Source organism: Mesorhizobium sp. LSJC280B00, from assembly GCF_000502835.1.
Lineage (GTDB): Bacteria > Pseudomonadota > Alphaproteobacteria > Rhizobiales > Rhizobiaceae > Mesorhizobium.
On the sequence record NZ_AYVL01000007.1, the window covers coordinates 57,672 to 115,342 of the forward strand.

The 57,671-nt window shown below is 63.8% G+C and carries 39 protein-coding genes, 1 tRNA gene and 4 pseudogenes (2 of these 44 cut by a window edge); 25 read left to right on the forward strand and 19 right to left on the reverse strand.

Annotation, left to right across the window (positions count from 1 at the left end):
* The 3 genes from X773_RS51730 to X773_RS51740 form a co-directional block, all read left to right on the forward strand.
* Positions 1 to 107: the 3' portion of an NAD(P) transhydrogenase subunit alpha gene (locus X773_RS51730; protein ID WP_023676261.1), read on the forward strand. It extends 319 nt beyond the left edge of the window; 107 of the gene's 426 nt are visible here — the last part of the coding sequence; the start codon falls outside the window, past its left edge; the stop codon is at positions 105 to 107.
* Between the two features lie 6 nt (positions 108 to 113).
* Positions 114 to 1,511: an NAD(P)(+) transhydrogenase (Re/Si-specific) subunit beta gene (locus tag X773_RS51735; protein WP_023676262.1), complete on the forward strand. Its 1,398-nt coding sequence runs from the start codon at positions 114 to 116 to the stop codon at positions 1,509 to 1,511.
* A 92-nt stretch (positions 1,512 to 1,603) separates the two neighbouring features.
* Positions 1,604 to 3,124 carry a hypothetical protein gene (locus X773_RS51740; RefSeq protein ID WP_023676263.1) on the forward strand — a complete coding sequence of 507 codons (1,521 nt, stop codon included), beginning with the start codon at positions 1,604 to 1,606 and terminating at the stop codon, positions 3,122 to 3,124.
* A 99-nt stretch (positions 3,125 to 3,223) separates the two neighbouring features.
* Here X773_RS51740 and X773_RS51745 read toward each other — a convergent pair whose 3' ends face one another.
* The 4 genes from X773_RS51745 to X773_RS51760 all read right to left on the reverse strand — a co-directional run bounded on the left by X773_RS51745 (position 3,224) and on the right by X773_RS51760 (position 10,299).
* A complete protein-coding gene (locus X773_RS51745; RefSeq protein WP_023676264.1) occupies positions 3,224 to 4,141 on the reverse strand; it encodes a hypothetical protein in 918 nt (305 codons plus the stop codon).
* Positions 4,142 to 4,386: 245 nt separating this feature from the next.
* Positions 4,387 to 6,858 carry a DNA topoisomerase (ATP-hydrolyzing) subunit B gene (gene gyrB / locus X773_RS51750; protein WP_023676265.1) on the reverse strand — a complete coding sequence of 824 codons (2,472 nt, stop codon included), beginning with the start codon at positions 6,856 to 6,858 and terminating at the stop codon, positions 4,387 to 4,389.
* Between the two features lie 146 nt (positions 6,859 to 7,004).
* On the reverse strand, positions 7,005 to 9,671 hold the full coding sequence (locus tag X773_RS51755) for a caspase family protein (protein ID WP_245274680.1): 2,667 nt from the start codon (positions 9,669 to 9,671) through the stop codon (positions 7,005 to 7,007).
* Between the two features lie 58 nt (positions 9,672 to 9,729).
* Positions 9,730 to 10,299: an NADPH-dependent FMN reductase gene (locus X773_RS51760; protein WP_023676267.1), complete on the reverse strand. Its 570-nt coding sequence runs from the start codon at positions 10,297 to 10,299 to the stop codon at positions 9,730 to 9,732.
* A 184-nt stretch (positions 10,300 to 10,483) separates the two neighbouring features.
* Here X773_RS51760 and X773_RS51765 point away from each other — a divergent pair.
* A pseudogene (locus X773_RS51765) lies at positions 10,484 to 11,904 on the forward strand (cytochrome P450).
* A 21-nt stretch (positions 11,905 to 11,925) separates the two neighbouring features.
* On the opposite strand, the gene X773_RS51770 reads toward X773_RS51765, so the two are convergent.
* Entirely contained in the window at positions 11,926 to 12,900 is a 975-nt protein-coding gene (locus tag X773_RS51770; protein ID WP_023676268.1) for a complex I NDUFA9 subunit family protein, read from the reverse strand.
* 187 nt (positions 12,901 to 13,087) lie between these two features.
* Here X773_RS51770 and X773_RS51775 point away from each other — a divergent pair, with 187 nt between their 5' ends.
* Positions 13,088 to 13,417: a hypothetical protein gene (locus X773_RS51775; protein ID WP_348625925.1), complete on the forward strand. Its 330-nt coding sequence runs from the start codon at positions 13,088 to 13,090 to the stop codon at positions 13,415 to 13,417.
* Between the two features lie 57 nt (positions 13,418 to 13,474).
* Here X773_RS51775 and X773_RS51780 read toward each other — a convergent pair whose 3' ends face one another.
* The 5 genes from X773_RS51780 to X773_RS51800 form a co-directional block, all read right to left on the reverse strand.
* Positions 13,475 to 14,476: an Ldh family oxidoreductase gene (locus tag X773_RS51780; RefSeq protein WP_023676270.1), complete on the reverse strand. Its 1,002-nt coding sequence runs from the start codon at positions 14,474 to 14,476 to the stop codon at positions 13,475 to 13,477.
* A 118-nt stretch (positions 14,477 to 14,594) separates the two neighbouring features.
* The gene (locus X773_RS51785) at positions 14,595 to 15,401 is read right to left on the reverse strand and encodes an ABC transporter permease (protein ID WP_023676271.1); all 807 of its coding nucleotides are present in this window, start codon (positions 15,399 to 15,401) and stop codon (positions 14,595 to 14,597) included.
* Positions 15,402 to 15,415: 14 nt separating this feature from the next.
* Positions 15,416 to 16,081 (reverse strand): ABC transporter permease subunit, encoded by a 666-nt coding sequence (locus X773_RS51790; RefSeq protein WP_031211669.1) that lies wholly within the window; start codon positions 16,079 to 16,081, stop codon positions 15,416 to 15,418.
* A gap of 212 nt (positions 16,082 to 16,293) precedes the next feature.
* A complete protein-coding gene (locus tag X773_RS51795) occupies positions 16,294 to 17,088 on the reverse strand; it encodes a transporter substrate-binding domain-containing protein (protein WP_023676273.1) in 795 nt (264 codons plus the stop codon).
* A gap of 51 nt (positions 17,089 to 17,139) precedes the next feature.
* Positions 17,140 to 17,949, reverse strand: coding sequence for an ABC transporter ATP-binding protein (locus X773_RS51800; protein ID WP_023676274.1), 810 nt, complete (start codon positions 17,947 to 17,949; stop codon positions 17,140 to 17,142).
* A 217-nt stretch (positions 17,950 to 18,166) separates the two neighbouring features.
* Here X773_RS51800 and X773_RS51805 point away from each other — a divergent pair, with 217 nt between their 5' ends.
* The 3 genes from X773_RS51805 to X773_RS51815 are packed head-to-tail and all read left to right on the forward strand — an operon-like array spanning position 18,167 to position 21,357.
* Positions 18,167 to 19,015 (forward strand): arginine deiminase family protein, encoded by an 849-nt coding sequence (locus X773_RS51805; RefSeq protein WP_031211670.1) that lies wholly within the window; start codon positions 18,167 to 18,169, stop codon positions 19,013 to 19,015.
* The gene (locus X773_RS51810) at positions 19,012 to 20,592 is read left to right on the forward strand and encodes a 5-guanidino-2-oxopentanoate decarboxylase (protein ID WP_023676276.1); all 1,581 of its coding nucleotides are present in this window, start codon (positions 19,012 to 19,014) and stop codon (positions 20,590 to 20,592) included. Before X773_RS51805 ends, X773_RS51810 begins: the two co-directional genes overlap by 4 nt.
* A gap of 57 nt (positions 20,593 to 20,649) precedes the next feature.
* The gene (locus tag X773_RS51815; RefSeq protein WP_023676277.1) at positions 20,650 to 21,357 is read left to right on the forward strand and encodes an SDR family NAD(P)-dependent oxidoreductase; all 708 of its coding nucleotides are present in this window, start codon (positions 20,650 to 20,652) and stop codon (positions 21,355 to 21,357) included.
* A 104-nt stretch (positions 21,358 to 21,461) separates the two neighbouring features.
* Here X773_RS51815 and rpsA read toward each other — a convergent pair whose 3' ends face one another.
* The 3 genes from rpsA to aroA all read right to left on the reverse strand — a co-directional run bounded on the left by rpsA (position 21,462) and on the right by aroA (position 25,647).
* Entirely contained in the window at positions 21,462 to 23,159 is a 1,698-nt protein-coding gene (rpsA, locus tag X773_RS51820) for a 30S ribosomal protein S1 (RefSeq protein ID WP_023676278.1), read from the reverse strand.
* A 205-nt stretch (positions 23,160 to 23,364) separates the two neighbouring features.
* Positions 23,365 to 24,015 carry a (d)CMP kinase gene (gene cmk, locus X773_RS51825; RefSeq protein WP_023676280.1) on the reverse strand — a complete coding sequence of 217 codons (651 nt, stop codon included), beginning with the start codon at positions 24,013 to 24,015 and terminating at the stop codon, positions 23,365 to 23,367.
* 273 nt (positions 24,016 to 24,288) lie between these two features.
* Positions 24,289 to 25,647, reverse strand: coding sequence for a 3-phosphoshikimate 1-carboxyvinyltransferase (gene aroA, locus X773_RS51830; protein WP_023676281.1), 1,359 nt, complete (start codon positions 25,645 to 25,647; stop codon positions 24,289 to 24,291).
* Positions 25,648 to 25,841: 194 nt separating this feature from the next.
* On the opposite strand from aroA, the gene X773_RS51835 reads away from it, so the two are divergent.
* Positions 25,842 to 26,231 carry a TIGR02300 family protein gene (locus X773_RS51835; protein WP_023676282.1) on the forward strand — a complete coding sequence of 130 codons (390 nt, stop codon included), beginning with the start codon at positions 25,842 to 25,844 and terminating at the stop codon, positions 26,229 to 26,231.
* A gap of 163 nt (positions 26,232 to 26,394) precedes the next feature.
* Positions 26,395 to 26,470 (forward strand) — tRNA-Ala (locus tag X773_RS51840).
* A 232-nt stretch (positions 26,471 to 26,702) separates the two neighbouring features.
* On the opposite strand, the gene X773_RS51845 is transcribed toward X773_RS51840, so the two are convergent.
* Complete coding sequence (locus X773_RS51845) at positions 26,703 to 27,008, reverse strand: hypothetical protein (RefSeq protein WP_031211671.1); 306 nt, start codon at positions 27,006 to 27,008, stop codon at positions 26,703 to 26,705.
* Between the two features lie 286 nt (positions 27,009 to 27,294).
* On the opposite strand from X773_RS51845, the pseudogene X773_RS51850 reads away from it, so the two are divergent.
* From X773_RS51850 to X773_RS51860, 3 genes and pseudogenes are all read left to right on the forward strand, one after another.
* Positions 27,295 to 33,103: pseudogene (locus tag X773_RS51850) on the forward strand (HAMP domain-containing protein).
* Between the two features lie 52 nt (positions 33,104 to 33,155).
* Positions 33,156 to 35,222: a response regulator gene (locus X773_RS51855; RefSeq protein WP_245274681.1), complete on the forward strand. Its 2,067-nt coding sequence runs from the start codon at positions 33,156 to 33,158 to the stop codon at positions 35,220 to 35,222.
* Between the two features lie 150 nt (positions 35,223 to 35,372).
* Positions 35,373 to 36,868 (forward strand): annotated as a pseudogene (locus X773_RS51860) (ATP-binding protein).
* A 247-nt stretch (positions 36,869 to 37,115) separates the two neighbouring features.
* Here X773_RS51860 and X773_RS51865 read toward each other — a convergent pair.
* The 3 genes and pseudogenes from X773_RS51865 to X773_RS51875 all read right to left on the reverse strand — a co-directional run.
* Positions 37,116 to 39,620, reverse strand: a complete 2,505-nt coding sequence (locus X773_RS51865; RefSeq protein WP_023676285.1) for an adenylate/guanylate cyclase domain-containing protein — start codon at positions 39,618 to 39,620, stop codon at positions 37,116 to 37,118.
* A gap of 42 nt (positions 39,621 to 39,662) precedes the next feature.
* Positions 39,663 to 40,757 carry a branched-chain amino acid ABC transporter substrate-binding protein gene (locus tag X773_RS51870; RefSeq protein WP_023676286.1) on the reverse strand — a complete coding sequence of 365 codons (1,095 nt, stop codon included), beginning with the start codon at positions 40,755 to 40,757 and terminating at the stop codon, positions 39,663 to 39,665.
* A 240-nt stretch (positions 40,758 to 40,997) separates the two neighbouring features.
* Positions 40,998 to 41,354: pseudogene (locus X773_RS51875) on the reverse strand (ABC transporter permease); the annotation flags it as partial.
* A gap of 117 nt (positions 41,355 to 41,471) precedes the next feature.
* Here X773_RS51875 and X773_RS51880 point away from each other — a divergent pair.
* Entirely contained in the window at positions 41,472 to 42,071 is a 600-nt protein-coding gene (locus tag X773_RS51880; protein WP_023676288.1) for an ANTAR domain-containing response regulator, read from the forward strand.
* A gap of 2 nt (positions 42,072 to 42,073) precedes the next feature.
* On the forward strand, positions 42,074 to 43,312 hold the full coding sequence (locus X773_RS51885; RefSeq protein ID WP_031211676.1) for a CmpA/NrtA family ABC transporter substrate-binding protein: 1,239 nt from the start codon (positions 42,074 to 42,076) through the stop codon (positions 43,310 to 43,312).
* 243 nt (positions 43,313 to 43,555) lie between these two features.
* Here the strand turns inward: X773_RS51885 and X773_RS79015 are convergent, their stop codons facing one another.
* On the reverse strand, positions 43,556 to 43,684 hold the full coding sequence (locus X773_RS79015) for a hypothetical protein (RefSeq protein ID WP_280952097.1): 129 nt from the start codon (positions 43,682 to 43,684) through the stop codon (positions 43,556 to 43,558).
* Between X773_RS79015 and X773_RS51890 the strand changes: the two genes are divergently transcribed.
* The 9 genes from X773_RS51890 to X773_RS51925 all read left to right on the forward strand — a co-directional run bounded on the left by X773_RS51890 (position 43,671) and on the right by X773_RS51925 (position 55,117).
* The gene (locus tag X773_RS51890; protein ID WP_023676291.1) at positions 43,671 to 44,987 is read left to right on the forward strand and encodes a CmpA/NrtA family ABC transporter substrate-binding protein; all 1,317 of its coding nucleotides are present in this window, start codon (positions 43,671 to 43,673) and stop codon (positions 44,985 to 44,987) included. The genes X773_RS79015 and X773_RS51890 overlap by 14 nt on opposite strands.
* A gap of 74 nt (positions 44,988 to 45,061) precedes the next feature.
* A complete protein-coding gene (ntrB, locus tag X773_RS51895) occupies positions 45,062 to 45,958 on the forward strand; it encodes a nitrate ABC transporter permease (protein WP_023676292.1) in 897 nt (298 codons plus the stop codon).
* Between the two features lie 11 nt (positions 45,959 to 45,969).
* Entirely contained in the window at positions 45,970 to 46,767 is a 798-nt protein-coding gene (locus tag X773_RS51900) for an ABC transporter ATP-binding protein (RefSeq protein WP_023676293.1), read from the forward strand.
* 419 nt (positions 46,768 to 47,186) lie between these two features.
* A complete protein-coding gene (locus X773_RS76330; RefSeq protein ID WP_023676294.1) occupies positions 47,187 to 47,345 on the forward strand; it encodes a hypothetical protein in 159 nt (52 codons plus the stop codon).
* Between the two features lie 58 nt (positions 47,346 to 47,403).
* Positions 47,404 to 48,705, forward strand: coding sequence for a nitrate/nitrite transporter (locus X773_RS51905; RefSeq protein WP_023676295.1), 1,302 nt, complete (start codon positions 47,404 to 47,406; stop codon positions 48,703 to 48,705).
* 19 nt (positions 48,706 to 48,724) lie between these two features.
* On the forward strand, positions 48,725 to 51,175 hold the full coding sequence (nirB, locus tag X773_RS51910; protein ID WP_023676296.1) for a nitrite reductase large subunit NirB: 2,451 nt from the start codon (positions 48,725 to 48,727) through the stop codon (positions 51,173 to 51,175).
* Between the two features lie 65 nt (positions 51,176 to 51,240).
* A complete protein-coding gene (gene nirD / locus X773_RS51915) occupies positions 51,241 to 51,570 on the forward strand; it encodes a nitrite reductase small subunit NirD (RefSeq protein ID WP_023676297.1) in 330 nt (109 codons plus the stop codon).
* Positions 51,571 to 51,573: 3 nt separating this feature from the next.
* Complete coding sequence (locus X773_RS51920; RefSeq protein ID WP_023676298.1) at positions 51,574 to 54,528, forward strand: nitrate reductase; 2,955 nt, start codon at positions 51,574 to 51,576, stop codon at positions 54,526 to 54,528.
* A gap of 103 nt (positions 54,529 to 54,631) precedes the next feature.
* Complete coding sequence (locus X773_RS51925) at positions 54,632 to 55,117, forward strand: hypothetical protein (RefSeq protein ID WP_023676299.1); 486 nt, start codon at positions 54,632 to 54,634, stop codon at positions 55,115 to 55,117.
* Positions 55,118 to 55,142: 25 nt separating this feature from the next.
* On the opposite strand, the gene X773_RS51930 is transcribed toward X773_RS51925, so the two are convergent.
* Positions 55,143 to 56,174 carry a hydroxyacid dehydrogenase gene (locus X773_RS51930; protein ID WP_023676300.1) on the reverse strand — a complete coding sequence of 344 codons (1,032 nt, stop codon included), beginning with the start codon at positions 56,172 to 56,174 and terminating at the stop codon, positions 55,143 to 55,145.
* Positions 56,175 to 56,351: 177 nt separating this feature from the next.
* Between X773_RS51930 and X773_RS51940 the strand changes: the two genes are divergently transcribed.
* On the forward strand, positions 56,352 to 57,671 hold the 5' portion of the coding sequence (locus X773_RS51940; protein ID WP_031211677.1) for an aldehyde dehydrogenase family protein. The gene runs 117 nt beyond the window's last position; the window shows 1,320 of its 1,437 coding nt (coding positions 1–1,320); the start codon lies at positions 56,352 to 56,354; its stop codon lies off the right edge, out of view.

Sequence of the window (57,671 nt, forward strand, 5' to 3'; positions counted from 1 at the left end):
CCACCGGCTTCGGCTTCGTTGCGCTGATGCTGGTATCGGTCAACATCTTCGGCGGCTTTCTCGTCACCCAGCGCATGCTGGCCATGTACAAGAAGAAGGAAAAGTAGGCCGCTATGAACGCCAACTTCGCCTCCTTTCTCTATCTGGTCTCCGGCATCCTGTTCATCCTGGCATTGCGCGGCCTGTCGCATCCGACCACCAGCCGCCAGGGCAACATGTACGGCATGATCGGCATGGGCATCGCCATCGCCACGACGCTGGCGCTGGCGACCCCTTCGGCCGGGCGCTTCGGCCTCATAGTGCTCGGGCTGCTGGTAGGCGGCTCGGCCGGTGCGGTCACGGCACGGCGTATTGCCATGACCTCGATGCCGCAGCTGGTCGCCGCCTTCCACTCGCTGGTCGGTCTTGCCGCGATCATGGTGGCGGCGGCCGCCATCTATGCACCGGAAAGCTTCGGCATCGGCACCGTCGCCGATATTCATGCCCAGGCACTGATCGAGATGAGCCTCGGCGTTGCCATAGGTGCCATCACCTTCACCGGCTCGGTCATCGCCTTTTTGAAGCTCGACGGCCGCATGTCGGGCAAGCCGATCATGATCGGTGGCCGCCACTTCATCAACGCGGCCCTGGGCATTGCGCTGATCGTGCTGATCGTGCTGCTCGTCACCGCCGAGTCCAAGGTGGTGTTCTGGCTGATCGTTGCCGCCTCGCTGGTGCTGGGTGTGCTTCTCATCATCCCGATCGGTGGCGCCGATATGCCGGTGGTCGTGTCGATGCTGAATTCCTATTCCGGCTGGGCCGCCGCCGCACTCGGTTTCACGCTCGGCAATCTGGCGCTGATCATCACCGGCGCGCTGGTCGGCTCGTCGGGCGCCATCCTGTCTTACATCATGTGCAAAGGCATGAACCGGAGCTTCATCTCGGTCATCCTCGGCGGCTTCGGCGGCGAGACATCAGCCATTGCCAACGACGGCATCGAGCGCACGGTCAAGCAGGGCTCGGCCGAGGATGCCGCCTATCTGATGATGAATGCGCAAAAGGTCATCATCGTGCCGGGCTACGGCATGGCCGTCGCCCAGGCGCAGCACGCGCTGCGCGAGATGGCCGACAAGCTCAAGGCCAACGGCGTCGACGTCAAATACGCCATCCACCCGGTTGCCGGCCGCATGCCCGGCCACATGAACGTGCTCTTGGCCGAAGCCAACGTGCCTTATGACGAAGTGTTCGAGCTGGAGGACGTCAACTCTGAGTTCGCGCAGGCCGACGTCGCCTATGTCATCGGGGCCAATGACGTCACCAATCCCTCGGCTCGTGACGACAAGTCCTCACCTATCTACGGCATGCCAATCCTCGACGTCGACAAGGCGCGCACCTGCCTGTTCGTCAAGCGCTCGCTCGGCTCCGGCTATGCCGGCATCGACAACACGCTGTTCTACAAGGACGGCACCATGATGCTGCTCGGCGACGCCAAGAAGATGACCGAGGAGATCGTCAAAGCGATGGATCACTGAAACGGCGTCGCTGCCAACTCACTGCCGATCGTCGAATACAGCCCGGCTCCGCGCCGGGCTCTTTCTTGGCTGTTACCGGTTCTGAAGCTACGATGCCGACCCGTCGTCTTGCTAACGGCGTCATCGTGGAGGTGCTGGTGCCCGACCCTGGTTCTACTGCATCGCCGGCTGCCGATCTGACCGCAGCAGAGAAGGCGCCACGCAAGCGCAGCCAGGCGGTAGTGGTCGTGCACGGCATGGGCGAGCAGCGGCCCATGGACACGTTGAGGGAGTTTGTCCAGGCCGTATGGAGCCACGATCCGGCCCGTGCACCGTTCTATGCCCATGTCCCCGATCCGGCCGACCCGATGGGTGCGAAGATCAACCAGAGCTGGATCACGCCCGACAGCCGGACCAATTCGCACGAACTCCGCCGGATCACCACGCCCTATGATGTCGATGGCCGCCGCACCGATTTCTATGAGCTTTACTGGGCCGACATCACCCAGGGCACGACCCGAAGCCGCCTTGCTGCCTGGGTGACGACCCTGCTCTGGCGCAAGCCGGCCGATATTCCGCGCGATGTGCTCAAACTCTATGTCGTCACGCTTTTGGCCACCATCGTCGTCCTCGGCGCGGCGCTGGCGCTCGCAACGTCGACCTGGCAAGGCTACATCTCCTGGACGACCGGTGTGCTTGTCACGGTTCTGGCGTCGTTCGTCATCTGGTCGGTGGACCAGTTTGGCTTGCCTTATTTCGGCGACGTCGCCGCCTATGTGCGGGCCGAAGCGGCAACGGTCGAGAAGCGGGCGCTGGTCCGCGAGCGTGGCCTCAAGCTGCTGAAGCGTCTCATGATGGACGATGCCTATGACCGCATCGTGCTGGTCTCGCACAGCCTCGGGTCGATCATCGCCTATGATCTGTTGCAGATATTGTGGGCCGATTTCAGGCCTAGAAAGTTGGAAGCCATTCGCGACAAAGCGAGGCTGAAGGCGATCCACGCCGTCGACAAGGCGACGCTGGCCGCCGATGCCTCCGCTTGGCCCGACAGCCTCGATGACCTCCCCGCATTCCGGCGCAGCCAATGGGAGCTCTACCGGCAGCTTCGCGTCGGCGACGCCGATCATCCGCTGCCGTGGAAGATCAGCGATTTCGTCACGCTCGGCAGTCCGCTGACCCACAGCGAGTTTCTAGTGACCTACAACCTCGCCGAACTCAGGCGCGGCATCGCCGAGCGCCTGTTTTCGGCATGCCCGCCGATCGCCGACAGGGCGGCGGGCGGGACCATGCTCTACCAGGAAGGGCGCAGCCATTCCGGCAAGCCGCAGCGGGCGGTGCATCATGGCGCGGTGTTTGCCGCGACGCGCTGGACCAATATTTTCGACAGGGGCAATGGCTGGCTGACCGGCGACCCGATTTCAGGGCGGATGACGGAAAATTTTGGTCCCGGCGTGGAAAACATCCAGGTCGAGCTGCGCGGCTCGGGCGGCCGCGTCTTCACGCACAGGCTCTACTGGTCGCTGACGGCGAGCGGCGTCGAGGTCAACGCGCCGGCCGGCGTACAGCCGCGCTCGCACCTTGCCGTGCTGCGCGATGCGGTCGATCTCGGCCGCAAACTGGAAGCTGAGCTGTAGGCGGCGAGCAGCGCACGACAATGCCGCGGCGGCAGTTCAAAGCAAGGTCCCCTTCGGGCGTAATCTTCCCGAAGCGGACCGAGTTCACTTAGTCACCGATCAACGATTGGTCAGGAAAATCGCTTCCTCGTCGTCGCGCTGCCTGCCGCCAAGTGCTGCAGCCGCGCTGGCAATGAAGGCCCCGACGACCAGCGACAGCGCGCCAATCAGCGAGAAGGTGGCGCCTGCCTTTCTGGCGGTGTCGGCCGCCTGCTGGGCCTTGACCTTGGCGTCCTGCGCTCTGGCGATTACCGTATCGACGCGAGCGGTGGCATCCGCTTCGGACAGGCCTGTGCGGGCGGCCACCAGCCGCGACAGATAGGTCTTGTCGTCGGCCGATATTTCGCCTGCTGTGGCACTCGCGATTAGAATGCGCGATGCCTGCGCCGTTGCCGCAGCGTCGCTCTCCGGATTGGCGGCAGCGAGCCTTGCCGGATCGGCCGGGCGGAACAGCGTATCGACGAAATACGATGTGGCGTTGTCAGTCGAGGCGCTACCCGCGTTTGCAGCAGCACCTGCCGAAGCGCCCATTGCCGCGCCCGATGCCACAGTCGAAGCAGCCTGGACACCGGTACCTATCGCGGCCGAAAGCGCCGTGCCGAGCACGCCGGCGACGAGCAGCGTCGCCAGCGCCCAGGCCAGGAAGCCGTGAGCGGTATCGCGGAAGAAGACTTCATCGGTGTGGATGCCGACCCATTTGGTGCGCAGGCGTCCGGCGAGGTAGCCGCCCAGGGCCGACGACAGCCACTGCACGACGATCAGCCAGACGGCGGTGGAAACGGCGAAAGTGGTGACTGACGCACCCGAGCCGGACCATGGCGACACCATGCTCAGCCCAAGCCCGGAGCCGAGCAGCATCAAGATGAAGGTAAGCGTTGACGCAGCAAAGGCGCCGGCGACGATTGGCCCCCAGCTGACAGCAGTGGAAGCGGATTCCGTCGGGGCGGAAACGTCGACAGCTGTTACGGTGGACTGCATCGAAGCCTCCCTACCGTGCGAACAGCATGATCAGAATAATGATCGGAATTGGGACTCCGAGAAGCCAGAGCAAAATGCCACGTCCCATGGATGCCTCCTGCGGCGATTGTGATCAACTACAATGCCTTGAAAGCCTTTCCGTTCCGGCGGTCCTGGTGATCTTTGTTGCGTTGCAGCAGTCGTATTGGTGCGCCAAGGCGCACCAATACACTTCATGCCTGCTGGCTGGGTATCTGGATGGCGGCTCAGATGTCCAGATTGGCAACCGACAGCGCGTTTTCCTGGATGAATTCGCGCCTTGGCTCGACCTCGTCGCCCATCAGCCGTGAAAACAAGCTGTCCGCATCAGTCGCGTCATTAACCTTGACCTGTAACAGCGAGCGCACATTCGGGTCGAGCGTCGTTTCCCAGAGCTGCTCGGCGTTCATTTCGCCAAGGCCCTTGTAGCGCTGCATGGTCAGGCCCTTGCGGCCGGTGGCAAACACGGCGTTGAGCAGTGCCAGCGGCCCCGAAATGGTTTCCGAGACATCCTTGCGGCGCAGCACCGGCGGCTCGCTGTAGATTTCCGCCAGGCGCGGCGCATAGCGGTCGAGCTGGCGTGCGTCGGCGGAATTGATCAGCGCCAGGTCGAGATGCGCGAACTCCTTGACGCTGCGCACCGTTCGCTCGAAGACATAGCCGCCAATGCCCTCGTTCGAGGTCGACATGCGGCCGATCCAGCCGCGCTCGGTATCCTCGGCGATAATGTCGAGACGACGGGCAACACGCTCGGCCGTCTCGTTGGCGCGGCGGAGGTCGGTGAAGATCTCCGGGTTGAGCGCGCCGGCAATCGCTGCCTGCTCGACCACGCCTCTGTTATAGCGCGTGTGCAATCCGTTGATGAGCTGGCGGACAGCCAAGGCGTCGTCGATGGCACTGCGCAGGTCCTGCCCGGCCCGCACCTCGCCTGTGCTGAGCGCAAGCGACGCTTCTTCCAGCCCGGAGCCGATCAGGAATTCCTCGAAGGCGGCTTCGTCCTTGATGTATTGCGAGCTCTTCCCGCGCGTCACCTTGTAGAGCGGCGGCTGCGCGATGTAGAGATGACCGCGTTCGATCAGTTCCGGCATCTGGCGGAAGAAGAAGGTCAGCAGCAAGGTGCGGATGTGGGCGCCGTCGACATCGGCGTCGGTCATCAGGATGATCTTGTGGTAGCGCAGCTTGTCGGCGTTGAACTCGTCCTTGCCGATCGAGGTGCCGAGCGCGGTGATCAGCGTGCCGATCATGTCGGAGCCGAGCATGCGGTCGAAGCGGGCGCGCTCGACATTGAGGATCTTGCCGCGCAGCGGAAGAATGGCCTGGTTCTGGCGCGAACGGCCGCCCTTGGCCGAGCCGCCGGCGCTGTCGCCCTCGACGATAAAGATCTCGGATTTCGCCGGATCGCGCTCCTGGCAATCGGCCAGCTTGCCGGGCAGCGAGGTAACGCCGAGCGAACTCTTGCGGGTGATGTCGCGTGCCTTGCGCGCGGCTTCGCGCGCGGCAGCGGCCTGGATGACCTTCTCGATGACCGCCTTGCCCTCGGTCGGGTGCTCCTCGAGCCAGGTGCCGAGCGCTTCGTTGACAAGCCCTTCGACCACCGGGCGGACCTCGGATGACACCAGCTTGTCCTTGGTCTGCGAGGAGAATTTCGGGTCGGGAACCTTGACCGACAGCACCGCGGTCAGCCCTTCGCGGCAATCATCGCCGATCAGCGCCACTTTTTCCTTCTTGGTCAGGCCCGAGGAGTCGCCATAGCCGGTTATCTGGCGCGTCAGCGCACCGCGGAAGCCTGCCAGATGCGTGCCGCCGTCGCGTTGCGGGATGTTGTTGGTGAAGGCCAGCACGTTCTCATGGTAGCTGTCGTTCCACCACATGGCGACTTCGACCGTGATGCCGTCGCGCTCGGCGCGGATCGAGATCGGCTTGTCGAGCAACGGCTTCTTCGTCCGGTCGAGATATCGGACGAACTCTTCCAGCCCGCCATCGTAGTGCAATTCATGGCGCACGATGTCGGCATGGCGGGAATCGGTCAAAACGATGCGCACGCCGGAGTTCAGGAAGGCAAGTTCGCGCAGCCGATGCTCCAGCGTACCGTAGTCGAATTCGACCATGGTGAAAGTCTCGGACGACGGCAAAAACGTGATTTCGCTGCCGCTGCGCCCTTCATAGGTGCCGGGGACCTTGTCTTGTTCATAACTGCCGGTGATGCGCAGCGGCGCGTCGGCATTGCCATGCGTGAAACTCATCTCGTAGATATGGCCGTTGCGGCGGATCTTCAGTTTCAGCCAGGCCGACAGGGCGTTGACGACCGACACGCCGACGCCGTGCAGGCCGCCTGACACCTTGTAGGAGTTCTGGTCGAACTTGCCGCCGGCATGCAGCTGCGTCATGATCACTTCGGCCGCCGAAATGCCTTCGCCGGTGTGGATATCGGTCGGAATGCCGCGGCCATTGTCGATGACCGTCACCGATCCGTCCGGATTGAGCGTCACCGTCACCAGGTCGGCATGGCCGGCCAGTGCTTCGTCGATGGCGTTGTCGACGACTTCATAGACCATGTGGTGCAGGCCCGAGCCGTCGTCGGTATCGCCGATATACATGCCCGGCCGCTTGCGAACGGCATCCAAGCCCTTCAAAACCTTGATGGAATCGGCGCCGTATTCGGCTTCAACGCCGTTGGCGATGTCGGTCTGGTCGCTCATGAAAACCTGTCTGATTGATGCCGTGGGCAGAGCGCGAAAAATCGGCTTCGAATCGCGCATTTCTAATGTCGTAGATATAGGCGCAAAAGGCGGTTTTTCCAAGGTTTGCAGGCATTTCGGAACGGAATGACCATCGCGTGAGCCGGCTACCGGCGCCTGGCTTCGATCCTGGCCAGCCGCTCACGTAAAAACTTGATCATGAACTTGTGGCGCGGTGCCAACCGCCCGCTCCGGTCGAGCTCGAGCGTCATGTCGAGCGCCTTGGAAAGCACAGCCTTCGGGTCCTTTGCGACTTGGGCGTAGTCGATATAGGCGACCACCAGGTCGCGCTGCCAGGTGGCGTTGTCCGGATCGGACCGGGAAAGTTTCTCGCGAATGGCCAGGCTGTCCTGAAGGGCTTGCCGGGCGCCCCTGACGTCGCGCTGCCTGAGGCGCAGCGTGGCGACTTCGGACAGCGTTATCGACAAGTCCCGCTGCCAGTCGGAATTGGCGGGATCGAGCTTGGCCAGCCTCTGCGCAATCGCGTAGCTGTCCAGATAGGCTTTCAGCGCGCCTTTGTGGTCGCCCTGTATCGCCAGGACGCCGGCGACTTTCTCGATGCACACGGACAGGTCGCGCTGCCATTCGGTGTTGTTCGGGTCGCCGGCGGCGAGCGCGCTGGCCTGCGAAAGTGCCTCACGATAAGCCGAAAGTGCCGCCGGCCAATTCTGCTGGTCGTTCAGCGCATTGCCGATCTTGGCGTTGCCGACCGACAGGTCGCGCTTCAACTCGGTGTCGTCCGGATCGCGTTTCGCCAGTTGTTTGACGATCGCCAGACCTTCCTTGTAGGCCGCCAGCGCCCCGGCGGCGTCGCCGCGTTCGCGCAGCAGGTCGCCTATCGTATCGTGGCTGACCGAGACGTCACGCTGCCGGTCGGCGTCTCCCGGTTTGTCCGCCGCCAGCGCCAGCCGCACCTTCAGGCTCTCTTCATAGGCCGCCTGTGCGTTGTCCAGTTGGCCTGCGATATGGGCAAGGTGACCGATCTCATCGTAGGTGATGGTCAGGTCGCGCTGCAGTTCGGCACGGTCGGGCTCTCCGGCGGCGAGCTGCTTCTTGATCGACAGGCTTTCCTGGTAGACCTCTGCGGCGCCGGCCAGATCGCCTTGCGTCGCCAATACGTTGCCGATCTTGTCGTCGGCCATGGCGAGGTCGCCGAACCACTCCAGATTGTCCGGTTCTGCCTCGGTCAGGCCCTGCAGAATGGTCTTGGCGGTCTCATAATTCTGCAGCGCTGACGGCAGATTGCCTTGCGCCATCCGCACGTTGCCGAGCTTGACGTGGCTGACGGCGAAGTCGCGCTTCACGTTGGGATCGGTTTCATGATGCGACCGCCGCTCGAGATCGGCTTGCAGCGCCTCGAAGGCACGGCCAGCCGCATCGATATTGCCGACCGTGGTATAGAGCTTGCCGAGCTCGTCCAGCGTGCGAATCAAGCGGTCGGCGTCGTCGAGCGACAGCACCACCTGTCCGGCTTCGTCATAAAGCGCGAGCACGGACTCATAGTCCCTGATGGCTGTGGCGTAGTCGAGGTCGGCGCGCGCGGCCCCGCCGGACAGATAGCGCGTCGCGGCTTCGGAGAGCGTGCGGCTGACGAAATTGGCCTTCAGCGCGTTGCGCGAGACATTGTCGATCTCGGCTGCCTCGGCGAGCTTTTTACGCGCGGCATCGAACGCTCCCAGCGAAAGCTGCTCTTCGGCCTGCCGGCGCAACGCTGCCACCCGCAGATCGTCGGATCCAAGCGTCTGCATTTCGCTCCGCACCTTGACGAAGGCGTCGGCTGCCTCACGCAGCCTGGTGTTCAGACTGTCTGCGGAGAGATGGCCGGCATCGGAACTGATCAACGCGCCATAGAGCGGCGCCAGCGGCATATCGGCGTCGCTGGCGATCTTTTCCACCTCGCCGCGCATCGCGGGCGTCACCTCGGCCATGGCCAGCAACAAGCGTTCGCGCTCCGGCAATTTCTCCTTGGCCGAGGCGGCAAAGAACAGCTGCGGCAGGCCGCTCTCGACATAGGGCAATTGCTTACCGCGCGAGAGGTCGTAGACCTCCTGCTGCACGAGCGTCAGCACGGAGCGGATCTCGAGACCTTCGGTGCCGAGGTATTTCGTCAGCGCCGCGGTAAACGGCGAATTCTGGCCCGTCCCATCCGCGGCGGTCTCGCCGGGCGCCGCCGAAAAGGCAAACAGGATGTTTTCTGCCCGCCCGATGCGGCCAAGGCCCGGCCGGACCTTGTCGCTGACGTCTTTTGCCAGCGCCGTCGCGCCGCGGCCTTCGCCGCCCGTAGCCGCGAACGGATCGCTACGGCAGGCGTCGAGCACGATCAGTCCGACCTTGCTGGTGGCGGCGACGGTCGCGCGGATCTCCTCCAGCGGCAGGCTGGTCCTTTCCAGCGTAGCGAGCGACGACGCGTCTGCATCGACCGGCAGGAGCCGATTCTCGCCGGCGATCTCGACGCCGTGGCCGGAGAAGAACACCAGCGCCACGTCGGCGCCTTTGGCATCCTCGCGGAAATCGTCGAGCGCCCGGCGCATGCGCCGCAGGTCGCGGTTGGTTTCGAGGAAGACCTCGAAACCAAGCTTCCTCAGCACCGTCTCCATGACCTCACCGTCATTGACGGGATTGGCGAGCGGCCGGATCAGCCGATAGTCGTTCTCGGCGATGACCAGCGCAACGCGCCGCTCCGCCACGGCAGCGGAGGCCGTCGAGAGGATCAGCAGCAAGGCAAACAGAAAACGCAAATCGAACCGCCCCGGCCCGGTCATTTGCCGGAGCATTCCATCTCTTTATGGCATGAGCAAGTTACGGCATCGGCAAGCTCGGCCGTTCGCGTTGTCAGCCGACCCGCATCGGCTTCAGCGCTTCGCTCCAGCGGAACAACTCGTCCAGCATGGTCCTGGCCCCGCCGAGCACCTGCTCGCTGGGCAAGAAGGCGCCGGTCTCGTCGAGCAGCTTCTGGTACATCGGCAGCGCCACGCCTTCCGGGATCGGCATGACGCCGACGGAGGTCAGCAACGGTTTGACCGCCTGCGCCGCCCGCAGGCCGCCGGAGACACCGCCGTAGCTGAGGATGGCGGCCGGCTTGTATCGCCATTCCCTGAGCAGGTAGTCGACCGCGTTGACGATCGCGGGGGCGGCGAAATAATTGTATTCCGGCGCCACGAAGACGAATGCGTCGGCGGCGTCGATTGCCTTCGACCAGGCTTTCGTGTGGCTGTTTTCGTATTTGCCCAGTCTCGGATGATGCGGCTCGTCCAGCACCGGCAGGTTGAAGGCCGCGATGTCGGTGAGCACCGGCTCGAATTTGCCGTGCTCGCGCGCAAAGCTCTCCAGCCAATTTGCGAAAACCGGCCCGGCGCGGCCCGGCCGCGTGCTGCCGATGATGACGTTCAACTGGTGCTTCAAGGCAGGCTCCCGCCGGTTAGTGGCATCTGTGGTGCTGCCACCTAAGACACGCAGCCGGACACAGCAAGCAGGCACTTTCCGGTGCCCCGGTCACATTCCAGAGAGCGGATGCTTCGCCTTGTCGTCCGGTCACATGGACGCCTGCCTTGCCCGCCACTACATTGAGGTGTCAGCGGAGCAAGCCATGGACAGTCAGCCCGTTCCCTTCGTCCCGCCGGCGCCGAAGCCGCGCACAGCGCCGCCCTCGACGCTGGAGATGATCCGCATCGTCTACCGCAATCCGCTCGAACTGTGGGGCGAGCCGACCTATAACGAGCCCTGGATTTCGGTGACCGGCGTCGGCGGGCCGCTAGTCATCGCCAACGATCCCGGCCTCATCCGCCATGTGCTCGTCGATAACGCCAAGAACTACAAGATGGCGACGGTGCGTCAGAAGATATTGCGGCCAATCCTGCGCGACGGCCTGCTTACCGCCGAAGGCGAAGTGTGGCGGCGTTCGCGCAAGGCGATGGCGCCGGTGTTCACGCCGCGCCACATCTTCGGCTTCGCCGAGCCGATGCTGAAACGCACGCTCGAATTCGTCACCCGTTACGAGCAAGGTGGCACGTCGGACATCGCCCACGACATGACGCTGCTCACCTTCGACATCCTGGCCGAGACACTGTTTTCGGGCGAGATATCGGGCGAGCCCGGTAGCTTCGCCAAGGAGATCGACCGCCTGTTCGAGACCATGGGCCGGGTCGATCCGCTCGACCTTTTGCGTGCGCCCGACTGGCTGCCGCGCCTGACCCGCATCCGCGGCCGCAAGACCATGGCCTACTTCCGCAAGATCGTCACCGACACGGTGCAGATGCGCGAGGCGCGGCTGAGGCGCGCTCCGGACACCGTGCCGCAGGATTTTCTCACGCTGCTGTTGAAGGCGGAGGGACCGGGCGGGCTGACCCGGGCCGAGGTCGAGGACAACATCATCACCTTCATCGGTGCCGGCCACGAGACTACGGCCAGGGCGCTCGGCTGGACGCTCTACTGCCTTGCCGAAGCGCCGTGGGAGCGCGAAAAGATCGAGCACGAGATCGATGCGGTGTTGGCGCGTGAGCCCGACCCGACGAAATGGCTCGACGCCATGCCGCGTTGGCGCGTGAGCCCGACCCGACGAAATGGCTCGACGCCATGCCGCTCACCCGCGCCGCCTTCGACGAGGCGCTCAGGCTCTATCCGCCGGCGCCGTCGATCAACCGCGAACCGATCGAGCCCGAAACCTGGAACGGCCTCTACATACCGCGACGTGCCGCGGTGCTGGTGATGCCGTGGGTCGTCCACCGCCATCGGAAATTGTGGGACCGGCCCGACGCTTTCATGCCGGAACGCTTCCATCCGGGAAACCGCGAAAAGATCGATCGTTTCCAGTATTTGCCGTTCGGCGCCGGCCCCCGCGTCTGCATCGGCGCCAGCTTCGCCATGCAGGAGGCGATCATCGCGTTGGCGATCATGCTGTCGCGCTACCGTTTCGACGCCACCGCGGAAACCCGCCCCTGGCCGGTGCAGAAGCTGACGACGCAGCCGCAAGGCGGCCTGCCGCTGCAGGTCACCCGGCGCGGCTCGTAGGCAACCGCACGTCCGCTCGTGTTATGCGGCGGACTTGCGTTGGAACTGGCCGGCGGCGCGGTAGCGCCAGAGATAGCTTGGCAGGATGGTTCCGATCGAACGCGGCTGGATACCGAGGCCGGCGAGCGTCCTGTTGTCCTTGACGGCGGCATCCGACACGACATTGTGCTGGCGCAACAGCAGGACCTGGTCCTTGGTCAACAACGGATTGGGCAGCAGCCCGAGAATTGATGCCTGGAGGTTCGCCAGCCACCATGGCACGGGCAGCAAAAACCGCTTGCGTTCGATGATGACAAGCAGCTCTTGCATGCATTCCTTGAAGGTAAGCACCTGCGGCCCGCCGAGTTCATAGATCCGGCCGCCCTGGACCTTGCCGTCGACCGAGTGCGCCACCGCTTCGGCGACGTCGCCGACATAGACCGGCTGGAATTTCGTCTGCCCGCCGCCGATCAGCGGCAGCACTGGGGAAAAACGGGCCATGTTGGCAAAGCGGTTGAAGAAACCGTCCTCCGGCCCGAAATTGATCGATGGCCGCAAGATCACGGCGTCTTGGACCGTCTCAAGAACGGCCTTTTCGCCGAGCGCCTTGGTACGCGCGTAGTCCGATTGCGCGTGGAGGTCCGCTCCCAGAGCCGAGATGTGGGTGAGGCCGGCGCCGACGGCGCGCGCCGCTTCGGCAATAGCGCGCGCGCCGAACTCGTGGACGGCAGTAAATTTCTGCCGGCCGGCCTCATGCGCGATCGCCACCAGATTGACGACATGGTCGGCGCCTTGCACGGCGCGGTCGACCGACCAGCGCACCCGGACATTGGCCTGCACCGGCTGGATCTGCCCGACATTGCCAAGCGGTTGCAAATGGCCGGCGAGATCGGGCCGACGGCAGGCGACCCGGATGCGGTAGCCGCGCTTGGCCAGCGCCCGCACGACATGACGACCGACAAAGCCGGAGCCGCCGAAAACGACGACGAGCTTTGGGGTCTGAAGGATTTCGGTCATGGCTGGCTCCGGCGGGCTATCCAGATGGCTTGATTGAAGCCGTTTCATAGTCGGTTTCGCGCCAAAGGCAAAGGGCGACCATAGGTCGCCCGGCACTGTTGAAGCATGATTTTCCGGATCCGTTCGAAATGGCAGAAAACGCCGCCGAGGCCCGGCTTTACGGCAACGCCATTAGGAACAGGAACCTTTGTTCCGGCCGGCGATTTTAGATGTATGGTTTGATTCCGAATGGAGGATATTGCCGATGACGACAAAATGCGTTGCGATCTTCGCTCTGGCTTTCGCAACAGGCTGCAGCATGGGTGCCTCGGCATTCGCGGCAAACCGGCATCACCACCAAGCGCAACCCGAACGCTACGTTCCTGCCAACGGCGACATCATCGACATTCTGTTCGGTGGCCCGCGCTACTATGACAACCACCTGCTCACGACGGCCGCCGAACCCTGCTCCTACAACAGGGTAGGACCGGACGCGAATGCGGTGAACGCGATCAACGATCATCATTGCGGGAAGTAGGCTCGCGCTGCCGGATCGGCCGGCCTCGTCAGCCGCTCATCGGACAAACGAATTTCTTCAGGACGAATAGCGCGCGGCGAATTCGGAAATGCGTTGCACCACGGCTTTCGGCGCGCTTATGCCGCGCGCCGCCGCCTTCTCCGCGGCCTCGGCCCGGGCACGCCCCGGCACATGCACGCCATAGCGCCGCCGCAGCCGGTCGAGCTGATCCTTCATCCGCTTTTCGAAGTCCGGATCGAGCAGCTTGGGCTCGACGGCAAGCACGAACAGGCCGGTCCCCGGACTGTCCGGCCCGCCGCTGAACCATGGCGCATCGAGCGACCAGTTGGCGCCCGACAGGCCCGCAGCCAGCACCTCGACCATCAGCGCGATGTTGGCGCCGCGCTGGCCGCCGAAGGCAAGCATGGCGCCCTTCATGGCAGCTGCCGGGTCCGTGGTCGGATTGCCGCTGGCATCCAGTGCCCAGCCTTCGGGTATCTTCTTGCCGTCCTCGGCCGCCTTGCGGATGTTGACGAAGGCGGTGGCGCTCGACGACTGGTCGATGACCAGCGCCGCCCCGTCCGCGGCGGGTGCCGCAAAGGACATCGGGTTGGTGCAGTAGACCGGCTTGACCGAGCCCGAGCCGGCAAGCACGGCCGGGCCGTTGGTGGCGGCGAACGACACCAATCCCTGCGCGGCCAGCCGTCCGGTGAAATAGCCGAGCGCGCCGCACGTATAAGCATTCTTCTGCGAAAAGATGGCGACGCCGAACAGCCGCGCCGCCTTGGCGAGGTCATCGATCGTGCGGTCGAAACCGGTATGCGCTAAGCCGCCGCGCGCATCGGAAAGATAGACCGCGAGCGCCGGCCTGGTGATCACCGGATCGGCGTTGCCGTCGATACGGCCGGCTTCCAGCGCTTCGAGATAATCGATGAAATGCGACAGCCCGACGGTCGACAGTCCTTCCGCCTCAGCCGCGACGATCGAGGCAGCCAGCGACTGCGCCGCCTCTTCGTTGGCGCCGGCGCCAAGTGCGGCCATCCGGCACAGCCCTGTCGCCTGGTCGAGACTGAGTTGCATTGTGATTGCCATGGATATCTGAGGGAATGGGTGAATGGTGAATAGTGAATGGTGAGTGGGACTTAGCCGGTAACACTACGGGCTACTCACTACTGACTATTCACCATTCACTATTCACCTAACCAACCTTGTTCGGAATCCGCGCCTCGATCTTGCCCAGGGTGAAGACGAGGATGCCGGTGATCGCCATATAGATCAACGCCAGGAGCAGCAAGGGTTCATAGGTGAGGTAGGTATCCTGACGCACCTTTGAAGAGACGGCGAATATGTCGATCACGCTGATGGTCGCCACCAGCGGCGTCGATTTCAGCTGCAGCACGGTTTCGCCCGTCAGTGTCGGCAGCGCGCGGTAGAAGGCCTGCGGCAGCCAGATTCGCTGGAAAATCCTCCAGCGGCTCATGCCGAAGGCGCGGGCGGCTTCCAATTGGCCTTTCGGCACGCCGGCGAAAGCGCCTCGCATCACCTCGCCCTCATAACCGGCGAAGGACAGCGTCAGCCCGAGGACGCCATAGGGCCATGCCTGCCTCAGATAGGGCCACATCCAAGACTCGCGAATCCATGGATATTGTGGAAACAGCGAGCCCAGCCCGTAATAGAGCAACCAGAGCTGCAGCAGCAGCGGCGTCCCTCTGATGACGGTGCAGAAGACCTTGGCGGGTGCCGCGAACCAGAACGAGCCCGCAGCCTGCGCCAGCCCGAGCGGCACGGCGAGCAGGAAACCCAGCGTGCAAGTGACGGCAAGAATCCACAGCGCGCGCCAGATGCCGAGCAGTCCTATCCCGTAATATTTAGGCAGCCAGTCCCAGCGCATGAAGACGGCCGCCGCCAAAACCAGCCCCAGCGCGATCAGGATCAGCACGATACGATGCGGCTTCAGCCACAGCGAAGCGCGTGCGGCTATCTCGACGGCCGCTTCGCCAGTCATCACCGGGCCAGCCATCAACGGGCCTCCTTGAGCGACGGCATGCCGCGGCGGGCCCAGCTCTCGATGCGGCCGATGATCAGGTTGGAAACCAGCGTCAACAGAAGGTAGATCGCGCCGGCGGCGACAAAGAATGTCAGATAGGCTTTGGTGACGCCGGCCGCCTGCCGTGTCGCCAATGTCAGCTCGAAAAAGCCGACGACCGCCAGCAGGGCGGTGTCCTTGGTGGCGATCAGCCAGAGATTGGCAAGGCCGGGTATGGCGAACGGCAGCATCGCCGGCAGCGTGATGCGCCGCAGCAGCAGGCCGGGAGACATGCCATAGGCGCGCGCGGCTTCGATCTGGCCCTGCGGAATGGCAAGGATCGCGCCGCGGATCACCTCGGTCGAATAGGCGCCCTGGACGAAGCCGAGCACGGCAATGCCGGCCGCCAGCCCGCTAATGTCCATGCGCTGATAGCCCATTGCCGTCAGCATCTGATTGATCAGGTCGGTGCCGGCGTAATAGAGCAGAAGGATCAGCACCAGCTCCGGCACGGCGCGCACGACGGTCGTATAGACTGCCAGGAGATCGCGCACCACCGGACCACCATACAGCTTGCCGGAGGCGCCGCCGATGCCGATCAAAAGNCCGAGACCGGTGGCGCCGACCGCGATCTCGATCGTATGGAGCAGCCCGACGATGAGCGTTCCACCCCAGCCCGGCGGCACGGGCGAGAGAAGCGCGATGGCAGAGGCGGCCCAAGCCGGAACAAATGCGTCGATCAGCGTCGCCCTCGAATTGCTGGCGCTAAAACCGCCGGCGATCTCCGCCCGCGGAAGCACTCGTCGATGGATTTCGACTAACCACGCGGCTCTATCGGGGCCGCGTGGTTAATCGCTCATGGATGAGGTCGTCAGTTCGACTGCGTGTCGGCGCCGTAAATGTCAAAGTCGAAGTACTTCTTCGAAATCTCGTCATATTTGCCATTGGCGCGGATGGCCTTGATGCCGGCGTTGATCTTTTCCTTCAACTCGGTGTCTTCCTTCCGGACGCCGGCGCCGACGCCGGGCCCGAGAATGGCCAGATCCGGCGCAACCATGCCCTTCAGATCGCAGCATTGCTTGCCCTGGTCCGATTTCAGGAAGGCGTCGAGGGCAATGGAATCGGCCTGCACCGCGTCGACCCGGCCGGCGGCAAGATCCTGGTTGGCCTCGTCCTGGGTCTGGTATTCCTTGATTTCCGCCGCGTCGGCGAAGTGCTTCTTGGCGTAGTCGGCGTGTACGGTCGAGACTTGGACGCCGATGATCTTGCCCTTGAGGTCCTCCGGTGTTGAGCCGAACTTCTGGTCCTTCGGCCCGATGATCGCAGTCGGGGTGTTGTAATATTTGTCCGAGAAGGCGATCGTCTTCTCGCGCTCGGCGGTGATCGACATCGAGGCGGCGATAAGATCGATCTTCTTGGTCGTCAGCGCCGGAATGATGCCGTCCCAGGCGACGGGGGTGATGACGCAGTCGAGCTTCTCCTCGGCGCAGACGGCATCGATGAATTCGATCTCCCAGCCGACCCATTTGCCGGAAGCGTCCGGCGAGGCGAAGGGCGGATAGGGTTCGGCGGCGACGCCGATCTTGACCGGATCGGCCTTGGCCACGCCCATCGCGGCAACGCCGAGCAGCAGCGCTGCGGCAAAGGTCTTGAGAATAATCTTCATCGTCATGACTCCCAGTTTTGTTGTTGTTCCCGGTTTTCGTCCGCCCACAGTTTAACTGATGTTGCGGATGAACTGCTTCAGCCTTTCGGATTTCGGCGCGCCGAAGATCTGTTCCGGCGGCCCTTCTTCCTCGACCAGCCCGTTGTGGAGGTAGACGACATGCGTCGCGACCTCGCGGGCAAACTTCATCTCATGGGTGACCAGCACCATAGTGCGGCCTTCGCGCGCCAGGTCGCCGATCACCTTCAGCACCTCGCCGACCAGCTCCGGATCGAGCGCCGAGGTCGGCTCGTCGAACAGCATGACGCGCGGGTTGATGGCCAACGCCCTGGCAATCGCGGCGCGCTGCTGTTGGCCGCCCGACAGATAGGCGGGATAGACGTCGCGTTTTTCGGCCAGGCCGACGCGGGCGAGCAATTTTTCCGCCTCGCCGATCGCCACATCGCGCTTGACGCCGAGCACATGCACGGGAACCTCGATGACGTTCTCGATCAACGTCATGTGGCTCCACAGATTGAAGTTCTGGAAGACCATGCCGAGCTTGGAGCGGATGCGTTCGATCTGCTTGCGGTCGGCGGGCACGGTGTGGCCGTAGCTGTCGGCCTTCAGCTTTATCTCTTCGCCATTGACCCGGATGATGCCGCTGGTCGGGTTCTCCAGGCAGTTGATGCAGCGCAGCAGCGTCGATTTGCCCGAGCCGCTGCCGCCGATGATGGCGATCACCTCGCCATCGCGCGCCGACAGCGAAACGCCCTTCAATACATGCAGCTTGCCGAAATTCTTGTGCAGGTTCTCGACGTGGATGGCTTCGGCAGCGCCGTTCTGCGCCGTATGCTTCAGGGCGGTGGCCGGCGCTGTCATCGTCGCGGCGCCCCGCGGAGCAGCCGAGGCAGTCCTTGCTGGAATTTTTTACCCATTACCCGTCACTGGACAGCGTTCCGATTCTCAAGATGGACCGTTCCGCTTGCCTCCGTCAACCGCAGTTTTTGGACCATTGATCACGGCCTGCCGAGTGGCTATTGGCAGGAGGGGCGCGTTTCAGGAGAACTTAGTGGGCAAAGCATACGGGTCGCAGTCGATGGCCGGGCTGCTGCAGCGCGTGCTGATGCGCTCCGCCGCCAGCGCCATGCGTCGGGCCGAAGCGCTGGAGTGGCACTATGGCCCCGGCTTCGATCCACAAAAAGCGGCGGCCCAGCATGATGCACTGGCCAGGCTGATTTCTGTCTCAGGCGCCGATATCGAATGGCTGAGCGACGCCGATGACGGGCTTGCCGATTCGGTCTTTACCCACGATCCGTCGCTGATGACCGACCATGGCGCGGTCATCCTTGCCATGGGCAAGGCGCTGCGCCGGCGAGAGCCCGGCCTGCACGAGGCAGCCTACGGGCGCATGGGCATCCCCATCCTCGGCCGTATCGAGGCTCCCGGCCAGGTCGAGGGCGGCGACTGCGTGTGGGTGGATGCAAACACGCTGGCCGTCGGCCGCGGCGTGCGCACCAATCAGCACGGCATCCAGCAGCTCTCCAACCTGCTTTCACCCAAGGGCATCCAGGTCTATGGCTTCGACCTGCCGCTCTGGCAGGGCGAGGAGGCCTGCCTGCATCTGATGTCGGTGATCAGCCCGCTCGCAGACGATCTGGCGCTGGTCTATGCGCCCCTCCTGCCGGTCGCCTTCCACCAGATGCTGCGCGAACGCGGCATTCGGCTGGTCGAGGGCGACGCCGACGAATTCTTCGTCTCGAATGGGCTCAGCCTGAACGTGCTGCCGACCGCGCCGCGCCAGGTTATCGCCGTTGCCGGTTTTCCGAAGACGGCGGCTGCCATGCAGGCCGCCGGCTGTACGGTCTCGACATTCGAGGCCGATGCGCTGTGCATTGCCTGCGAGGGCGGCCCTACCTGCCTCACGCGCCCGGTGCTAAGACAATGACGACCATCGGCGAAGCGCTCATCACCTTGCTCGAAGCGCACGGCGTCGACACCGTCTTCGGCATTCCCGGCGTACACACGGTCGAGCTCTATCGCGGGCTTGCGCGATCGAAGATCCGTCACGTCACGCCGCGCCACGAGCAGGGCGCCGGCTTCATGGCTGACGGCTATGCGCGCGCCAGCGGCAGGCCGGGTATCGCCTTCGTCATCACCGGGCCGGGGCTGACCAACACCATCACCGCCATGGGTCAGGCGCGCGCCGATTCGGTGCCGATGCTGGTAATCTCGGGCGTCAACGCCACACCGACGCTGGGCAAAGGCCTTGGCCATCTGCATGAACTGCCGGACCAGCGCGGCATGATGGAGAAGGTGGCGCTGTTTTCGCACCGTGTCACCGAGGCCGGCGAACTGCCCGGCGTGCTCGCCCGCGCCTTTGCGCTGTTCTCATCCTCGCGTCCGGGTCCGGTGCATATTGAGATCCCGACCGATGTCATGACCATGCCGGCCAACGGCATCGTGCCGCTGCTGCGGAATTCAGCGCCGCCCGGGCCGGATGTGGCGGCGATTGCAGAGGCGGCAAGGCTGTGCGCGTCTGCCAGCCGGCCGCTTATCCTCGCCGGTGGCGGCGCCAAGGCCACCGAAGCGCCGTTGCAGCACCTGGCCGAGAGGCTGGGAGCGCCGGTCGTCCAGACCGCTAATGCGCGCGGCCTGCTCTATCGTCATCCACTTGGCGTGCCGGCCAGCCCCAGCCTGAAGGCGGTGCGTGCGCTGATCGCCGATGCCGACCTGGTCATTGCCGCCGGCACCGAATTCGGTCCGACCGACTATGATGGCTATGGCGACGGCGGTTTTGTCCTGCCCGCCAACCTGATCCGCATCGACATCGGCGCCGACCAGCTTGCCCGCCGGCCTGCGCGGATTTCGATCCAGGCCGATTGCGGAGCGGCGCTCAAGGCGCTGCTTGCCGAAATCGGCACGCACGAGACGCCATTGGATGATGGTTCAGCCCGCGCCGCCGCGACGCGGCAGGCGGCCTTTGCCGAGATTGGCCCGGCCATGCAGGCGCAACTGCGCGCCGTCGAGACGATCCGCGATGCGCTGCCTGGCGCGATCATCGTCGGCGATTCGACCCAGCCGGTCTACGCCGCCAACCTCTATTACGATCACGACCGGCCGGGCGGCTGGTTCAACGCGGCCACCGGCTTCGGCGCGCTCGGCTATGGCCCGCCGGCGGCGATCGGTGCCGTCCTTGCCAGGCCTGAGGCGCCGGTCGTTTGCCTCACCGGCGACGGCGGCTTCCAGTTCACCCTGCCGGAACTGGGCGCCGCGCTCGACGCTGCGGCGCCGGTGATCTTCACAGTCTGGAACAATCGTGGCTACCGCGAGATCGAAACCTCGATGCTCGACGTCGGCGTCGAGCCGGTCGGCGTCTCCCCGGCACCGCCGGATTTCTGCAAATTGGCCGAAGCCTACGGCATTGCCGCCGAGCGGATTTCCGGCACCGGCGGCTTGGCGGACGCGCTTGCGCGCGCGCGGGCGACTGGACGACCTTACGTCATCGAGATTTCGGTTGAGTGATCGCGCGAAAGGCGCGACCTTCCGCATCGGCGGCGCGCAATGACGGAGCGGTCGAATATGACGGAAACACTGGACGGCAGACATATCGTGGTGACCGGCGGCACCGGTGCCCTTGGCGGCGCGGTCGTAGGAAAACTGCTGGAGCAGGGCGCGATCTGCCATGTGCCCAATGCCCACGCTGCCGCGCCTGCGCATTTTCCCTTTCCGGCGCATGACCGCGTCAGGCTGGCGCACAATGTCGACCTTGCCGACCCTGCCAAGGTCGACGCCTTCTATGCCAGCGTTCCAGATTTATGGGCATCGGTGCATCTTGCCGGCGGCTTCACCGCGGCGCCGGTCGAGAAGATCGAACCCGCCTCCTTCGCCGAGATGATGGACACCAATGCCCGCACCACCTTTCTGTGCTGCCGCGCGGCGATACGCTCGATGCTGGGATCTTCCGTGCCGGGCCGCATCGTCAATGTCACCGCGCGAGCCGGGCTCGATCCGCGGCGCGGCTCCGGCAAGGTGGCCTACGCCGCCGCCAAGGCGGCAGTCGCCGCGATGACCGTGGCGATAGCCGAAGAGCTGAAGGGCAACGGCATCCTGGTCAACGCCGTGGCGCCTTCGACGCTCGACACGCCGGCCAACCGGGCTGACATGCCGAACGCAGATTTCAGTAGATGGGTCAGCCTTGAAGCGGCGGCCGAGGCCATTGCCTACCTTGCCTCGCCGGCCAACATGGCGATCAGCGGCACGCTGGTGCCACTCTACGGCCGGGCCTGAGCCTGCGGTCCGTCGCAAGCAAAGGTCACAAGCAAAAGCCCCGCCGGATCGTTCCGGCGAGGCTTTTTGTTTCGTTTATAACCCGCGCGAGGCGCGGTGTTGGCTTAGCTGCCCTGCTTCTTCAGCGCGGCACCCAAAATATCGCCCAGCGAAGCGCCGGAATCGGTTGAGCCGTACTGAGCGACCGCTTCCTTCTCTTCGGCGATTTCCAGCGCCTTGATCGAGACCTGCAGCTTGCGGGTCTTCTTGTCGAAGGCGATGACGCGGGCGTCGACTTTCTGGCCGACGGTGAAGCGCTCGGGGCGCTGCTCGTCGCGGTCACGGCTGAGGTCGGAGCGCTTGATGAAGGTCTCGATGCCGCTGTCGACCAGCCGCACTTCCAGACCGCCATCCTTCACGCCGATAACCTCGCAGGTGACGACTGCGTTCTTGCGCAGTTCGCCTGACGTCGCTGCTTCGCCGACCGTGTCCTTGGCCAGCTGCTTGATGCCGAGCGAGATGCGCTCCTTGTCGATGTCGACGTCGAGCACCTGCGCCTTGACCATGTCACCGCGATTGTACTCCTCGATCACCTGCTCGCCCGGACGGGTCCAGTCGAGGTCGGAAAGGTGGACCATGCCGTCGACGTCGCCTTCGAGGCCGATGAACAGGCCGAACTCGGTCTTGTTCTTGACCTCGCCCTCGACCTGGCTGCCGACCGGATGGCTGCGCGCGAAGGCCTCCCACGGGTTCTCCAGCGTCTGCTTGAGGCCGAGCGAGATACGGCGCTTGGCCGGATCGACTTCGAGCACCACCACGTCGACTTCCTGCGTCGTCGACAGGATCTTGCCGGGATGCACGTTCTTCTTGGTCCACGACATTTCCGAAACGTGGATGAGGCCTTCGATGCCCGGCTCCAGCTCGACGAATGCGCCGTAGTCGGTGATGTTGGTGACGGTACCCTTGATCTTCTTGCCGATCGGGAACTTGGTGCCGATCTCGGACCACGGATCGCTCTCGAGCTGCTTCATGCCGAGCGAGATGCGGTGGGTTTCCTGGTTGATGCGGATGATCTGCACCTTGACCGTCTGGCCGATGTTGAGGATTTCGGTCGGATGATTGACGCGGCGCCAGGCCATGTCGGTGACGTGCAGCAGGCCATCGATGCCGCCGAGGTCGACGAACGCACCATAGTCGGTGATGTTCTTGACGACGCCTTCGACTACTTGGCCTTCTTCGAGGTTCTGCACGATTTCCGAACGCTGTTCGGCGCGGCTTTCCTCGAGCACGGTGCGGCGCGACACCACGATGTTGCCGCGGCGGCGATCCATCTTGAGGATCTCGAAGGGCTGCGGGTTGTGCATCAGCGGCGAGACGTCGCGGATCGGGCGGATGTCGACCTGGCTGCGCGGCAGGAAGGCCACAGCGCCGTCGAGGTCGACGGTGAAGCCGCCCTTGACCTGGTTGAAGATGACGCCTTCGACGCGTTCGCCCTTGGTGAACTTCTCTTCGAGACGGACCCAGCTCTCTTCGCGGCGGGCCTTCTCACGCGACAGCATGGCTTCGCCAAGCGCATTTTCGATACGCTCGACATAGACCTCGACCGTGTCGCCGACCTTGAGCGTCGTGTCCTTGCCCTTGACGCCGAATTCCTTCAGCGGCACGCGGCCTTCGACCTTGAGGCCGACGTCGATGATGGCCATGTCCTTTTCAATGGCAGTGATGATGCCCTTGACGACCTGGCCTTCGCCGGAATGGCCGGCGGAAAATGATTCTTCGAGCAGGCTCGCGAAATCATCGCGAGTGGGATTTGCAACTGACATAGTTTCTCCTGGAATGCCCCGCAATCTGTCGCGGGGCGGGCGCCGTGGGTTAGCGTTGCGTTGGCCTGCCGGCGTTCCGGGCAAAAAGCCCTTGGCCGCCCTTGAGCGGCAATTCCGGCGCATGAAGAATGCTGGCAGGCTGGTTCATACCCGATATGGGAAGTCTTGTTGTCGCCGGCAATCGGCGGCGGCAGGAAAACCCGGCTCAGGCTTCGTTTCTCTTGGCCAGGACATCGTCGATGATCGCCTGAGCTGCCAGAAACGCGGCCTCTATAGCCATTTCCGACGTGTCGAGCAAGTGCGCATCGGCGGCCGGCTTCAAGGGCGAGTCCATGCGGCCCATGTCGCGCTCGTCGCGGCGCACGATATCGGCAAGGATTTCATCGAAATTAGCGGTGCCGCCGATGCTCTCGATTTCATCCAGCCGCCGCTTTGCCCGCACCTCGGCGCTGGCCGTGACATAGAGTTTTACGTCGGCATCGGGACAGACGACGGTGCCGATGTCGCGGCCGTCGAGCACCGCACCCGGCGGGGTTTTTGCAAAGTCGCGCTGCTTGTCGACCAGTATGCGCCGGACCGACGGGATGACAGCCACTTTCGAAGCCGCCTCGCCGACCGCGTGTGCCGAAAGCACGGCGCGGTCGAGCTTTGCCAGATCGACCTGGCGAGCCGCGGTTTCAGCGGCCGAGACATTGTCGAGCGGCAGGCCGAGCCGGAGCAGCGAATGCGCCACCGCGCGATAGGTAAGACCGGTGTCGAGCAGGTTCAGCCGGTAGTGATCGGCCAGCCGCCGGGCAAGGGTGCCTTTGCCGGCACCGGCAGGTCCGTCGATGGCGATGGTGAAAGTTGAGGTCATTGGCCGCCCACCGGAATCGAAAAGCGCAATGATCCAGATAGGCGTGGCGATCCTTCGCGCCCCCCTCTGTCCTGCCGGACATCTCCCCCACTTGGGGGGAGATCGGCGGCCATCGCGGCTTTCGCCAATTGTCCACGTCGCAGGATTGAGCGGAGCGCCGAAGCTGCCAATCTCCCTCCTTGTGGGGGAGATGTCCGGCAGGACAGAGGGGGGCGCTGTCCCGCCGACGTTCCAGTTTGGCCCCAACCCCCAAGGCTATTGATTGCTATCAAGCTACTCGATCTCCGCCCCAAGCCCTTTCATCAGACCCATGAATTCCGGAAAGCTGGTCGCGATCATCGCCTGGTCGTCGATGGTCACGGGCTTTTCCGTCGCCAGCCCCATCACCAGAAAACTCATGGCGATGCGGTGGTCGAGATGGGTCTGGACGATGGTGCCCTGTCCGTTGGGGTGTTGGCCGAGGCCCTTGCCGCCGGGCTTTCCGCGCACGACAAGCGAGGCCTCGCCTTCGCTGCAGTCGACGCCGTTGAGCTTCAGCCCTTCGGCCACTGCCGACAGCCGGTCGGATTCCTTCACGCGCAGTTCTTCCAGGCCAAGCATCAGCGTTTCGCCCTCGGCAAAGCTCGCCGCCACGGCAAGCACCGGATACTCGTCGATCATCGTCGGCGCCCGTCCGGGCGGCACGGTGACGCCTTTCAGTTCGGAATAGCGTACGCGCAGGTCGGCGACGTCCTCGCCACCTTCGTTGCGCGGATCGATTATGTCGATCCAGGCGCCCATTTCCTGCAGCGTCAACAGAAGTCCGGTGCGGGTCGGGTTCATCAGCACGTTTTCGATTGTAATGTCCGAGCCCGGCACGATCAGCGCCGCCACCAGCGGAAAGCCGGCCGAGGAGGGGTCGCCCGGCACCGCGATGGTCTGGCCGGTGAGCTTGCCCTGGCCTTCGATGAAAATGTGGCGCACGCCGCGCTCGTCGGTCTCGACCGACAGATTGGCGCCGAACCCCTTGAGCATCTTTTCGGTGTGGTCGCGCGTCATAACCGGCTCGATGACGGTGGTGATGCCCGGCGTGTTCAGCCCAGCCAGCAGCACCGCCGACTTGACCTGCGCCGATGCCATCGGCACGCGGTAGGTGATCGGCGCGGCGTGCTTGGGCCCGTGCAGCGTGATCGGCATGCGGTCGCCGGGCGTCGCCTTCAGCACCTGCACGCCCATCTGGCGGAGCGGTTCGAGCACCCGGCCCATCGGCCGGCCCGACAGCGAGGCGTCGCCGATGAAGGTGGTTTTCATGTCATAGGTGCCGACCAGGCCCATGGTGAGGCGTGAGCCCGTGCCGGCATTGCCGAAATCGAGCGGGCCTACCGGCTGCAGCAGCGCGCCGTTGCCGGTACCGCGGATCACCCACTCAGCGCCATGCTTCTCGATATGGGCGCCCATGGCCTTCATGGCAGCGCCCGTACGCATCACGTCCTCGCCTTCCAGCAGCCCGGTGATGCGGGTTTCGCCGGAGGCCAGGCCACCGAACATGAACGAGCGGTGCGAGATCGACTTGTCGCCCGGCACCCGTGCCGCGCCTGAAAGGCCAGATGATTTGCGGGCGGTGGCCTGCTTCGGGGCGGCAGTGTGCGACATGGTTCTTTCCTGAAAACGCCGGCGGCCGGCCATTTTCTGCTGGTTTGCGGGGTCTCCTATCATGGCGTACCGAAATGGTCATCCCCTTGGTATGAAGGCCTTCGAATTCAAGCTTTTTGGGACGCCGGCTTTTCGCTTTGACAGCGCCGTAAACTCTGGTTAAGGGGACCAAACTTTCATCGACGAGGCTTGCTGTGGCAAAACCCGAACTTGGCACCAAACGCATCGACCCGGAGACGGGTCGAAAATTCTATGACTTGAACAAGGACCCGATCGTCTCGCCTTACACGGGCAAGAGCTATCCGCGCTCCTATTTCGAAGAAGGCAAGATCGCCGCTCTCGAGGAGGAAGAGGAAGTTGCCGAGAAGGAAGTGGACGCCGAGGAGGAAGAGGGCGTCGAGGTCGTCTCGCTCGAAGAGGCGGACGAGGACGCGAAGGCCGACGAGCTTCCCGATCTCGGCGATGACGAAGACGACGTTGACCTTGGCGATGACGAGGATGACACGTTCCTCGCCGACGAGGAGGAAGAAGACGACGACGTTGCCGACATGATCGGCGTCGGCGAAGACGACGACGAGGTCTGAGCGAACCGCATTCGCCGGCTTTCGCGGCGCTGCCTAGAAAAAGCGGTTCTTGAAGGCTTGATATTGACTGAAGGCGGGGTTAGAAGCCGCCTTCACTAACGGCGCGGTCTAGAACCCGCGCCGGATCTCTTCGCCGGAAACGGCGCCGGTGAACTGCCGGAGTGGGGCCATAGCTCAGTTGGGAGAGCGCTTGAATGGCATTCAAGAGGTCGTCGGTTCGATTCCGATTGGCTCCACCAGTTCTCTCCGCGAAATCAGCAGAACGCCCGCCCGCCCGCCCGTCCGGGCTGGCCGCCGCCTATCGCAGAACCTAGCTGAGACTAGTTAATCGGCCGCCCGGCTTGGGCTCGCCGATCCATTCAGAAGTAATGAGCCCGTGCCCGGTCAGTGCATGTTTCTGGCTGTGGTTTGAACCGCGAGCACCGGTCTGGACCAGGCAGCGGGCTGAAATGACGGCTGAGCAAAACTCCGTTACTTGTTGCAGTTCTGCATATCCGACGTCATGGCGCCGCTGGGGGTATTGTTGTCGGTATCGCTGCTCGCCGTATCCTTACAGCGGTCCTCCATACCGTTTGTCTGCGGCGTGGTAGCGTTCGTTGCGTTCGGATCGATCGTGTTCGGGGTAGTTGCGCTGCCGGTCCCGGTGTTGCCGCCGGAAGTGCCTGTGTTGACGCCGGTATTGCCATCGGCGCTACCGGTCGCGGAGTCCATGGATTGTGCCATGGCAGATGTGGCCAGGCCGATAGCAAGTAGGGATGCAGAGAGAATTTTCATCATCTTAGTGTCTCCATCGAGTTGCATCGCTCTATCGCGATCTATACCAACGAGAGTTTTTTCGAGATGTTCCGTTGGGCAGAAATATTGATCGATACATCATTATGGATCTTTGTTGCTCGTCGTTTCGTGAATGCGGCTGCGAAATTCCTGCCGCATAGCGGCAATTTCGTCTGGAACCAAATCGAGCATGCCGCGTTCTTGCGCTTGCGGGGAGTTGTGTCGGCCGCAGGGGACAGTTTCACCAGGACATTCAAGAAATCCGTGAGCTGGGAGGGGCGCTGTGAGCGTGCTTGCATCCACAAGGCAATTGGACCACCGTCAAATACTGAACGCGCTGAAGGCTTTTCGGAGCGGTGATTTCTCCGTTCGTATCGACAATGTCTACGCCGGCCTTGATTCCGAGATCGCCGACACCTTCAACGAAATCGTAGAACTCAACGATCAGGTCACGCGCGAGTTCGAACGCCTCAGCAAGGTCGTCGGCAAGGATGGCCGGATCGGCGAACGCGGCCGTGTCCGCAACGCCACCGGCAGCTGGGAATCGAGCGTCCGTTCCGTCAACGATCTGATCGAGGACATGGTTCAGCCGACGGCCGAAGTGGCGCGCGTCATCGGCGCGGTCGCCAAAGGCGACCTGTCGCAGACGATGATGGTCGAAATCGACGGCCGGCAGCTGCGCGGCGAGTTTCTGCGCATCGGCAAGATCGTCAACACCATGGTCGGGCAACTGGCCTCCTTCGCCTCGGAAGTGACGCGCGTGGCGCGCGAGGTCGGCACCGAAGGCAAGCTCGGCGGCCAGGCCCGCGTGAAAGGTGTGGCCGGGACCTGGAAGGACCTGACCGACAACGTCAACGCGATGGCGACGAACCTGACCGGGCAGGTGCGCAACATCGCCGAGGTGACGACCGCCGTCGCTTCCGGCGACCTGTCGAAGAAGATTACCGTCGACGTGAAAGGCGAAATCCTCGAACTCAAGAACACCATCAACACGATGGTCGACCAGCTCAATTCCTTCGCCTCGGAAGTGACGCGCGTCGCGCGCGAAGTCGGTACAGAAGGCAAGCTCGGCGGCCAGGCGCGCGTCGAAGGTGTCGGCGGCACATGGAAGGACCTGACCGACAACGTCAACCTGATGGCCGAGAACCTGACCGGCCAGGTGCGCAATATAGCCGAGGTGACGACGGCTGTGGCGCTGGGCGACCTGTCGAAGAAGATCACCGTCGACGTCAAGGGAGAGATCCTCGAGCTGAAATCGACTATCAACACCATGGTCGACCAGCTGAATTCATTTGCCGGCGAGGTGACGCGCGTCGCCCGCGAGGTCGGCACCGAGGGCAAGCTCGGCGGCCAGGCGCAGGTGCGCGGCGTCGCCGGCACCTGGAAGGACCTGACCGACAACGTCAATTCGATGGCCGAGAACCTGACCGGCCAGGTGCGCAACATCGCCGAGGTGACGACTGCGGTCGCTTCGGGCGACCTGTCGAAGAAGATCACTGTCGCCGTGCAGGGCGAAATCCTCGAGCTCAAGGACACCATCAACACGATGGTCGACCAGCTCAATTCCTTCGCTTCGGAAGTGACGCGTGTGGCGCGCGAGGTCGGAACCGAAGGCAAGCTCGGCGGCCAGGCCGAGGTGAAAGGGGTCGGCGGCACCTGGAAAGACCTGACCGATAACGTCAACCTGATGGCCGCCAACCTGACCGGCCAGGTCCGCAACATCGCCGAGGTGACGACCGCCGTTGCCCGCGGCGACCTGTCGAAGAAGATCACCGTCGACGTCAAGGGCGAAATCCTGGAGCTCAAGGATACCGTCAACACGATGGTCGACCAGCTCAATTCCTTCGCCTCGGAAGTGACGCGTGTGGCGCGCGAAGTGGGGTCGGAAGGCAAGCTCGGCGGCCAGGCGCATGTCGAGGGTGTCGGCGGCACCTGGAAGGACCTGACCGACAACGTCAACGCCATGGCCGGCAATCTGACCGTGCAGTTGCGCGACGTCTCCAAGGTGGCGACGGCAATTGCGACCGGCGATTTGACCCAGAAGATCACCGTCGATGCACTGGGCGAGATCCTGCAGATCAAGGACGTCATCAATACGATGGTCGACCAACTGAATTCCTTCGCTTCCGAGGTGACGCGCGTGGCGCGCGAAGTCGGTTCGGACGGCAAGCTCGGTGGCCAGGCGCAGGTGCGCGGCGTTGCCGGCACCTGGAAAGACCTGACCGACAACGTCAATGCGATGGCCGCCAACCTGACCGGCCAGGTGCGCAACATCGCCGAGGTGACCACGGCGGTGGCGCTTGGCGACCTGTCGAAGAAAATCACCGTCGATGTGCGCGGCGAAATCCTCGAGCTGAAGGACACCATCAATACGATGGTCGACCAGCTCAATTCCTTCGCCTCGGAGGTGACGCGCGTGGCGCGCGAGGTCGGCACAGAGGGCAAGCTCGGCGGCCAGGCGCAGGTGCGCGGCGTTGCCGGCACCTGGAAGGACCTGACCGACAATGTGAATTCCATGGNGCGAAGTCGGTTCGGACGGCAAGCTCGGTGGCCAGGCGCAGGTGCGCGGCGTTGCCGGCACCTGGAAGGACCTGACCGACAATGTGAATTCCATGGCCGAGAACCTGACCGGCCAGGTGCGCAACATCGCCGAGGTGACGACCGCCGTGGCGCGCGGCGACCTGTCGAAGAAGATCACCGTCGACGTCAAGGGCGAGATCCTCGAGCTGAAATCGACCATCAACACCATGGTCGACCAGCTGAATTCCTTTGCCGGCGAGGTGACACGCGTTGCCCGCGAGGTCGGCACCGAAGGCAAGCTCGGCGGCCAGGCGCGCGTCGAGGGCGTTGCCGGCACCTGGAAGGACCTGACCGACAACGTCAATCTGATGGCGACGAACCTGACCAACCAGGTGCGCGGCATCGCCGATGTCGTGACCGCGGTTGCCCAAGGCAATCTCAGGCGCAAGCTGACGGTCGACGCCAAGGGCGAAATCGCTTCGCTCGCCGACACCATCAACGGCATGATCGAGACGCTCGCAACCTTTGCCGACCAGGTGACGAACGTCGCCCGCGAGGTGGGCATCGAGGGCAAACTCGGCGGCCAGGCCCGGGTGCCCGGCGCTGCCGGCCTTTGGCGCGACCTGACCGACAACGTCAATCAGCTCGCGGCCAACCTGACCACTCAGGTGCGCGCCATCGCCGAGGTGTCGACGGCGGTGACCAAGGGCGATCTGACCCGCTCGATCAGCGTCCAGGCCTCCGGCGAGGTGGCGGCGCTGAAAGACAACATCAACGAGATGATCCGCAATTTGAAGGACCAGACGCTGAAGAATGCCGAGCAGGACTGGCTGAAGACCAATCTCGCCCGCTTCTCGCGCATGCTGCAGGGCGAGCGCGACCTGGCCACGATCTCGCGCCTCATCATGTCCGAACTCGCCCCGCTGGTGAATGCGCAATATGGCGTGTTCTATGTGACCAACCGCGACGAGGATGAATTCTATCTGGAGCTCGCCGCCTCCTATGGCGCCGAAAGCAAGGCGGAAATCAAGCAACGCCTCGATCTGCGTGAAGGGCTTGTCGGGCAGAGTGCCGCCGACAAGCGCGCCATCATGCTGGACAATGTGCCGCCGAATTTCCTGCGCGTTACCTCCGGCCTTGGCAATGCCGCGCCGGCGAACGTGATCATTCTTCCGGCTCTGTTCGAGGACGAGGTGAAGGCCGTCATCGAACTCGCCTCGTTCAGCGAATTCCGCGACACGCACCAGTCGTTCCTCAACCAGCTGATGGAATCCGTCGGCATCGTTCTCAACACCATCGCCGCCACCATGCGCACCGAAGGCCTGCTCAAGCAGTCGCAGCTGCTGACCTCGGAATTGCAGGCGCGTCAGACCGAACTGACCAAGAAGCAGGAGGAGCTGCACGCCACCAATGAGGAGCTGCAGGAAAAGGCGCAGCTGCTCGAGAACGAAAAGAAGCAGGTGGAGAACAAGAACCTGGAAATCGAGATGGCGCGGCGGGCGCTGGAGGAGAAGGCCGAGCAGCTGGCGCTTACCTCGAAATACAAGTCGGAATTCCTCGCCAATATGAGCCACGAACTGCGCACGCCGCTGAACTCGCTGCTCATCCTTTCAAACCTGCTCGCAACCAACCAGCAGGGCAATCTCAACGACAAGCAGGTCGAGTTCGCGCGCACCATCAATTCGGCCGGCACCGACCTTTTGAGCCTCATCAACGACATCCTCGATCTGTCGAAGATCGAATCGGGCACCGTCTCGATCGATATCAACGATATGCCCGTGGTGCATCTTCGCCAGCATATGGAGCGAACCTTCCGGCAGCTGGCGACCGACAAGGGGCTTGGCTTCACCATCAATGTCGACCCCGAGCTTCCGGAGACCGTCCGCACCGACGAGAAGCGCTTGCAGCAAATCGTGCTCAACCTTTTGTCGAACGCCTTCAAATTCACCTCGCAAGGCGAGGTCCGCTTGAATTTCCGGGCCGAAAAGACGGGCCGTCACAACGTTTCGGCGCAACCGATGGAGGCGCTCGCGATCGTGGTCACCGATACCGGCATCGGTATTCCGCAAGACAAGCAGAAGCTGATTTTCGAGGCCTTCCAGCAGGCCGACGGCACCACAAGCCGCAAATATGGCGGCACCGGGCTTGGGCTCTCGATCAGCCGGGAGATTGCCCGGCTGCTCGGCGGCGAATTGCGGGTCGAGAGCACGCCGGGCAAGGGTTCGACGTTCACTCTGGTCATCCCATTCGACGGACCCCGGATGGCCTTGGCCCCGCAATCGGCGTTGCTGCCGGCGATGGAGGTGGCCGCGACGACAGCGCAGCCGAGCCCGCCGTCCTCCGAATTGCTCGATGACCGCGACACGATCTCGTCGGAAGATCGGGTCGTGCTGATCGTCGAGGATGACCCGACCTTCGGCGGATTGCTGCTCGGCCTTGCACGTTCGGCCGGGCTGAAAGGCGTCCTGTCGACTGCGGGCTCCGGCACGCTGGCTTTGGCACGCAAGCTGGTTCCCGACGCGATTACGCTCGATCTCGGACTATCGGATATCGACGGCTGGGTGTTGTTCGATCTGCTTCGCCATGACCCGAAAACCAAGGACATTCCCGTTCATGTCATCTCGGGCGCCGAAGACATCGAGGTGCTTGCCCGCAAGGGTGCATCCAGCATTTCAACCAAGCCCGTATCGTCGGACGAACTGATGAAGGTCTTCCAGGATATTCATTCCAGAAAGCTCCGCGTCCAGAGCCGCGTCCTGATTGCCGATCCCGATCCCGAGCGCCGCCTTTCGCTGATCGAGGCGATCCGCGACGGCGTCACCTCGGTTACGGCGATCGGCCGCGTCGCGGCGAATGCGGACGAAATCGGCATGGCCAACTATGATGCCGTTGTGCTCGGCTTTGGCCGCTCGGCCAAGGACAACGCCCAGATGCTGGATGAGATTGCCGTCCTGTTCGGGCAGTTGGTGTCGCGACTGCTGTTCTTTGCGCCTCATCCGGAAGCGCTGCAACAGTCGCTCGCCTTGCATCCGGCATTGGCGGATGTTCCGCGGGCGGAGAATTTCGCGCAGCTGGCTCTCCTGATGTCGGCAACACTCCCCGGGCGAGGCCACGAAAACGATGGTGCGGCAGCCGAACAGCCGGACAAATTCGACCTCGCCGGCGCAAAGGTCCTCATCGTCGACGACGACATCCGCAACATCTATTCGCTTACCAGCGTTCTCGAGACCTATGACATCCAGGTACTGCATGCGGAGCGCGGCCGGGAAGGTATCGCGCTTCTGGAGCAGAGCCCGGACATCGATGCGGCACTGATCGATATTATGATGCCGGAAATGGATGGCTACGAGACGATGCGGCAGATCCGCAGCATGCCGGCGATCGCCCATATCCCGTTGATCTCGGTCACAGCCAAGGCAATGAAGGGCGACCGGCAGAAGTGCCTCGACGCCGGCGCCTCCGACTACATCGCCAAGCCTGTCGACCTCGATCTGCTGTTGGCATTGCTGCGTGTCTGGATCGGCCGTTCGCGATCCCGTGTCCATGGTCCGGAAAAGACGCTCATGGCAGTGAACTGACGGCCGCTCGATGCAGAAGCTGTCGAGAAACGGAGCAAGGAAGCTGGAGGTCATGGCGCCGGCAGCGGGGCCGGCAAAGGCGCGCATCCTGGCCGTGGATGACGACGAGCGCAATCTGCTGGCGATCGGCGAGGTTCTGGCCCCTATCGGTGAAGTCGTCTGCGTGCAGTCGGGCGAAGAGGCGTTGCGCGCACTGCTGAAGGAGGATTTCGCAGTCATCCTGCTGGACGTGCTGATGCCCCGGCTGGATGGCTACGAGACCGCGGGATTGATCCGCCAGCGCGAGCAATCCAGGCGAACGCCGATAATTTTTCTCACCGCCATCAACAAGGAAGACGCGCACATGCTGCGCGGCTACGACGCCGGCGCGGTGGATTACGTGTTCAAGCCTTTCGACCCGGCCATGCTGCGTTCCAAGGTTGCCGTGTTCGTCGAACTTCATGAGAAGACGCTCGAAATCCAGCAAAAGGCGGCTGCCGAGCAACGGCTGCTGGCCCAGGCACTGCAGGCGCAGAAGGAAAAGCTCGAGGCCGAGCGGGCGCTGCGCAGCGCACAGGAGCGGCAGCATGCCATTTTGAGCTCTCTTCCGGTCTGCTTCCACGCAAGGGCGGCGGAGCCGCCGTTCGGCGCCAGCTTTGTCACCGAAGGGGTCGAACGCCTGACCGGCTTTCCTGCGGAACGGCTGACCGCCGATCCAGGCTTCGGCCTGAGCCGCGTTCATCCCGACGATCTGCCGAGAGTGAGGGAGGTCCTGCTCGCAGCCAAGGCCACCGGCTCCTACACCTGCGAATTCCGCTGGCAATGCGCCGACGGCAATTACCGGATTTTTCTCGATCAGGGCGTCCTGTCGAATGGCTCCGACGGCCGGAAGCCCGAGATCCTCGGCACATTGCTGGACGTTACCGAACGGCGCGAGCTTGAGGACCAGCTGCTGCAGTCGCAGCGCCTCGACGCGATCGGCAAGCTTACCGGCGGCCTGGCGCATGATTTCAACAATCTGCTTGCCGCAATTCTCAGCGGATTGGGATTGCTCGAGCGCCATGCCGAGTTCGACGGACAGACCAGGCAGGTTCTGGAACTGACACGCCGGTCGGCAAAACAAGGCGCCGAGCTCGTCAACCGCATGCTTGCCTTCTCGCGCCGCCAGACGCTGCGGCCGCAGGCCGTGCGCCTCGCCGCGCTCGGCGATACAATGAACGGGTTGGTGGCCCCGGTCCTGGGCGGCCTGATCCGTTTCGATTGGCTTGTCGACGACACTGTGTGGCCGGCGCATGTCGATGCCGGCCAGCTGGAGCTCGCGCTGATGAACCTGGTCTTCAACGCGCGCGATGCCATGCCGTCCGGCGGCACGATAATCGTGGAGGCGCAAAATCGAACGCTGGGCAGTGCAGCCGAGGATATTTCGGCGGGCGACTATGTCGTGGTCACGGTCAAGGACACGGGGTCGGGCATACCGGCTGACATTCTCGCCAAGGTCGTCGAACCGTTCTTCACCACAAAACCGGTCGGCAAAGGCACTGGCCTCGGTCTGAGCACGGTGCATGGTTTCGTCAAGCAATCGGGCGGCACGCTTCGCATTGAAAGCACCGTCGGCAGTGGAACATCCGTCCAGCTCTGGCTGCCGCGTTCAATCGAGCGCCCGGTGGAAATCGCCGAGAAGTCCGATCCCGACGACAGCGTCGGGAATGCCGGCGAGGACTATCCATCGGTCCTGCTGATCGACGACAGCAATGTACTACGGGAACTGACGGCCCAATCGCTTCGCCAACACGGCTTTGCGGTTACCTGTGCCGGGGGCGGTGCCGAAGCGCTGGCGATGATCGAGCGGGCGCCGTACGATTTCGATGTCATCGTCACCGATTTTGCCATGCCGCTGGTCTCGGGCCTGGAGGTCATTCGGTTCGCCCGCAATCTGCGGTCCGATTGGCCGGCGGTGATGATAACGGGATATGCCGATGCCGACGCGATCGCCGACCGGCCTCCCGACGTGCCGCTGCTCGGCAAACCGCTGCGCGAAAAGGACCTGATGGAGAGCATTCTTGCGGCGGCCGCGCGCGCCGGCTCGCAGAAAGCCAGGCAGGCCCAGCCGGTGAAAGGCGGGTACCGGTTTTCGACCTGAAGAGGCAAGCCTCATCGAATCGAAACGGTACGTTCCGTATCCTCGATCGTCCGCGACATCCAGCCTGTGTGCAACACGGAGCGCCGGCCATGGCGCGCTCGACGGGCTGTGATGCGGTTGATAAGCCCTCTCCGCAAGGAGAGTCGAGACATGACCGTTGCGATCGAGATGGGCCAGACGAGCGCAGGCGCCCCGGCGGCGCTGGATCTTGAGGAACTGCTGGCGACGCGGCTTCTGGTGCAGGGCAATTCGGGCTCCGGCAAGTCCCACCTGCTGCGCCGGCTCTTGGAGCAGAGCGCGCCCTGGGTGCAGCAGACCATCATCGACCCCGAAGGCGACTTCGTGACGCTGGGCGACCGTTTTGGCCATCTGGTGATCGACGCCGAGGAGCATACCGAGCGCGGCCTGCAGAGCGCCGGCGAGCGGGCGCGCATCCACCGCGTCTCCACGGTGCTCAATCTCGAGGGGCTCGACGCCGAGAACCAGATGCGGCGCGCCGCCGCCTTCCTCGGCGGGCTTTCGAGGTCGCCCGCGACCACTGGTACCCGATGCTGGTGGTGGTGGACGAGGCGCAGCTGTTCGCGCCGGCCGTCGCCGGCGAGGTTTCGGACGAGGCGCGCAAGCTCTCGCTCGGCGCCATGACGAATCTGATGTGCCGTGGCCGCAAACGCGGGCTGGCCGGGATCATCGCCACCCAGCGGCTGGCCAAGCTTGCCAAGAACGTCGCCGCCGAGGCTTCCAATTTCCTCATGGGCCGGACTTTTCTCGATATCGACATGGCGCGCGCCGCCGACCTTCTCGGCATGGAGCGGCGCCAGGCCGAGGCCTTTCGCGACCTCGAGCGCGGGCAATTCATGGCGCTCGGCCCGGCGCTGTCGCGCCGTCCGCTCGGCTTGCGCATCGGCCCGACAGATACAAGCCCGCGCAACGCGACCCCGCGCCTGATGCCGCTGCCGGAATCGGCGTTGGAGGATGCCCGTGCGATCATCCTGGCGGCCCCGCCGCCGGAAACCGTCCGGCCGCAGCGCCGCTCGTCGCCGGATCTGCTCGATCAGCTGATGGCGGCGAAGTCGGCGGCGCTGGAAATCCGCCCGGAAGCAGCGGAGGCGCAAATCAGCGCCGAGGATTTGGCGGAGCGGCGCGAGCGCGTCGACCGGGTGCTGCGCGCCGTGCTGGCGCAACCCGATGCCGGCTTCCGGGTCATCGGCGTGCTTTATCAGGAGTTCGTGGTCCGCTGCCGCATCGAGGGCCTCGCCTCGGTCGTGCCGGACCTGCCCGAGTTCCGCCGCATGCTGACCCGCGCCCGCGCCGGCCTCGGCTCCGACATGGCGGGCGACGACGCCTGGCAGGACGTCTCGGCGCGCGCCTCGCTGCTGCCCGAGGACATGCAAGGCGTGTTCATGATGATCGCTCGCGCCGCCAAGGAGGGCTGGCCCTGCCCGAGCGACGCGGCAATCGCCCGCGCCTACGGCTCGCACTCGCTGCGCCGCGCCCGGCGCCTGCTGACCTATATCGAGGAGCAAGGCCTCATCGTCTGCCAGCTTGATAGCACTGGAAGGCGGACGGTGACGCTGGTTGAACTCGCCTGGGCGACTGCGCCGGGGGATCCCAATGCGGAGGAGGCGGAGCAGAGGAGTTTGGTGTGAAGGGGGAACGAACTCACTCTGGGAAAGCACCGCTTATCATGCAGGGGGCTAAGTTTGTTTTGCGCCATATCCGGCCTTGCCAGTGATGCCGTGAATGTTAAGTCTCGGCTCCGATGCGGACGTTCCGCCCGAGTTCGAAGACTGACCGCGACCGTTCTGCGGCCTTCGCATCGATAGCGCCAATGAGCGGCGTCCCACATCCCACTCCTTGTGTCCATTGGGAGGGGTCGTTGTGGACCAAGCCCTACTACCCAGGCTTGTGACGAAGCCGATCCAGCGCGTCTCGAAGTGCATTGGCGGCATCGCCACGCTCGTCAGGGGACATCAGCTCCGGTTCAAGTTCCAACCTGAAGTGCGGCAGCTCCGTTCGAACAGCACGACGAGTGGCCGCCAAATTGGCCTTCAGATCGATGACGCGGTAGGTGGCGACGGGATAGGCGATCCCCTTGACCTGGACTTGCCCCAGTTCCTCACAGTCGATTGCGTCCTTCACTTGCGCAAACGTCTCGTAGGAAATGAGTATGGCCCCCGGCGGCGCCTCCTGCTCCAGGCGCGAGGCGAGATTCACGGCGCCGCCGATTATCGTGTAGTCCATCCGGTCCTCGCTGCCGAAGTTACCGACGGTGCAGTAGTCGGTATGGATGCCGATGCGACAGCGCAGCGGTGTTTCGATCCCCATGTCCCGCCAGACTTCGGCAAGCTCGCTAATCCGCTTTTGCATTGCAAGTGCCATCTGCGCGCAAGCCAGCGCGTCCTCCTTGACGCCGCGAGTCTCGGGATCGCCGAAAAACATCAGGATCGCGTCGCCGACATATTTGTCGATCGTCGCGCCGTGATCCGAAGCAATTTTCGACATTTCCGTCAGATAGTGATTGAGGAGTTGGGTGAGATCCTCGGATTCCATTTTGTCAGTGGTCTCGGTAAAGCCGGCGATATCGGAGAAGCATATTGTCAGTTTCTTCCGCTGGCTGGCGATCCTGACCTCCTGGCGGCCGGTGAATATCGAGCGATACACCTGGGGCGCCAGATACTTCGCCAGCTTGCTGGAAAGCGCCTCCAGAACCACGGATTTCTCGGCGAGGTTCTCCTCCCTTTGCTTCAGCTCAGTGATGTCCGAATAGACGGCGACCGTGCCGCCGGCGCTGATCCGCCGCTCGCTGACCATGACCCATCGCCCGTCGCCTCGCCTCTGCACCCAAGGTTCGCCAGGGTTGCGGTGCCGCGAGAGGCGCTCGGCGACCCACTCCTCGACCCGCCCCTCGGCGTCCCTGATGTAGCCGCGCTCAGCGGATCGGCGAATGATTTGCTCGAATGTCGTGCCGGGCGTCAGTTCGCTCTCCAGACCGGTGTAGAGCAATTCGCGGTAGCGGCTGTTGCTGAGGACGAGCCGGTCCTCCCAGTCGTACAGAGCGAATCCTTCGGAGATGCTTTCGATGGCATCGATGAGCCGCTGACGAGCTTCCGCAACGTCGCGCAGGTTCTTTTCCTCGACCTCGACAGCAGTATCCCGGAAGAGTCTCAGCGCTTCGGCCATGCGCCCGATTTCGTCGCTGCCCGCGGCTGGCAGCGGCGCACGAAGATTGCCCCCCGCAATCGCGAGCATGCCTTGGCTCACGGCCCCCAGTCGGGCGAGGAGGCTGCGGTCGACATAGAGCCAGACAACCAGAACCGAACTCAGGAGGCTGAGAAAGGCGGAGCCGAGTACAACCGCGGTGCCGTAGCGCTGGACGAGCGCGGCTTCGCGACCGGACGCAGCGATCTCCTGATCTGCCGTGGCGACCAGGCGATCGACGCCAGCGGTGAGATTGCGCGACAGTCGATTGTTCTCGGCCAGAAGCCTTTCGCCCTGTGCCAGGACAGCAAACTCGTCCTCCCGCACCTTGGGGATGCTGTCCTCGCCGTCGGTCAAACCCCTGAACTCGTCAACACGCTGCCGGAAGCGGGTCCGCAGCTTTTCGTCGATCTCCGTGGAAACCTTTTCAAGAGCAGTGAGCGAACGGCGTAGCGGAAAAAGGATCAACGCCAGGTCGCCCGGCGTCGGCGCGTTCGCGACCTTCACCAGCGCGTCGTTGACCGCGGAGATCTCCAGCTGCGCCTTCTGCTGGGGAATGTAAGCCGCAATCGCCTGGACCAGGTCGGCCATCGCCGCTGCGCGTCGATCGGGCGACAGCGACGTGTCGGCCGCGACCGCCCGCCATTGCGGGAGCCTGGAATCCATTACTAGGATGCCGGTGGCCACAAGGCGCTGGCTTCCGGTCGTCGTCGCGGCGAGGCGGTTCAGGAGCTCCTCCTTGCGGGCGACCACGTCGAGCCGGGCGACAACAAGAGAGTCGAGCTCCTTCAGGTTGCGCCTCAGAACAATCGCGGCTTCCTCGATCTCGGCCAAAGGCACTGTGCCCAACGTGGCATCCCGGAGGTCCGTGCGCAGGGCCTCGAGGCGGGACATCTCGAGCGCGACGGCAGCCGAGACCTCGCTGTGCTGAGCCCTGCTTGTCGCTGCCAGCACCGATGGCGCGGCAGCAGCGACCCGTTCGGCCTGGCGCGACAGCTGGAGGGAGGCGAGCGCCGACGGCACTCGATCCGTGGTAATTCGGTCCACGACGTCGCCAACCTGGAGGAAGGCATAAAGCGCCGCAGCGGTTGCCAGCACCGCAAGGGCGCTGATCCCGAAAAAGGCGAGCAACAGCCGGCCGCGTATGCCGAGGCGTTCAAGCTCGGCGAGTCGGAACAGTCCGGCCACACTGGTCTGCATCAGACTAGACATCTCAGCCGGCACGCCGGCGATCAGCGAACCCTATTCAACCGGCACGTACTCTCCGCCGCGCCAGACGTACCAAACCCAACTCTGCTTCGTGAGGTCGCCCTTGTCGTCGAAATCGACCCGGCCGATGACGGTGTCGAATTCCTGTTCGTGCAGTGCCGCAATGATGGCCTTCTGCTCCAGCGAACCTGCCTTCGAGACTGCCTGGGCCCAAACCTGGACCGCGCAGTAGCTCAACAGCGTGTAGCCCGCGGGTTCGAACTTCTCCGCACGGAACTGCTCAACGACCGCGGCCGCTTCGGGGCTTCGCCTCGGGTCCGCCGGGAACGTGAAGAGGGTCCCCTCCGCCGCGGGGCCGGCGATCAGGGCAAATTCCTCGGTCGCCAAAGCATCTCCGGATATGAGCTGAACCGTGTAGCCACTGTCGTGTGCAGCGCGAGCAATCAGCGCAACCTCGGCATGATACCCACCCACATATAAGGCGGAGACGCCGGCGGTCTGCAACGTAGCGACCTCGGCCGAATAGTCGTCCTTCCCGGGAATGTATGCGTCGTAAACGGCCTCAGTCACGCCCCGCTTGTTCAGCTGCTTCCTGGTCTCGTCGGCGAGACCCTTCCCATAGGTCGAATTGTCGTGGAGGATCGCAATCTTCTTGTTGCCCCAGCGATCGGCAAGGTAGTTGCCGGCGATGAAACCTTGCGCGTCGTCGCGGCCAATAGTGCGAAAGACATTGGCACGGCCCTGTTCGGTCAGCTGCGGATTGGTCGAGCCTGGGGATATCTCAACGACGCCCGCCTCCTCGTACACTTTTGATGCGGGGATCGAGGCCCCGGAGCAATAATGCCCGACGACGAGCACGACCCCGTCAGCCACCAGCTTCTTGGCGGCCGCCACAGCTTGCTCGGGATCGCAGAAGTCGTCGACCGAGATGAGCCTCACCTTCTGGCCGAGCACGCCGCCCGCCGTGTTGACGTCGGCCACTGCCATCTCCGCGCCGCGCTGTCCCTGCTCGCCAATCCAGGCGAGCCGTCCCGTCATCGCAGCCGAGACGCCGATCAGCACCTCCGCCCGCGCGGAGCTGAACACGGCCGCGAGAACTAAGATCGCTATGGCGATGATGCGGTGCATGTGTGCACCCCCTTAACTGTAGCTTACGCCAATCCCGTCAAAGCCGACAGCCCCTTCGGCAAGCGCGACTGTCTCGGGCTGCTATTGCAGCGCACACCCAATTTGGCGAAGCAAGCATACACTGGAATGGCGTGTCATAACTTCGTTCGCCGAGGTCGGAATCGCGCCAAATCCGGACGTTACCACTGACCGGAGTGAGCGTCGTGATTGGGTCAAAGCAGCCCCCGCCTCAGCTTCCCCCTATCTCTCCTCCACAATCCGCAAATAGGCCGCCGTCACAAACAGCACGATTAACCCAAACAATATCCACCACGCCCCTTCCGGCATCTGCAAAATCGTCAGCAGCGTCGTCAGCGCGGTAGGGATCAGCGCCGTTGATTGTGCCGGTGCAGCCGCCGCGGCCGCCGAAGATCGAGGTGCCGCCGACGACGGCGGCGGCCACCCAAGGCAGCACCAGCGGGTCGGCGAGCGACGGCCTTGATCAGGCCGATGTAGTGCAGTGCCGACGAGCACGCTCGAGATAACGTAGAGCGCGGTGATCACCTGCCAGCAGCGTACGCCGGACAGGCGCGTTGCCCGTTCGTTGTCGCCGACCGCCGCCCGCGACGCTGGCCGTCGCGTCCAATTCCTCAGGCGGCGCCTGGACGCCGGCTTTGTTTCCGTGAATCTCGCGATGCCGCATTGCACAATCGTCTCGCCTGCGCAAAATGCGGCATGATCCGCAAATCCCTCACTGTCCTGGTGATCGATGAGAACCACATCCGCGCTTCGATAATCGAAGCGGGATTGCGGGAGGCCGGGCATCAGCAGGTCACGGTCATCCACGACGTCGCCGGCATAGCGCGGCGGATCGCCGAGATCGAACCCGACGTGATCGTCATCGATCTCGAAAATCCCAACCGCGACATGCTCGAAAACATGTTCCAGCTTTCGCGCGTGGTGAAGCGGCCGATCGCCATGTTCGTCGACCGCTCCGATCAGGCTTCGATCGAAGCAGCGGTGGAAGCCGGAGTGTCGGCCTATGTCGTCGACGGCCTGCGTCAGGAGCGGGTCAAGCCGATCCTCGACATGGCAATCAGCCGCTTCAATGCGTTTTCGCGCATGGCGCGCGAACTGGAAGAAGCCCGCAGCGAATTGGAAAGCCGCAAGGTGATCGATCGCGCCAAGGGCATCCTGATGAAGTCGCGCGGCCTGTCGGAGGACGCGGCGTATACGCTGCTGCGCAAGACCGCCATGAACCAGAACCGCAAGATCGCCGAGATCGCCCAGAGCCTGGTAACGGCGGCAGGCCTGCTGGATCCCGAGGAGAGTTGAGAATGGCGGCCGAGCACCGGATCAATGCTGGTTTCATGCCGCTCTTCGACAGCGCTGTCCTTGTCGCGGCGAAGGAAATCGGCTTCGCCCTGCGTGAAGGCATCGACCTGACGCTCAACCGGGAAACGTCCTGGGCCAACATCCGCGACCGCATCGCCATCGGCCATTTCGATCTGGCTCACATGCTGGGGCCGATGCCGATCGCCTGCAATCTGGGGCTGACGCCGCTCGCCTCCGATACCGTCGTGCCGTTCTCGCTCGGCCTCGGCGGCAATTGCGTGACGGTTTCGAACGCGGTCTGGGCCGGCATGGCCGCGCACGGCGCCCAACCCGATCTCGATCCGGCGCGGGCCGGCAAGGCGTTGGGAGCGCTGATTCGTGAACGGGCGAATGGCGGCGGCGATCCGCTTCGCTTCGCCGTCGTCCATCCGCACTCCGGGCACAATTACGAATTGCGCTACTGGCTCGCCGCCTGTGGCATCGACCCGTCGCGTGAAATCGAGATCGTCATCGTGCCGCCCCCCTTCATGGCCGACGCACTCGCCGCTGGCAGGATCGACGGCTACTGCGTCGGCGAACCCTGGAACAGCGCCTCGGTCGTCGCGGGCACCGGCCATATTGCCACGATCAAGGCGGCCATCTGGAAGACCAGCCCCGAGAAAGTCGTCGGCGTGCGCAAGGCATGGGCGGAAAGAGAGCCGGAGGCGCTTTCGGCCCTGCTGCGCGCGCTGCATCATGCGGCGCGCTGGTGCCAGGATCCGGCAAACCGCGGCGAACTCGCGGCCCTGATGGCGCAGCCGGCCTTCCTCGGGCTTGAGCCGGCGCTGCAGATGCCGATCCTCAGCGGCCATCTTGCGCTCGGCGGCGGCGCCGAACTGAGCGTCGGCGACTTCTTTCTGTCCTTCAGCAAGGCGGCGAACTTCCCGTGGAAGAGCCATGCGCTGTGGTTCTACACGCAGATGGTGCGCTGGGGGCATGTCGCGCACACGCCGGAAAACCTCGCTATTGCCCGCGACTGCTACCGCCCCGATCTCTACCGCTCGGCGTTGAAGCCGCTTGGCGTGGCGCTTCCCGGTGCCAATGCCAAGGTCGAGGGCGCGCTGAAGGCCGCGACTCCGGTCGGTTCGGCGGGGGCAAGCCTGGTGCTCGGTCCCGATGGTTTCTTCGATGGCCAGATCTTCGATCCCGACGAGATCGAGGCCTACATTGCCGGCCAGAAATTGGCGCGCGCCGAAGTCTGATCATTTCGGCGGCATTCTTGTGCGCTGCACAAAAAATGTGCGTGCAACTGCGCTAATGAACAATCTTTGGCTTGCTCGCCCAGCGGGCCGGCGCGCCGACGATTTTGGCATGTCGTTGATCTCGTTGATGTTTGTCATCCATTCCGAAACTGGCACGGTTCCTGCGTTGCAATAGGCAGACTCTTCTCGGGTCACGGAATAGGCGTCCAATGGCGGGCGCTACAGGCAACGCTGCCGCTCAGGTCAACACGCGATCCCGGATGGACGGACGCGCGCGGCCTGGCCGGCGGCTTTTTTGTTTTGGTCGAACACGCAATCGACGGCGCCGATCCCAAGCCGCGCCCAACCGGAGATGACGATGACGAAACGCATCAAGAGCCATTCCGCCCAAACGGCGATCAGCCGCCGCGATTTCCTGAGGATCAGCGCGGCCACCGCGGCAACGCTGGCCGCGGCGCGTGCGCTGCTGCCCTCCGGCGCCTATGCGGCGCCCGCCGCGCCGGAAGTCACCGGCGCCAAGCTCGGCTTCATAGCGCTGACCGATGCGGCGCCGCTGATGATTGCCAAGGAGAAAGGCCTGTTCGAGAAATTCGGCATGCCCGACGTCGAGGTGCTCAAGCAGGCCTCCTGGGGGGCGACGCGCGATAATCTGGTGCTCGGCGGCGAAGCCAACGGCATTGACGGCGCCCATATCCTGACGCCGATGCCTTATCTGATGCACACCGGCAAGGTGACTCAAAACAAGCAGCCGCTGCCGATGGCGATCGTGGCCCGGCTCAACTACGACTGCCAGGGCATTTCTGTCGCCCAGGAATATGCCGGCACCGGTGTCGGCCTCGACGCCTCCAAGCTGAAGGACGCCTTCGCTGCGAAAAAGGCCGCAGGCAAGGAGGTGAAGGCCGCCATGACCTTCCCGGGCGGCACGCACGATCTTTGGCTGCGCTACTGGCTGGCTGCCGGCGGCATCGATCCCGACAAGGACGTCTCGACCATCGTCGTGCCGCCGCCGCAGATGGTCGCCAACATGAAGGTCGGCAACATGGACGTGTTCTGTGTCGGCGAGCCGTGGAACGAGCAGCTCGTCCACCAGGGCGTCGGCTTCACCGCCGCCACCACCGGCGAACTGTGGAAGGGCCATCCGGAAAAGGCGCTCGGCCTGCGCGCCGCCTTCATCGACAAGTACCCGAACTCCACCAAGGCGATCCTGATGGCCGTCATGGAAGCCCAGCAATGGTGCGAAGCCAAGGAAAACAAGGACGAGATGGCCGCCATCATCGGCAAGCGGCAATGGATGAACGTGCCGACTGCCGACATCATCGGCCGCCTCAAGGGCGACATCAATTACGGCAATGGCCGCGTCGCCAACGGCACCGATCTCTACATGAAGTTCTGGCAGGGCGGCGTGTCCTATCCCTTCAAGAGCCACGACAGCTGGTTCCTCGCCGAAAATATCCGCTGGGGCAAGTTCGCGCCGACCACCGACATCAAAGCACTGGTCGGCCAAGTCAACCGTGAGGATCTGTGGCGCGAGGCGGCCAAGGATCTTGGTGTCGCCGCGGCCGATATTCCGGCGTCTACGTCGCGCGGCACCGAAACGTTCTTCGACGGCAAGATCTTCGATCCGGAGAACCCGTCGGCCTATCTCGACAGCCTGAAAATCAAGGTGTCGGCCTGAGCCTGACATAGATGCGCGGCAGGCGGTGGCAGCGCCGCCTGCATTGCACCTGCCGCCAAGGAGTTTTTCGAGAAATGTCTATCCAAGCCATCGAGGACCGCAAGGTGAAGCCGCTCCCCGCGCCTGCCAAGCCCGCCGAAATCATCGCCTTCACCGCCAGGGCGCGGCGCCGCTTCGACCCGGCCGCGATCGCAGGCAAGCTGGCCAGGACGCTGGTGCCGCCGGTCATCGTCATCACCATTATGCTCGTCGTCTGGCAGGTCGCCTGTTCGTCGCCCACAGCCAGCCTGCCACCGCCGAGCCAGGTGTGGAACGAGGCCTATGACCTGATCGCCCACCCGTTCTTCGACAATGGCCCGCAGGACATTGGGCTCGCCTGGCGGGTGCTGATGTCGCTGCAGCGCGTCGCCATGGGCTTCGGCCTGGCAGCAATCGTCGGCGTCGCGCTCGGCGCGCTCGTCGGCCAGTCGATCTGGGCGATGCGCGGTCTCGATCCGGTCTTCCAGATCCTGCGCACGGTGCCGCCGCTCGCGTGGCTGCCGCTGTCGCTGGCGGCGTTCCGCGATTCCAGCCCGTCGGCGATCTTCGTCATCTTCATCACCTCGATCTGGCCGGTGATCATCAACACCGCCGTCGGCGTCCGCAACATTCCAGAGGACTATCGCAACGTCGCCCGTATCCTCCGGCTCAACCAGTTCGAGTTCTTTGTGAAGATCATGGTGCCGGCCGCGGCACCTTACATCTTCACCGGCCTGCGCATCGGCATCGGCCTGTCGTGGCTGGCCATCGTCGCCGCCGAAATGCTGACCGGCGGCGTCGGTATCGGCTTCTTCATCTGGGATGCCTGGAATTCGTCGCGGCTGCCCGACATCATCGTCGCACTCGCCTATATCGGCGTCACCGGTTTCTGCCTCGACCGCCTGGTCGCGGCGGTCGGCGCCTTCGTCACCCGCGGCACAACGGCAAAGTGAGGAGAGGGACGATGACGGCCTATCTGAAACTCGACCATATCGACAAATCCTTCGCCCGCGGCAGCCAGGTCAGCGACGTGCTGAAGGACATCCGGCTGACCATCGACAAGGGCGAATTCGTCTCGATCATCGGCCATTCCGGCTGCGGCAAGTCGACCTTGCTCAACCTGATCGCCGGCCTGACCAAGGTCTCGGCCGGCGCGGTTCTGCTCGAAGACAAGGAGGTCGATAGTCCCGGCCCGGAACGCGCCGTGGTGTTCCAGAACCACAGCCTGCTGCCATGGCTCACCGTCTACGAAAACATCAATTTGGCAGTCACGAAGGTCTTTGGCCGGAGCAAGAGCCGGGCCGAGCGGCATGAATGGATCATGCGCAATCTCGATCTCGTTCAGATGGCGCATGCCAAGGACAAACGTCCGGCCGAGATTTCGGGCGGCATGAAGCAGCGCGTCGGCATCGCCCGGGCGCTGGCCATGGAGCCGAAGATCCTGCTGCTCGACGAGCCGTTCGGGGCGCTCGACGCGCTGACGCGCGCCCATCTTCAGGATGCGGTGATGGATATCCATTCGAGGCTCGGCTCGACGACGATCATGATCACTCACGATGTCGACGAGGCGGTGCTGTTGTCCGACCGCATCGTCATGATGACCAACGGGCCGGCGGCCACCATCGGCGAGGTTCTTCCCGTGCCGCTGGCCCGGCCGCGTCGGCGCATCGAGCTTTCCTCCGACCGCACCTTCCTGCGCTGCCGCGAGGCGGTGCTGAAATTCCTCTACGAACGCCACCGCTTCGTCGAAGCCGCGGAGTAAGGCCATAACGGGAAAACTCGTCATCATCATTGGCAATCTGCATCGGCAATGGGCAATCTACCGCATTGCACAAATATTATGCTGCTGTGCAAGGCATTTTGACTAATCTTTGATCCGCTGCCGAGCTTGGTCAAAAGTCGCGCGGCTGCGGTTCATATTGATTTCATTCGATAATTAAGAGCGCTGTCGAATTGGCACGCTTCCTGCTTTCCAAAATGTAGGGCCCGCAAGGGCCAAGTGAAACGGCGTCCAATGGCGGGCGCCACAGGCAAAGCTGCCGCTCAGGTCCACACGCGCTCCCGGAACCCCGGACGCGAAGACCTGGCCGGCGGCTTTTTTGTTTTGACGCAATCGACGGCGCTGGTCCCAAGCGGCGCCCAACCGGAGACGACGATGACGAAACGGATTGGAACTGGCGCGTGCCTCGCGGACTCACGCGCCGCCATTTTCTGGCCAGCAGCGCGCTGTTCACCGCCGCGCTCGTCCTCTTTCCCGCCGGCGCCAAGACTGACGGCAAGGGTCTCGAAGTGACCGCGCAAAGGTCGGGTTCAACCAGTTCGCCGATGCTGCGCCGCTGACAGTCGCGAACGAACAGACAAGGGCGGTGCCTCCCACGCCGCAAACCGGAGCCAGAAAATGACCGCAAATCTCCCAGCCGCGCCCAGCCAGGACAGCGCTCCCCGGCAGGCGCTTGCCATGTCCACCATCGCCTTCACCGTCTGCTTCGCGGTGTGGACGATCTTTTCAATCATCGGCGTGCGCATAAAGCAGGAGCTGGGGCTGAACGAGACGGAGTTCGGCCTGCTCGTCGGCACGCCGATCCTCACCGGCTCGCTCGTCCGTATGGTGCTCGGTGTCTGGACCGACCGTTTTGGCGGACGGCTGGTATACACCGCGACCATGCTTGCGGCGGCGGTCGCGACCTTTCTGCTCGCTTTTGCGCACACCTACGGGCAGATGCTGGTCGCCGCACTAGGCGTTGGGCTCGCCGGCGGTTCCTTCGCCGTCGGTGTCGCCTATGTCTCGCGCTTCTTCCCGGCCGGCAAGCAGGGTACGGCGCTTGGCATTTTCGGTGTCGGCAATGTCGGCGCCGCGGTCACCAAGTTCCTGGCACCGTTCGTGCTTCTCTCCTGGGGCTGGCAGTCGGTCGCGCTGATCTGGGCGGCAGCACTCGTCGTCATGGCCGCCGTCTTCTGGTTCACGACCGGCGACGATCCAGTCATCCGCGAGCGCCGCGCCGGCAAGGCAGCGCCCGCGAGAAGCTTCTTGCAGGAATTCGCGCCGCTCAAGAACCTGCAGGTCTGGCGCTTCGCCTTCTATTATTTCTTCGCCTTCGGTGCATTCGTGGCGCTCTCGCTGTGGCTGCCCCGCTACCTGATCGGCGTCTACGGCTTCGGGCTTGCGACCGCCGGCATGATCGGGGCGGCCTATTCAATTCCGGCAAGTATTTTCCGCGCCTATGGCGGCGTGCTTTCCGACCGGATCGGCGCCCGCACCGTGCTCTACTGGACCTTCGCTGTCAGTGCCGCCGCGACTCTCGTTCTGTCTCTCCCCTCGGCAGATTACGTCGTGCGCGGTGTCAGCGGGCCGATCGCCTTCCATTTCGAGGTCGGCCCGCTCGCCTTCATAGCCGTTGCCTGTGTGCTCGGCTTCTTCATGAGCCTTGGCAAGGCTGCCGTCTACAAGCACATCCCGGCTTACTATCCGCAGAGTGTCGGCGCGGTCGGCGGCGTTGTCGGCATGATTGGCGGGCTCGGCGGCTTTATCCTGCCAATCGTCTTCGGCGTGCTCAACGACCTCACCGGCGTCTGGTCGAGCTGCTTCATGCTGCTCTTCGTCATCGTCGCCACCTGCTTTGCCTGGATGCATTTTTCCATCCGTCGGATGGAGCGCACGGCGTCTGACGAAGCTTCAGGCCTTTCCTACGCGGCTGAGTGAGACCGGAGTGGATCAGGACATGACCGAGAAACTCGTTATCATTGGCAACGGCATGGCCCCCGGGCGCATGCTGGAGCACCTCCTGGAAAAGGCGCCTGGGCGCTACCAGGTCACCATCTTCAACGCCGAGCCGCGCGTGAACTACGACCGCATCATGCTCTCGCCAGTTCTGTCGGGCGAAAAGGCCTATGAGGAGATCATCATCCATGGCGACGGCTGGTACATCAAGCACGGCATCACCCTCTACAAGGGCCACAAGATCGTCGCCATCGACCGGCAGGCAAAGACCGTCACCTCCGATCATGGCGTGACCGAGCCCTACGACAAGCTCGTCATCGCCACCGGCTCGGTGCCGTTTATCATTCCGGTGCCAGGCCATGATCTGCCCGGCGTGCTCACGTATCGCGATCTCGACGACGTCCGGGCGATGATGCTTGCCGCCCAGTCGCGGGCCAAGGCGGTGGTCATCGGCGGCGGCCTGCTCGGCCTGGAAGCGGCTGCGGGTCTGAACGCACAAGGGATGGACGTCACCGTGCTGCACGTCATGCCGACGCTGATGGAGCGTCAGCTCGACCCGGCCGCCGGATATCTCCTGCAGCGCGCCGTCGAGCAGCGCGGCATCAAGGTCATCACCAAGGCCAACACCCAGGCGATCACCGGCAACGGCAAGGTCGAGCGGGTGGAGCTTGCCGACGGCACAGTCATTCCCGCAACGCTCGTCGTCATGGCGGTGGGCATCAGGCCGAACGCGGCGCTGGCGAAGGAAGCCGGCATTGCGGTCAATCGCGGCATCGTCGTCGACGCCGGCATGCGCAGCAACGATCCCGATATCTACGCAATCGGCGAATGCGCCGAGGTCAACGGCCAGGTCTACGGGCTGGTCGCGCCGCTCTACGAGATGGCGCGCGTCGCCGCCAGCCATCTGGCCGGCAATGAGGCGGCGGCTTTCGTCCACATGGACACGCCGACCAAGCTCAAGGTCACCGGTATCGAGCTGTTCTCGCTCGGCGACTTCGCCGAGGGCGATGACCGCCAGGAGATCGTGCTGCGCGATGCCGCGGCCGGCGTCTACAAGCGCCTGGTACTCAAGGACGACCGCATCATCGGCACCGTGCTCTATGGCGAGACGGCGGACGGCGCCTGGTTCAACGACCTCAAGAAGAAGCAGACCGACATATCCGAGATGCGCGATACGCTCATCTTCGGCCAGTCCTACCAGGGAGGCGCCCCCCTGGACCCTATGGCGGCCGTTGCAGCCTTGCCGGATGATGCGGAAATCTGCGGTTGCAACGGCGTATGCAAGGGAAAGATCACCGGCGCGATCACCGCCAGGGGCCTGACCTCGCTCGACGACGTGCGCGCCCACACCAAGGCGTCGGCGTCCTGCGGTTCCTGCACCGGGCTGGTCGAAAAGCTGATGGTGCTGACCATCGGCGACAAATACAACCCCGCGGCGGTCCAGCCGATGTGCAGCTGCACCGCGCTTGGCCATGACGAGGTCCGCCGGCTGATCAAGGCCAAGGGCTTGAAGACCATTCCCGCCGTCATGCAGGAACTGGAGTGGAAGACTTCCTGCGGCTGCGCCAAATGCCGGCCGGCGCTCAACTATTATCTCGTCTGCGACTGGCCCGACGAATACGCCGACGATTACCAGTCGCGCTTCATCAACGAGCGCGTCCACGCCAACATCCAAAAGGACGGCACCTATTCGGTAGTGCCGCGCATGTGGGGCGGCGTCACCAATGCCGCCGAATTGCGCGCCATCGCAGACGTCGTCGACAAGTTCGAGATCCCGATGGTCAAGGTCACCGGCGGCCAGCGCATCGACATGCTCGGCATCCGCAAGGAAGACCTGCCGGCGGTATGGGCCGATCTCGGACAGGCCGGCTTCGTCTCCGGCCACGCCTACGCCAAGGGACTGCGCACGGTGAAGACCTGCGTCGGCTCGGACTGGTGCCGCTTCGGCACGCAGGATTCGACCGGCTTGGGCATCCGTATCGAAAAATTCATGTGGGGCTCGTGGACCCCGGCCAAGGTCAAGATGGCGGTGTCGGGCTGTCCGCGAAACTGTGCCGAGGCGACCTGCAAGGATGTCGGCGTGATCTGCGTCGATAGCGGCTACGAGATCCATTTCGCCGGCGCCGCCGGTCTCGACATCAAGGGCACCGAAGTGCTCGGCCTGGTCAAGACCGAGGACGAGGCGCTGGAGCATATCGTGGCGTTGACGCAGATGTATCGCGAGCAGGGCCGCTATCTCGAGCGTATCTACAAATGGGCCAAGCGCGTCGGCATAGCTGAGATCAAGCGTCAGATCATGGACGATGGCGAGAAGCGCAAAGCCTATTTCGACCGCTTCGTCTTTTCGCAGAAATTCGCCCAGGTCGACCCATGGTCGGAACGTGCTTCCGGCAAGGACAAGCATGAATTCCGGCCGATGGCTTCGGTCGGCTTTGCCCAGGCGGCGGAGTAGGCGCGTGTTCCCGAAAAGTGGAATGCGTTTTCGGACAAGAACACGCGCAAAAGAGGAATAGCCACATGAACTGGGTATCGATAGGCACGCTCTCGGACATTCCGCGTCGCGGCGCGCGCTGCGTCGCCACGCCCGAAGGCAAGATCGCCGTCTTCCGCACGGCCGACGATCAAGTCTTCGCCATCGACGACCATTGCCCGCACAAAGGTGGGCCGCTCAGCCAGGGCATCGTCCATGGCACGGCGGTGACCTGTCCCTTGCACAATTGGGTGATCTCGCTGGAGACAGGCAAGGCGCTCGGCGCGGACGAGGGCGCGGTGCGCACCATTGCGGTGCGGATCGACGGCGAGCGGCTGTTCATTGCGCTTGAAGCGCTGGCCAGCCGCGCGGCGTGAACCATGCAGATTGATGAAGCGCGCGAGGTGAGGACCACCTGCCCCTATTGCGGGGTGGGTTGCGGCGTGCTGGCGAAGGTCGCCGCGGACGGTGAAATAACCGTTCGTGGCGACCCGGACCACCCGGCGAATTTCGGCCGGCTCTGCTCCAAAGGCTCGGCGCTGGCTGAGACCATCGACCTCGACGGCAGGTTGCTATACCCGGAGATCCACGGTCGCCGCACCGACTGGGACGAAGCGCTCGACCTTGTCGCTTCGACCTTCTCGCAAACCATTGCCGAACACGGCCCCGGTTCGGTCGCCTTTTATGTTTCCGGCCAGTTGCTGACCGAGGACTATTACGTCGCCAACAAGCTGATGAAAGGCTTTATCGGCTCGGCCAATATCGACACCAATTCGCGCCTGTGCATGGCCTCGTCGGTCGCCGGCCACCGCCGCGCCTTTGGCTCGGACACCGTTCCGGGAAATTACGAGGATCTGGAACTTGCCGACCTGATCGTGCTGGTCGGCTCCAATCTCGCCTGGTGCCATCCGGTACTCTACCAGCGCATTGCCGCCGCCCGGGAAAAGCGGCCCGAGATGAAGGTGGTGCTGATCGACCCTCGCCGCACAATGACCTCAGACATCGCCGACATGCATCTGGCGATCGCGCCCGATGGCGACGTCGCTTTGTTCACCGGGCTGCTCGCCTATCTCGGCCAGCACAACGCGCTGGACCGCACCTATATCACGGCGCACACGACCGGCTTCGGGCAAGCGCTTTTCGCCGCCTCGGCGCTCGATCTTGCCGGCATCGCGGCTGCCACGGGTCTCAGTGAGGACGAACTGGCCCGCTTCTACAGCCTGTTTGCCGCGACGGCGAAGACGGTGACCGTCTACAGCCAAGGCGTGAACCAGTCGTCTTCGGGCACCGACAAGGTCAACGCCATCATCAACTGCCATCTAGCCACCGGCCGCATAGGCAAGCCCGGCGCCGGGCCGTTCTCGGTGACCGGCCAGCCCAACGCCATGGGCGGCCGTGAGGTCGGCGGCATGGCCAACATGCTGGCCGCCCACATGGAGATCGAAAACCCCGAGCACCGCGAACGCGTGCGGCGCTTCTGGAATGCCCCAACCGTCGCCGAAAAACCCGGCCTGAAAGCGGTCGAGATGTTCCAAGCGGTGGCCGACGGACGCATCAAGGCGCTGTGGATCATGGCCACCAACCCGGTCGATTCGATGCCGGATGCCGATGCCGTCGAAGCGGCGATCAAGGCCTGCCCGTTTGTTGTGGTCTCGGACGTGCTGGGCGAGACCGACACGGTCCGCCACGCCCATGTCCGGCTGCCGGCCACCGCATGGGGCGAAAAGGATGGCACCGTCACCAATTCGGAGCGCCGCATCTCGCGCCAGCGGGCTTTTTTGGCCAGGCCCGGCGGGGCAAGGCCAGATTGGTGGATCATCGCTGAAGTTGCCAAGCTGATGGGCTTCGGCGAGGCGTTTTCGCATGTGTCGCCGACCGACATCTTCGCCGAGCACGCGGCGCTGTCGGGCTTCGAGAATGACGGCGCGCGCGATTTTGATATAGGCGCGTATGGCGATATCGGTGCAGAGGCCTATGAGGATCTTCTGCCGTTCCAATGGCCAGCGCCGGCCTCACCCTCCCCCTTGAGGGGAGGGTCGGCACGCGCGTTGAGCAAAGCGAAACAAGCGGGACGGGGTGGGGTCGGTGGTGAAGTCTCGACCTCTCCGGGTCGCCCCACCGAGGTGGAGGCCGTCGCAGATGACCCCCTCTGGCCTGCCGGCCATCTCCCCCTCAAGGGGGGAGATCAGCCTGCTGCTCGGCTGTCGCCAGTCTCCCAGGTTGATGAGTGGGCGCAGCCGGCAAAACCGCCAATCTCCCCCCTTGAGGGGGAGATGGCCGGCAGGCCAGAGGGGGGTGTTCAGGCTGGACATAGCTCAGCCAGCATCCGCTTCTTCGCCAATGGCGGCTTCTACACGCCCGACGGCAAGGCGCGCTTCATTGCCATCCGCCCAGCCGCACAAACCCGCACCAACCCGGACTACCCGCTCGTCCTCAACACCGGGCGCGTCCGCGACCATTGGCACACCATGACGCGGACCGGCAAGAGCCCGCGCCTGTCGCAGCACATGGCCGAACCGTTCGTCGAAATCCACCCGGCGGATGCGCAGCACTATGGTATCGGCGATGCCGACATCGTGCGCGTCTCGACTGGCCATGGCGAGGTGCTGGTCCGCGCGCTGGTGACGGTGCGCCAACGCCAAGGCTCTGTATTCGTTCCGATGCACTGGACCGATCAGATCTCCGCCCGCGCGCGTGTCGATGCACTGGTCCCGCCGACGACCGATGCGATTTCAGGTCAGCCGGCCTCGAAGAACGTTGCCGCCCGCATCCAGCGGTTCGCCGCCACTGCCTTCGGCTTCGCCGTGCTTGCCGAACGACCCGCATCGATCGACGCCGATTACTGGAGCCTCGCCCGCTGCCCCGCCGGCTGGCGCCTTGAAATTGCGCTGCAGTCCGGCCGTGACTGGACCGGGTTTGCCGCCTCGCTGTTCGGCCTCGAAGGCGAGACGCTCGCCTATCACGACATCGCCGGCGGGCACCATCGCTTCGCCCGTTTCGCGGGCAGTCGGCTGGTCGGCTCGCTCTATCTGGCGCCTACCCCGGTGGCGGTGTCGCGCGGCTGGGCGGTCGAACAACTTGGTGCTGACCATGCCGATCGGCAGGCGCGGTTGGCGATTGTCGCCGGGCGGCCGGGCGGCAACAGCGTCGACCGCGGTGCCATCGTCTGCGCCTGTTTCGGGGTCGGTGCCAACCAGATCGCGGAAGCGGTACGCGGCGGCTGTACCAGCGTCGCGGCAATCGGCGCCGCCCTTCACGCCGGCACCAATTGCGGCTCTTGCCGCGCCGAGATCAAGACCATTATCGACGGGCGGCGTCTGCAAGCTGCGGAGTGATGCGCGGAGGAACTCTGCCGCGCCGCTGCATGATGCTTACTAGCAATTTACAAACCATGGGCTACCAACGTTCTGACTTCGATTCGCTCGGAACGGGAGCCTCATGAGCAAAGCCCTGACCTCATTCGCGCTTGCCGCCGTGCTGACGGCCTTGCTGATGGCGCTCAGCCTGGCGGTGGCCAGGCATGGCTATCCCTATGGCGCGATCGGCGCCAAGCGCTTGAGCGACGTCGCCGATGCGGGGACGTTCATTCCGCTCGCGGCGATCTATTTTTTCAGCGCACTGCTGATGATGGTTCTGCCGATCAGGCTCGCTGGCATCGTCCTGACACATGCCGCCGATGCGATCTTCTGGACGGTCATCGTGTTGTTTGCGCTCATCGTTGGATGTCTCGCCGCGAGATTTGCTTTCGGTCAGCGCGATGTGCTCTCCGCACTCCTGAACTGGCGCTTCCTGTTTGTCGCAGGCGTCGTCGGATGCCATCTGTTCATCAACGAGCTGCGCCGCAACATCTTGTTGAGAAGCCTGTTCTTCGTCATCTTCGCCGCAGCGACACTGGCCTGCCTGTTTTGGTCCTTCACCGTCTGAGCATGTGCGACCGTCGGCAGGCGGCTTAATTCTTGTCGACCGGCTTCGAACGCATTCGCGAAACGGTCTCACGCTCGGCCCGCTTCGAACGCATCGGCGGCAGGCCGCGGTCGATCAGGTCCATGTCTTCCAGCACCATGTCGCCCATCCGCTTGAAGGCGATGTCAAGCGCGCCGGCCCGGTGGGCGGAGCACAGGAACCCCGGCAACGTACGGACCGGGTGATCCTGGGCCAGAGGCTCCTCAGGAAAAACATCGCTGGCGGCGACGATATGGCCGCTGCGGACGACGTCCATCAGTGCCGGGAAATCGACCACGCCGGCTCGGCTGAGCAGGATGAAAGCGGCTCCCTTGCGCATCCTGGCAAACGCCTCGGCGCCGAGGAAGCCCTGGTTTTCGCTGGTCACCGAAGCGACGACGAAGACGAAATCGCTGTTCGACAGAACGTCGTCAAGAGAGGCCGGCTCGACGCCGTTTTCGATCAGGATCGACGGCGGCAGCCACGGGTCGAAGACTTTTGTCCGCGTGCGAAAGCCTGACAGCAGCCGGTTGAGCGCACGGCCAAGATCGCCGAAGCCGATAATGCCGACATCCGCGCCGGAAAGAAGCCGCGCCGTCCGGTTGCCGTCGCCGCCCCACAGCTCCTTGCCCTGACGAAATGCGAGATCGGCGTCGACGATTCCGCGGGCGAGGTTGAGCGCCATGGCAAGGCCGAGCTCGGCCACCGGCTCTGCAAACACCAGCCCGGTGGTGACGACATGGATGCCGCGCGAAAACAGCGCCTCGTACGGCATGTTGTCGATAAGGTTGCTCTCGACATTGAAGACGCAGCGCAGCGCCTTCATTTTCTCCAGCGTCTCCGGCGTGATCGGCGGCTGGCCGACAATGTAGCGCGCCTCGCCAAGGATATCGGCCGGCAGCGCCGCGACACCTTCAGGCGATGTTTCGACGATGCGGTATTTCGATCGAAATTTCGCCAGCGCAGCCGGCGTGAAGATCAGGTCGAGCGTGCGCGGTTCGGGTGCGCTGATCACCAGCGGCAAGGCGCTGTCGGACATGATACTTTACCTCCCGTGCGATCCGCGTCGCACCACACAAGAATCGTCTTTTCCCGCCCCCGACACCTATCACATGCCTGTCGAGAAGGAGAAGTTTGCCTTCTTCGGCCTTGCGGTGCGGCGGTCGGTGGTCCAGATAGACGGCGATCGAAGGACGACAAGGAAGACAGCAACATGATCCCGTTTCGAAAGAACCTCATCGATGGCGAGTGGGTAGGCGATGCCGGCTCCCGCAACATCAACCCGTCCAATCTCGACGACGTGGTCGGCGAATATGCATCGGGGGGCGCGGAGCATGCTCGGCAGGCCATCGCCGCGGCGAAAGCGGCATTTCCGGCATGGTCCCGATCGGGCCTGCTGGCACGCCATGCGGTGCTGAGGAAGACGTCGGACGAGATCACCGCGCGGAAAGATGAAATAGGCCGGGCGTTGGCGCGCGAAGAAGGCAAGACACTGGTCGAGGGCATCGGCGAGACTGTGCGGGCCGCCCAGATATTCGATTTTTTCGCCGGCGAGGCGTTGCGCCTGTCGGGCGAGCTGGTGCCAAGCGTGCGGCCCGGCGTCGGCGTCGAGATCACCCGCGAAGCGGTCGGCGTCGTCGGCATCATCACGCCGTGGAATTTCCCGATCGCCATTCCGGCTTGGAAAATCGCTCCGGCGCTGGCCTACGGCAACACCATCGTCTTCAAGCCGGCGGAACTCGTTCCGGAGAGCGCCTGGACCATTGTCGACATCCTGCACCGCGCCGGGCTGCCCAAGGGTGTGCTCAACCTGGTGATGGGCAAAGGTTCGGTGGTCGGCCAGGCCATGCTCGACAGTCCTGACCTCAACGCCATCACCTTCACCGGCTCGGTCGGCACCGGCAAGCGCGTCGCCGCCGCCAGCGTCGAGCACATGCGCAAGTTCCAGCTCGAAATGGGCGGCAAGAACCCGCTTGTGGTGCTCGACGATGCCGACCTTGCCGTCGCCGTCGACTGCGCCATCAACGGTGCCTACTTCTCGACCGGCCAGCGCTGCACGGCGTCGTCCCGGCTGGTGGTGACGGACGGCATCCACGACCGCTTCGTCGAGGTGCTCAAGGACCGCATGGCCAAGCTGATCGTCGGCGACGCTCTCGATGCGAAGACCCAGATCGGGCCGGTTGTCGACCAGAGCCAGCTCAAACAGGACGAGGACTATATCGCCATCGGACGTCAGGAAGGTGCCGATCTCGCCTTCGGCGGCGAGCGGCTCGATCGCGAAACCCGCGGCTTCTATTTGCAGCCTGCGCTGTTCACCGAAACCACCAACGCCATGCGCATCTCGCGCGAGGAGATTTTCGGCCCGGTCGCCAACGTCATCCGCGTCAAGGATTATGACGAGGCGCTGGCGGTGGCCAACGACACGCCGTTCGGGCTGACGTCCGGCATCTGCACCTCGAGCCTCAAGCATGCCACGCACTTCAAGCGCAATTCGGAAGCCGGCATGGTCATGGTCAATCTGCCGACGGCCGGCGTC

Coding starts and splice junctions, on each gene's coding strand:
- X773_RS51735 (WP_023676262.1), top strand. CDS start 114: ATGAACGCCAACTTCGCCTCCTTTCTCTATCTGGTCTCCGGCATCCTG.
- X773_RS51740 (WP_023676263.1), top strand. CDS start 1,604: ATGCCGACCCGTCGTCTTGCTAACGGCGTCATCGTGGAGGTGCTGGTG.
- X773_RS51745 (WP_023676264.1), bottom strand. CDS start 4,141: ATGCAGTCCACCGTAACAGCTGTCGACGTTTCCGCCCCGACGGAATCC.
- gyrB (WP_023676265.1), bottom strand. CDS start 6,858: ATGAGCGACCAGACCGACATCGCCAACGGCGTTGAAGCCGAATACGGC.
- X773_RS51755 (WP_245274680.1), bottom strand. CDS start 9,671: ATGCTCCGGCAAATGACCGGGCCGGGGCGGTTCGATTTGCGTTTTCTG.
- X773_RS51770 (WP_023676268.1), bottom strand. CDS start 12,900: ATGACCGAAATCCTTCAGACCCCAAAGCTCGTCGTCGTTTTCGGCGGC.
- X773_RS51780 (WP_023676270.1), bottom strand. CDS start 14,476: ATGCAACTCAGTCTCGACCAGGCGACAGGGCTGTGCCGGATGGCCGCA.
- X773_RS51785 (WP_023676271.1), bottom strand. CDS start 15,401: ATGACTGGCGAAGCGGCCGTCGAGATAGCCGCACGCGCTTCGCTGTGG.
- X773_RS51795 (WP_023676273.1), bottom strand. CDS start 17,088: ATGAAGATTATTCTCAAGACCTTTGCCGCAGCGCTGCTGCTCGGCGTT.
- X773_RS51800 (WP_023676274.1), bottom strand. CDS start 17,949: ATGACAGCGCCGGCCACCGCCCTGAAGCATACGGCGCAGAACGGCGCT.
- X773_RS51805 (WP_031211670.1), top strand. CDS start 18,167: ATGGCCGGGCTGCTGCAGCGCGTGCTGATGCGCTCCGCCGCCAGCGCC.
- X773_RS51810 (WP_023676276.1), top strand. CDS start 19,012: ATGACGACCATCGGCGAAGCGCTCATCACCTTGCTCGAAGCGCACGGC.
- X773_RS51815 (WP_023676277.1), top strand. CDS start 20,650: ATGACGGAAACACTGGACGGCAGACATATCGTGGTGACCGGCGGCACC.
- rpsA (WP_023676278.1), bottom strand. CDS start 23,159: ATGTCAGTTGCAAATCCCACTCGCGATGATTTCGCGAGCCTGCTCGAA.
- cmk (WP_023676280.1), bottom strand. CDS start 24,015: ATGACCTCAACTTTCACCATCGCCATCGACGGACCTGCCGGTGCCGGC.
- aroA (WP_023676281.1), bottom strand. CDS start 25,647: ATGTCGCACACTGCCGCCCCGAAGCAGGCCACCGCCCGCAAATCATCT.
- X773_RS51845 (WP_031211671.1), bottom strand. CDS start 27,008: ATGATGAAAATTCTCTCTGCATCCCTACTTGCTATCGGCCTGGCCACA.
- X773_RS51855 (WP_245274681.1), top strand. CDS start 33,156: ATGGCGCCGGCAGCGGGGCCGGCAAAGGCGCGCATCCTGGCCGTGGAT.
- X773_RS51865 (WP_023676285.1), bottom strand. CDS start 39,620: ATGCAGACCAGTGTGGCCGGACTGTTCCGACTCGCCGAGCTTGAACGC.
- X773_RS51870 (WP_023676286.1), bottom strand. CDS start 40,757: ATGCACCGCATCATCGCCATAGCGATCTTAGTTCTCGCGGCCGTGTTC.
- X773_RS51880 (WP_023676288.1), top strand. CDS start 41,472: ATGATCCGCAAATCCCTCACTGTCCTGGTGATCGATGAGAACCACATC.
- X773_RS51885 (WP_031211676.1), top strand. CDS start 42,074: ATGGCGGCCGAGCACCGGATCAATGCTGGTTTCATGCCGCTCTTCGAC.
- X773_RS51890 (WP_023676291.1), top strand. CDS start 43,671: ATGACGAAACGCATCAAGAGCCATTCCGCCCAAACGGCGATCAGCCGC.
- X773_RS79015 (WP_280952097.1), bottom strand. CDS start 43,684: ATGCGTTTCGTCATCGTCATCTCCGGTTGGGCGCGGCTTGGGATCGGC.
- ntrB (WP_023676292.1), top strand. CDS start 45,062: ATGTCTATCCAAGCCATCGAGGACCGCAAGGTGAAGCCGCTCCCCGCG.
- X773_RS51900 (WP_023676293.1), top strand. CDS start 45,970: ATGACGGCCTATCTGAAACTCGACCATATCGACAAATCCTTCGCCCGC.
- X773_RS51905 (WP_023676295.1), top strand. CDS start 47,404: ATGACCGCAAATCTCCCAGCCGCGCCCAGCCAGGACAGCGCTCCCCGG.
- nirB (WP_023676296.1), top strand. CDS start 48,725: ATGACCGAGAAACTCGTTATCATTGGCAACGGCATGGCCCCCGGGCGC.
- nirD (WP_023676297.1), top strand. CDS start 51,241: ATGAACTGGGTATCGATAGGCACGCTCTCGGACATTCCGCGTCGCGGC.
- X773_RS51920 (WP_023676298.1), top strand. CDS start 51,574: ATGCAGATTGATGAAGCGCGCGAGGTGAGGACCACCTGCCCCTATTGC.
- X773_RS51925 (WP_023676299.1), top strand. CDS start 54,632: ATGAGCAAAGCCCTGACCTCATTCGCGCTTGCCGCCGTGCTGACGGCC.
- X773_RS51930 (WP_023676300.1), bottom strand. CDS start 56,174: ATGTCCGACAGCGCCTTGCCGCTGGTGATCAGCGCACCCGAACCGCGC.